50 protein-coding genes, 1 pseudogene and 1 riboswitch (1 of these 52 running past the window's edge) are annotated in these 56,570 nt (G+C 73.5%); of the genes and pseudogenes, 30 read left to right on the plus strand and 21 right to left on the minus strand.

The window, feature by feature from the left end; genetic code table 11:
• Positions 1-137: pseudogene (locus tag NOD94_RS08510) on the plus strand (primosome assembly protein PriA); the annotation flags it as partial.
• A 157-nt stretch (positions 138-294) separates the two neighbouring features.
• Here the strand turns inward: NOD94_RS08510 and NOD94_RS08515 are convergent.
• Positions 295-825: a hypothetical protein gene (locus NOD94_RS08515; RefSeq protein ID WP_281205144.1), complete on the minus strand. Its 531-nt coding sequence runs from the start codon at positions 823-825 to the stop codon at positions 295-297.
• Positions 826-1,078: 253 nt separating this feature from the next.
• Here NOD94_RS08515 and fmt point away from each other — a divergent pair, with 253 nt between their 5' ends.
• On the plus strand, positions 1,079-2,023 hold the full coding sequence (gene fmt / locus NOD94_RS08520) for a methionyl-tRNA formyltransferase (protein WP_281205145.1): 945 nt from the start codon (positions 1,079-1,081) through the stop codon (positions 2,021-2,023).
• Positions 2,024-2,133: 110 nt separating this feature from the next.
• Entirely contained in the window at positions 2,134-3,612 is a 1,479-nt protein-coding gene (locus tag NOD94_RS08525; protein ID WP_281205146.1) for a transcription antitermination factor NusB, read from the plus strand.
• Between the two features lie 40 nt (positions 3,613-3,652).
• Here NOD94_RS08525 and NOD94_RS08530 read toward each other — a convergent pair whose 3' ends face one another.
• From NOD94_RS08530 to NOD94_RS08540, 3 genes are read right to left on the minus strand one after another with little or no spacing between them, the layout of a single operon-like run.
• Entirely contained in the window at positions 3,653-4,150 is a 498-nt protein-coding gene (locus NOD94_RS08530) for a GNAT family N-acetyltransferase (protein ID WP_281205148.1), read from the minus strand.
• Positions 4,151-4,197: 47 nt separating this feature from the next.
• Positions 4,198-5,163: an aldo/keto reductase gene (locus NOD94_RS08535; protein ID WP_281205149.1), complete on the minus strand. Its 966-nt coding sequence runs from the start codon at positions 5,161-5,163 to the stop codon at positions 4,198-4,200.
• A complete protein-coding gene (locus NOD94_RS08540) occupies positions 5,135-6,526 on the minus strand; it encodes an MFS transporter (RefSeq protein ID WP_281205150.1) in 1,392 nt (463 codons plus the stop codon). The genes NOD94_RS08535 and NOD94_RS08540 overlap by 29 nt, the downstream gene beginning before the upstream one ends.
• Before the next feature lie 185 nt (positions 6,527-6,711).
• Here NOD94_RS08540 and rpe point away from each other — a divergent pair, with 185 nt between their 5' ends.
• The 5 genes from rpe (at position 6,712) to NOD94_RS08565 (ending at position 9,795) form a co-directional block, all read left to right on the plus strand.
• Complete coding sequence (gene rpe, locus NOD94_RS08545) at positions 6,712-7,398, plus strand: ribulose-phosphate 3-epimerase (RefSeq protein ID WP_281205151.1); 687 nt, start codon at positions 6,712-6,714, stop codon at positions 7,396-7,398.
• A 138-nt stretch (positions 7,399-7,536) separates the two neighbouring features.
• Entirely contained in the window at positions 7,537-8,550 is a 1,014-nt protein-coding gene (locus tag NOD94_RS08550; RefSeq protein ID WP_281205210.1) for a sugar-binding domain-containing protein, read from the plus strand.
• A 105-nt stretch (positions 8,551-8,655) separates the two neighbouring features.
• Entirely contained in the window at positions 8,656-8,877 is a 222-nt protein-coding gene (locus tag NOD94_RS08555) for a CarD family transcriptional regulator (protein ID WP_281205152.1), read from the plus strand.
• 49 nt (positions 8,878-8,926) lie between these two features.
• Positions 8,927-9,385: a ribonuclease domain-containing protein gene (locus NOD94_RS08560; RefSeq protein ID WP_281205153.1), complete on the plus strand. Its 459-nt coding sequence runs from the start codon at positions 8,927-8,929 to the stop codon at positions 9,383-9,385.
• Positions 9,382-9,795, plus strand: coding sequence for a barstar family protein (locus tag NOD94_RS08565; protein WP_281205154.1), 414 nt, complete (start codon positions 9,382-9,384; stop codon positions 9,793-9,795). Before NOD94_RS08560 ends, NOD94_RS08565 begins: the two co-directional genes overlap by 4 nt.
• 125 nt (positions 9,796-9,920) lie before the next feature.
• On the opposite strand, the gene NOD94_RS08570 is transcribed toward NOD94_RS08565, so the two are convergent.
• Positions 9,921-10,250 carry an antibiotic biosynthesis monooxygenase family protein gene (locus NOD94_RS08570; protein ID WP_281205156.1) on the minus strand — a complete coding sequence of 110 codons (330 nt, stop codon included), beginning with the start codon at positions 10,248-10,250 and terminating at the stop codon, positions 9,921-9,923.
• Between the two features lie 265 nt (positions 10,251-10,515).
• Between NOD94_RS08570 and NOD94_RS08575 the strand changes: the two genes are divergently transcribed.
• Together NOD94_RS08575 and NOD94_RS08580 are read left to right on the plus strand one after the other, a co-directional pair.
• Positions 10,516-11,784 carry a transposase gene (locus NOD94_RS08575; protein WP_281205157.1) on the plus strand — a complete coding sequence of 423 codons (1,269 nt, stop codon included), beginning with the start codon at positions 10,516-10,518 and terminating at the stop codon, positions 11,782-11,784.
• Between the two features lie 146 nt (positions 11,785-11,930).
• The gene (locus NOD94_RS08580) at positions 11,931-13,373 is read left to right on the plus strand and encodes a GuaB1 family IMP dehydrogenase-related protein (RefSeq protein ID WP_281205158.1); all 1,443 of its coding nucleotides are present in this window, start codon (positions 11,931-11,933) and stop codon (positions 13,371-13,373) included.
• A gap of 70 nt (positions 13,374-13,443) precedes the next feature.
• On the opposite strand, the gene NOD94_RS08585 is transcribed toward NOD94_RS08580, so the two are convergent.
• From NOD94_RS08585 to NOD94_RS08610, 6 genes are all read right to left on the minus strand, one after another.
• Entirely contained in the window at positions 13,444-14,709 is a 1,266-nt protein-coding gene (locus NOD94_RS08585) for a histidine kinase (protein ID WP_281205159.1), read from the minus strand.
• The gene (locus NOD94_RS08590; RefSeq protein ID WP_281205160.1) at positions 14,706-16,442 is read right to left on the minus strand and encodes a cation acetate symporter; all 1,737 of its coding nucleotides are present in this window, start codon (positions 16,440-16,442) and stop codon (positions 14,706-14,708) included. The genes NOD94_RS08585 and NOD94_RS08590 overlap by 4 nt, the downstream gene beginning before the upstream one ends.
• A gap of 122 nt (positions 16,443-16,564) precedes the next feature.
• A complete protein-coding gene (locus NOD94_RS08595) occupies positions 16,565-16,840 on the minus strand; it encodes a hypothetical protein (protein ID WP_281205161.1) in 276 nt (91 codons plus the stop codon).
• Positions 16,841-17,075: 235 nt separating this feature from the next.
• Positions 17,076-17,969 (minus strand): LytTR family DNA-binding domain-containing protein, encoded by an 894-nt coding sequence (locus NOD94_RS08600; RefSeq protein ID WP_281205162.1) that lies wholly within the window; start codon positions 17,967-17,969, stop codon positions 17,076-17,078.
• A gap of 134 nt (positions 17,970-18,103) precedes the next feature.
• A complete protein-coding gene (locus NOD94_RS08605; protein WP_281205163.1) occupies positions 18,104-19,060 on the minus strand; it encodes an SCO0930 family lipoprotein in 957 nt (318 codons plus the stop codon).
• Positions 19,061-19,163: 103 nt separating this feature from the next.
• The gene (locus NOD94_RS08610) at positions 19,164-20,183 is read right to left on the minus strand and encodes a GDSL-type esterase/lipase family protein (protein ID WP_281205164.1); all 1,020 of its coding nucleotides are present in this window, start codon (positions 20,181-20,183) and stop codon (positions 19,164-19,166) included.
• 537 nt (positions 20,184-20,720) lie between these two features.
• Here NOD94_RS08610 and NOD94_RS08615 point away from each other — a divergent pair.
• The 3 genes from NOD94_RS08615 (at position 20,721) to NOD94_RS08625 (ending at position 27,321) form a co-directional block, all read left to right on the plus strand.
• Positions 20,721-22,175, plus strand: a complete 1,455-nt coding sequence (locus NOD94_RS08615; protein WP_281205165.1) for an amino acid transporter — start codon at positions 20,721-20,723, stop codon at positions 22,173-22,175.
• A gap of 10 nt (positions 22,176-22,185) precedes the next feature.
• On the plus strand, positions 22,186-22,641 hold the full coding sequence (locus tag NOD94_RS08620) for an Lrp/AsnC family transcriptional regulator (RefSeq protein WP_007262967.1): 456 nt from the start codon (positions 22,186-22,188) through the stop codon (positions 22,639-22,641).
• An 84-nt stretch (positions 22,642-22,725) separates the two neighbouring features.
• Positions 22,726-27,321 carry a hypothetical protein gene (locus NOD94_RS08625; RefSeq protein ID WP_281205166.1) on the plus strand — a complete coding sequence of 1,532 codons (4,596 nt, stop codon included), beginning with the start codon at positions 22,726-22,728 and terminating at the stop codon, positions 27,319-27,321.
• Between the two features lies 1 nt (position 27,322).
• Here the strand turns inward: NOD94_RS08625 and NOD94_RS08630 are convergent, their stop codons facing one another.
• Both NOD94_RS08630 and NOD94_RS08635 read right to left on the minus strand, forming a co-directional pair.
• The gene (locus NOD94_RS08630) at positions 27,323-27,616 is read right to left on the minus strand and encodes a WhiB family transcriptional regulator (protein WP_281205167.1); all 294 of its coding nucleotides are present in this window, start codon (positions 27,614-27,616) and stop codon (positions 27,323-27,325) included.
• A 266-nt stretch (positions 27,617-27,882) separates the two neighbouring features.
• Positions 27,883-28,659, minus strand: coding sequence for a GNAT family N-acetyltransferase (locus NOD94_RS08635; protein WP_281205168.1), 777 nt, complete (start codon positions 28,657-28,659; stop codon positions 27,883-27,885).
• A gap of 149 nt (positions 28,660-28,808) precedes the next feature.
• Between NOD94_RS08635 and NOD94_RS08640 the strand changes: the two genes are divergently transcribed.
• The 4 genes from NOD94_RS08640 to NOD94_RS08655 all read left to right on the plus strand — a co-directional run bounded on the left by NOD94_RS08640 (position 28,809) and on the right by NOD94_RS08655 (position 32,639).
• Complete coding sequence (locus tag NOD94_RS08640) at positions 28,809-28,937, plus strand: hypothetical protein (RefSeq protein WP_281205169.1); 129 nt, start codon at positions 28,809-28,811, stop codon at positions 28,935-28,937.
• Positions 28,938-29,264: 327 nt separating this feature from the next.
• Positions 29,265-29,894, plus strand: a complete 630-nt coding sequence (locus tag NOD94_RS08645) for a glutathione S-transferase C-terminal domain-containing protein (RefSeq protein ID WP_281205170.1) — start codon at positions 29,265-29,267, stop codon at positions 29,892-29,894.
• Between the two features lie 177 nt (positions 29,895-30,071).
• The gene (locus tag NOD94_RS08650; RefSeq protein WP_281205171.1) at positions 30,072-30,875 is read left to right on the plus strand and encodes a carbon-nitrogen hydrolase family protein; all 804 of its coding nucleotides are present in this window, start codon (positions 30,072-30,074) and stop codon (positions 30,873-30,875) included.
• 51 nt (positions 30,876-30,926) lie between these two features.
• A complete protein-coding gene (locus NOD94_RS08655) occupies positions 30,927-32,639 on the plus strand; it encodes an NAD(P)/FAD-dependent oxidoreductase (RefSeq protein WP_281205172.1) in 1,713 nt (570 codons plus the stop codon).
• Positions 32,640-32,737: 98 nt separating this feature from the next.
• Here NOD94_RS08655 and NOD94_RS08660 read toward each other — a convergent pair whose 3' ends face one another.
• From NOD94_RS08660 to NOD94_RS08670, 3 genes are all read right to left on the minus strand, one after another.
• The gene (locus tag NOD94_RS08660) at positions 32,738-33,421 is read right to left on the minus strand and encodes a DUF5995 family protein (protein ID WP_319195168.1); all 684 of its coding nucleotides are present in this window, start codon (positions 33,419-33,421) and stop codon (positions 32,738-32,740) included.
• A 217-nt stretch (positions 33,422-33,638) separates the two neighbouring features.
• A complete protein-coding gene (locus NOD94_RS08665) occupies positions 33,639-35,045 on the minus strand; it encodes a solute carrier family 23 protein (RefSeq protein WP_281205212.1) in 1,407 nt (468 codons plus the stop codon).
• Positions 35,046-35,126: 81 nt separating this feature from the next.
• Entirely contained in the window at positions 35,127-36,341 is a 1,215-nt protein-coding gene (locus NOD94_RS08670; protein WP_281205173.1) for an MFS transporter, read from the minus strand.
• 55 nt (positions 36,342-36,396) lie between these two features.
• Between NOD94_RS08670 and NOD94_RS08675 the strand changes: the two genes are divergently transcribed.
• Positions 36,397-37,560 carry an ROK family transcriptional regulator gene (locus NOD94_RS08675; protein WP_281205213.1) on the plus strand — a complete coding sequence of 388 codons (1,164 nt, stop codon included), beginning with the start codon at positions 36,397-36,399 and terminating at the stop codon, positions 37,558-37,560.
• A 178-nt stretch (positions 37,561-37,738) separates the two neighbouring features.
• Here NOD94_RS08675 and NOD94_RS08680 read toward each other — a convergent pair whose 3' ends face one another.
• Together NOD94_RS08680 and NOD94_RS08685 are read right to left on the minus strand one after the other, a co-directional pair.
• Positions 37,739-38,479 carry an NAD(P)H-binding protein gene (locus NOD94_RS08680; RefSeq protein WP_281205174.1) on the minus strand — a complete coding sequence of 247 codons (741 nt, stop codon included), beginning with the start codon at positions 38,477-38,479 and terminating at the stop codon, positions 37,739-37,741.
• Positions 38,480-38,654: 175 nt separating this feature from the next.
• Positions 38,655-41,024 carry a chitinase C-terminal domain-containing protein gene (locus NOD94_RS08685; protein ID WP_281205175.1) on the minus strand — a complete coding sequence of 790 codons (2,370 nt, stop codon included), beginning with the start codon at positions 41,022-41,024 and terminating at the stop codon, positions 38,655-38,657.
• A gap of 336 nt (positions 41,025-41,360) precedes the next feature.
• A riboswitch (FMN riboswitch) is annotated at positions 41,361-41,491 on the plus strand.
• 218 nt (positions 41,492-41,709) lie between these two features.
• Here NOD94_RS08685 and ribD point away from each other — a divergent pair.
• The 10 genes from ribD to NOD94_RS08735 all read left to right on the plus strand — a co-directional run bounded on the left by ribD (position 41,710) and on the right by NOD94_RS08735 (position 50,378).
• Positions 41,710-42,789: a bifunctional diaminohydroxyphosphoribosylaminopyrimidine deaminase/5-amino-6-(5-phosphoribosylamino)uracil reductase RibD gene (gene ribD, locus NOD94_RS08690; RefSeq protein WP_281205214.1), complete on the plus strand. Its 1,080-nt coding sequence runs from the start codon at positions 41,710-41,712 to the stop codon at positions 42,787-42,789.
• On the plus strand, positions 42,790-43,413 hold the full coding sequence (locus NOD94_RS08695; protein WP_281205176.1) for a riboflavin synthase: 624 nt from the start codon (positions 42,790-42,792) through the stop codon (positions 43,411-43,413).
• The gene (locus NOD94_RS08700) at positions 43,410-44,063 is read left to right on the plus strand and encodes a nicotinamide mononucleotide transporter family protein (protein WP_281205177.1); all 654 of its coding nucleotides are present in this window, start codon (positions 43,410-43,412) and stop codon (positions 44,061-44,063) included. Before NOD94_RS08695 ends, NOD94_RS08700 begins: the two co-directional genes overlap by 4 nt.
• Positions 44,060-45,361 carry a bifunctional 3,4-dihydroxy-2-butanone-4-phosphate synthase/GTP cyclohydrolase II gene (locus NOD94_RS08705; protein ID WP_281205178.1) on the plus strand — a complete coding sequence of 434 codons (1,302 nt, stop codon included), beginning with the start codon at positions 44,060-44,062 and terminating at the stop codon, positions 45,359-45,361. Before NOD94_RS08700 ends, NOD94_RS08705 begins: the two co-directional genes overlap by 4 nt.
• A 90-nt stretch (positions 45,362-45,451) precedes the next feature.
• Positions 45,452-45,937 carry a 6,7-dimethyl-8-ribityllumazine synthase gene (gene ribH / locus NOD94_RS08710; protein WP_007262951.1) on the plus strand — a complete coding sequence of 162 codons (486 nt, stop codon included), beginning with the start codon at positions 45,452-45,454 and terminating at the stop codon, positions 45,935-45,937.
• 35 nt (positions 45,938-45,972) lie between these two features.
• Positions 45,973-46,251 (plus strand): phosphoribosyl-ATP diphosphatase, encoded by a 279-nt coding sequence (locus tag NOD94_RS08715; protein WP_281205179.1) that lies wholly within the window; start codon positions 45,973-45,975, stop codon positions 46,249-46,251.
• A gap of 84 nt (positions 46,252-46,335) precedes the next feature.
• The gene (gene hisG, locus NOD94_RS08720; protein ID WP_281205181.1) at positions 46,336-47,184 is read left to right on the plus strand and encodes an ATP phosphoribosyltransferase; all 849 of its coding nucleotides are present in this window, start codon (positions 46,336-46,338) and stop codon (positions 47,182-47,184) included.
• A gap of 59 nt (positions 47,185-47,243) precedes the next feature.
• Positions 47,244-47,708, plus strand: coding sequence for a PH domain-containing protein (locus NOD94_RS08725; protein WP_281205182.1), 465 nt, complete (start codon positions 47,244-47,246; stop codon positions 47,706-47,708).
• A 199-nt stretch (positions 47,709-47,907) separates the two neighbouring features.
• Positions 47,908-49,338 carry a hemolysin family protein gene (locus NOD94_RS08730; protein WP_281205183.1) on the plus strand — a complete coding sequence of 477 codons (1,431 nt, stop codon included), beginning with the start codon at positions 47,908-47,910 and terminating at the stop codon, positions 49,336-49,338.
• Entirely contained in the window at positions 49,335-50,378 is a 1,044-nt protein-coding gene (locus NOD94_RS08735; RefSeq protein WP_281205184.1) for a hemolysin family protein, read from the plus strand. Before NOD94_RS08730 ends, NOD94_RS08735 begins: the two co-directional genes overlap by 4 nt.
• 91 nt (positions 50,379-50,469) lie before the next feature.
• Here NOD94_RS08735 and NOD94_RS08740 read toward each other — a convergent pair whose 3' ends face one another.
• A complete protein-coding gene (locus NOD94_RS08740; protein WP_281205215.1) occupies positions 50,470-50,865 on the minus strand; it encodes a RidA family protein in 396 nt (131 codons plus the stop codon).
• A 144-nt stretch (positions 50,866-51,009) separates the two neighbouring features.
• On the opposite strand from NOD94_RS08740, the gene NOD94_RS08745 reads away from it, so the two are divergent.
• A complete protein-coding gene (locus NOD94_RS08745) occupies positions 51,010-52,011 on the plus strand; it encodes a WYL domain-containing protein (protein ID WP_281205185.1) in 1,002 nt (333 codons plus the stop codon).
• A gap of 66 nt (positions 52,012-52,077) precedes the next feature.
• On the opposite strand, the gene NOD94_RS08750 is transcribed toward NOD94_RS08745, so the two are convergent.
• Entirely contained in the window at positions 52,078-54,021 is a 1,944-nt protein-coding gene (locus NOD94_RS08750; RefSeq protein ID WP_281205186.1) for an AAA family ATPase, read from the minus strand.
• Positions 54,022-54,399: 378 nt separating this feature from the next.
• Positions 54,400-55,035 (minus strand): hypothetical protein, encoded by a 636-nt coding sequence (locus NOD94_RS08755; protein ID WP_281205187.1) that lies wholly within the window; start codon positions 55,033-55,035, stop codon positions 54,400-54,402.
• A 140-nt stretch (positions 55,036-55,175) separates the two neighbouring features.
• On the opposite strand from NOD94_RS08755, the gene NOD94_RS08760 reads away from it, so the two are divergent.
• Positions 55,176-56,570: the 5' portion of a peptidase C39 family protein gene (locus NOD94_RS08760; RefSeq protein ID WP_281205217.1), read on the plus strand. It continues 27 nt past the right edge of the window; only the first 1,395 of its 1,422 coding nucleotides appear in the window; its start codon is at positions 55,176-55,178; the stop codon falls past the right edge of the window.

Genomic DNA, 56,570 nt, shown 5'->3' on the forward strand with positions numbered 1-56,570 from the left:
CCCTGGTACGGGTCCCGCCCGGGAGCGGGGCCGCGCTGGCCGCCGCCCTCAAGGCGGCGCAGGCCGCCCGGATGGCGCGCGGGGTGCCGGTGGCGGAGGCGGTCCGGGTCCGCATCGACCCGTCGGACATCGGCTGACGGGGGCGTCGGGCGCCGCCGGGGCCACGGGATCCCGCAGCGGCCCGGATACGCCGACGCCCCGGCGGGGCGACCGGTGTGGTCACTCCGCCAGGGCGGGTGGTGCGGAGTCGGGCCCCGTCCGTCGGGAGTCGGCGACCCGGCGGCGGGCTCCGGGTCAGCCGTTGCGCGGGCCGGGGAAGGCCGGGGTCCGCGCGGCCGACGCGGTGGAGGCCCCGGCCACGGAGTCCTCGCGGACGGGCTGGGGCGGGACCGAGCGGGCCGCCGGGATCGTGGGCAGGGGGCCCAGGGTCCGGGTGGTGGTGCCCTCGGCGGGCTGCTCCGCGGACTCGGCGGTCTGCGCGCGGCGGGCCCCGTAGCGGCGGTGCACCGCCTGCTTGGTCACGCCGAGCGCCGAGCCGACGGCGTCCCACGAGAATCCGAGGGAGCGATCGAAGTCCACGGCCGCGGTGACCAGAGTCTCGACGCTGTCCCGGAGTTCCTGCGCGAGGCGGACGGTGGGTGCCGGTGCCCTGCCGTAGACGACGAAGCCCGTGGAGGGCCCGGAGCGGCGCGGGCGGTACACGTTGCCGAGCTGGGCGGTGAGCGTACGCAGAGCGTCCACTTGCCGGCGAACCCGCTCGATGTCCCGTACCAGGAGGTGCAGGCTGGCCCGTGCTTGGGCGTCATGGGTGGCGTGGTCGGCCATGGAGAAGCCTCTCGAACCGGTGCTGAAGAGCGGATGGGGCCGCAGACACCGTTCTCAATTCGCGGCCCGTTTCGGTCAATCTCTCTTGACCAACGCGTCACCCGGCGCCCAGGTCACGCACTGGGGGCGTGTCGGCATATGCGAGAGGCGCGCGGGTGTGCGTACGCCCCCTCGGGACCGCAGGTGGGCGGCCTCGCGGGGGCCCCATAGACTGGTGTGCTGCTGACAGCCCGGATAGCGAGGTAGGACCCAAGTGAAGCTGGTCTTCGCAGGCACCCCCGAGGTCGCCGTGCCCGCCCTGGACGCCCTCCTCGCCTCCGGGCGGCACGAGGTCGCCGCCGTCGTCACACGGCCCGACGCCCCGGCCGGACGCGGTCGCCGACTGGTCGCCAGCCCCGTCGCGCAGCGCGCGGAGGAGGCCGGGATCGAGATCCTCCGGCCCGCCCGCCCGCGCGACGAGGAGTTCCAGGCCCGGCTGCGCGAGATCGCCCCCGACTGCTGCCCCGTCGTGGCCTACGGCGCGCTGCTCCCCAAGAGCGCCCTGGAGATCCCCCGCCACGGATGGGTCAACCTGCACTTCTCCCTGCTGCCCGCCTGGCGCGGCGCGGCGCCCGTGCAGCACTCCGTCATGGCCGGCGACCAGGTCACAGGCGCCTCCACCTTCCGCATCGAGGAAGGGCTGGACACCGGCCCGGTCTTCGGGATCCTCACCGAGGACGTCCGTCCGACCGACACCAGCGGCGACCTGCTGACCCGGCTCGCCTTCGCCGGCGCCGGACTGCTCGCCGCGACCATGGACGGCATCGAGGACGGCACCCTGCGCGCCGTGCAGCAGCCCGCCGACGGGGTGTCCCACGCGTCGAAGATCACCGTCGAGGACGCCCGGATCGACTGGGCCGCGCCCGCGCTGCGCGTCGACCGGGTCGTCCGCGGCTGCACCCCGGCCCCGGGCGCGTGGACCGTCTTCCGCGGCGAGCGGCTCAAGCTGATCTCCGTCGGCCTGGTCCCGGACCGCACGGACCTGGCGCCCGGCGTCCTCGCCCCGGCCAAGAACAACGTCCACGTCGGCACCGGCTCGCACGCCGTCGAGCTGCTGTGGGTCCAGCCGCAGGGCAAGAAGCCGATGAAGGCCGCCGACTGGGCGCGCGGGGTGCGGATCGCGCCCGGCGAGCGCCTCGGCGGGGCCGACGTAGGCTGAACCCGGCGGTGACGCCCCCGCCGGCGCGTGCCCGCGCACCCCGCCGGTCCGGCCCCTCCGCACCCCCCTCCGCACATTCGCAGCACTCGTACCTCCGGAGCACCTTTCACGTGAGCGAACAGCCTCGTCAGCCCGCCCGGCGTCCCGCCGGCGGCGGCAAGCCGTCCGGCAAGCAGGCCAAGCCCTACCGCCGGCCGCAGAAGGACCCCGTCCGCATGCTGGCCTTCGAAGTGCTCCGGGCGGTGGACGAGCGCGACGCGTACGCGAACCTCGTCCTGCCCCCGCTGCTGCGCAAGGCCCGCCAGGACGAGAGCTTCCAGGCACGGGACGCGGCACTGGCCACCGAGCTCGTCTACGGGACGCTGCGCCGCCAGGGCACCTACGACGCGGTGATCAAGGCCTGTATCGACCGGCCCCTGCGGGAGGTGGACCCGCCGGTGCTGGACGTGCTCTCGCTCGGCGCGCACCAGCTCCTGGGCACCCGCATCCCCACGCACGCCGCCGTGTCGGCGAGCGTCGAGTTGGCCCGGGTCGTCCTCGGTGACGGCCGGGCCAAGTTCGTGAACGCGGTGCTCCGCAAGATCGCCGCACACGACCTGGACGGCTGGCTGGAGCGGGTGGCCCCGCCGTACGAGGACGACGCCGAGGAACACCTCGCCGTGTACCACTCCCACCCCCGCTGGGTGGTCAGCGCGCTGTGGGACGCGCTGGGCGGCGGGCGCGCCGGGATCGAGGACCTCCTCGAGGCAGACAACGAGCGTCCCGAGGTGACGCTGGTGGCCCGGCCGGGCCGGTCCACCCCCGAGGAACTGCTGGAGGCGGTCGGCGAGGACTCGGCGCTGCCGGGTCGCTGGTCCCCGTACGCCGTGCGGATGGCCGAGGGCGGCGAGCCGGGCGCGCTGGAGGCGGTCCGCGACGGCCGCGCCGGTGTGCAGGACGAGGGCAGCCAGCTGGTGGCCATGGCCCTGGCGGCGGTGCCGATCGAGGGCCGCGACGCGCGCTGGCTCGACGGCTGCGCCGGCCCCGGCGGCAAGGCGGCCCTGCTGGGCGCGCTGGCCGCGCGGCGCGGGGCGTTCCTGCTGGCCTCCGAGAAGCAACCGCACCGGGCGAGGCTCGTGGGGCAGGCGCTGGCCGGCAACCCCGGCCCGTACCAGGTCATCGCGGCCGACGGCACGCGGCCCCCGTGGCTGCCGGGCTCCTTCGACCGGGTCCTGGTGGACGTCCCCTGCTCCGGCCTGGGCGCGCTCCGGCGCCGCCCGGAGGCCCGCTGGCGGCGCCGCCCCGAGGACCTTGAGGGCTTCGCGCCGCTCCAGCGCGGGTTGCTCCGGCAGGCGCTGGCCGCGGTGCGGGTCGGTGGCGTCGTCGGCTACGCGACCTGCTCCCCGCACCTGGCGGAGACCCGGGTGGTCGTGGAGGACGTCCTGAAGGGCCGGGGCGCCGCGGCGGCGCCGGTGGCGGCCGAACTGATCGACGCCCGCCCGTACATGGCGGGCGTACCGGCGCTGGGCGACGGCCCGGACGTCCAGCTGTGGCCGCACCTGCACGGCACGGACGCCATGTACCTGGCGCTGCTGCGGCGCACGGCGTAACGGCCGGCGTGGCCGCGGGCCCGAGCCCGCGGCCGGCCGGTCAGTGGTTCCCGGGCGGAGCCGATCCCGGCCCGGTGGGCCCCGCCGCGTCGGTCGGGACCTCGCCCGCCGCCTCCGGAGTCCAGATCATCAACTTCTCGGGGTCCGGGAAGGGGACGAAGCCGACCTTGGCGTAGACGTCGTGGGCGTCGAGGGTGGAGAGCAGGACGCGCTTGAGCCTGTGGGGGGCCAGGTGGTCGAGCGCGGCGCCGGCCAGCCGGGTGCCGAGGCCCCTGCCGCGGTGCGCGGGTGCCACGTAGACGTCGCAGAGCCAGGCGAAGGTGGCCAGGTCGGTGACGACGCGCGCGTAGGCGACCTGGGCACCGGCGGCGTCGTAGGCGCCGAAGTTGAGCGAGCCGCGCACCGACCGCTCCACCGTTTCGCGACTGCGCCCCAACGCCCAGAACGCGTCGGTCGAGAGCCAGCGGTGGACCGAGTCGATGTCGAGGCGGTCCGGGTCGGTCGAGACCTCGTAGTCGTCCTTGCTACTGGTGATCATGCCGAGGCATGGTACCGACGCGGCTCCCGCGGGCGGATGGGCGCGGGTCAGGAGTAGAAGTTGCGCTCCCAGCGGTGCTTCGCCAGGACCGCGAGCTGCTCGGGGGAGAGGGGCCGGCCGTCGCCGACCGCGGCGTTGCGTTCCACGTTGCGCACGGTGCGCATGCCGGGGATGACCGTGGAGACGGCGGGGGCGCTGAGGACGAAGCGCAGGGCGGTCTCCGCGAGGTCGTCGGTGGTGATGCCCAGGTCGGCGGTGATGGCCTCGACGTGCCGCTGGACCCGCGCGGGCCGGTCGTCGCGGAAGTAGCGGGCGCGGAAGTCCCCTTCGGGGAAGGTGGTTCCGGCGGTGACGCGGCCGGTGAGGCCGCCCTCGTCGAGCGCCACCCGGACGATGACGCCGACGCCGTGCTCCTCGCAGGCGGGGAACAGGGCGTCGGCCGGTGACTGGTCGAAGATGTTGTGGATGACCTGGACGGTGTCCACCACGCCGCTGCGGACGAGGGCGAGGGCGCTCTCGGGTCGGTGGTCGTTGACGGAAACGCCGAACAGCCGGATCAACCCCCGCTGCTTCAGGTCGGCGACCGTCTCCAACCAGTCGCCGCGGCCGACCCACTCGTCGCTCCAGATGTGGAACTGCAGGACGTCGAAGTGGTCCAGGCCGGAGGCCGACAGGCTGGTCTCCAGGCTCGCGCGGATGTGCGCGCCGGGGAAGGTCTCGGCGGGGTCGATGCCCCCGGGAGCGGGCCAGACGCCGTTCTTCGGGGGCACTTTGGTCGCCACGTACACCTGGTCGCCGGAGCGTTCGCGGACCACGCGGCCGACGATCCGTTCGCTCTCCCCGTAACCGCGTGCGGTGTCGACGAAGTTCACGCCGAGGTCGACGGCCCGGTGCAGGGCGCGCACCGACTCGTCCTCGGTGGCCCCCGACCAGCCGGCGGCGCCGATGCCCCAGGCGCCGTAGCCGATCTCGGAGACGGACAGGTCACTGCGTCCCAGCGGGCGGTTGTGCATGGCGGTCGTCCTCCGTGTTCGTGGTGCGGAAGTGGTGGGCGTCCCGACCCCGGACCGTCCCCTGCGGGCCCGTCCGGCGGTCGCGTAGCGGTGACAGGAGCATCGGGACGCAGGAGAGGGACAGGACGGCTGCGCCGGCCCACAGGGCCGTGTGGAGGGTGGTGAGTTCCGCGAGGAGGCCCGAGGCGGCGGAGCCGAGGGCGAGGGCGCCGGTCAGGATGAAGCGGAAGGTGGCGTTCATGCGGCCCAGGAGCGGGTCCGGGGTGAGGTGCTGGCGCAGGCTCACGCCCAGGACGTTGTCGCAGCCGATCTTCGCCATGCACAGCAGCCACCCGGCTCCGGGGAGCCAGAGCCAGGCGCCCCGGTCCAGCAGGGGCACCAGCAGGGCCGCCGGGGTCAGGGTCAGTACGAGGGCGCGGCCGTAGCCGACCCTGGCGGAGAGCGGGCGGGCGAGGCGGGCGCCGAGGAGCAGCCCGGCACCGCCGGCGGCCCAGAACAACCCGAGGGCGGCGGGGGAGAGCCCGAGCTCCCGTACGAACAGCACGGGGAGCATGGCGTTGAGCACGGCCCCGCCCAGGTTGTTCAGGCCCGCGGCCAGGGCCAGGGCACGCAGCTCCGGGTGGCCCAGTACGTGTCGCAGCCCCTCGGCGATCCGGGTGTGCAGCGGGGTCCGCCCGGCGGCGGGCGGCGCCGGGGCGGGCCGGATCCGCAGCAGGCCGAGCGCGGAGACGAGGTAGCAGGCGGCCGAGCAGGCCAGGGCGACGGGTGCGGTCAGGACGGCGATCAGGGCCCCGCCGACGCCCCGCCCGGCGATGTTCGCGACGGCCATGAGGGTCACGACGGCCGCGTTCGCCCGGACCAGGCCGTCCCGGCCGACGAGCCGGGGGAGCACGCTCTGGGCCCCGACGTCGGAGAAGACGGTGGCGCAGCCGGTGAGCAGGACGACCGCGTACAGCTGGGGGAGGGCCAGTGCGCCCAGCCACCAGGACAGCGGGAGGGAGGCCAGGAGCACGGCGCGGGCGAGGTCGGCGGCCACGAGGACCTCGCGGGTGCGCAGGCGGTCCACCCAGGCGCCGGCCGGCAGGCCGATGAGGAGGAAGGCGGCGGTGGAGAGCGCCGCGAGGGCGCCGACCTGGCCGGCGCTCGCGTCCAGCGCGGTCAGGGCCAGGAGCGGGACGGCGACGTGGCCGGCGTTGGCGGCGAACTGGTTGAGGGTCGTGGCGCCGAAGAGGGTGCGGAAGTCCTTGCTGTGCCAGGGACCGCCGGTCGGTGGGGCGGGGGCGGCCGTGCCGGTGGTGCCGGGGGCCGTGCCGCCGGGTGCGGCGGGGGTGCCGCCGGCGGCCGGTGAGGGAGCGGATGCCATGCCGGGTGCGACTCCTCCTGGGTGGCCTGCGCCGCCGGGTGGCGACTGTCATGGACATAACGTTGGACTGGTGTCACACCGAAGGGCAAGTGAAAAATCCTTCATGATCACTTAAGCGCCGCTACCACGACGGCGAGTTCCGGGGCCATGGCCGGAAGTGGCCGAGGGCATGGCAGGCTTGGGTCATGGCCGTTCAGATCAATCCCAGCATCCTGTCCGCCGACTTCGCCCGACTCGCCGACGAGGCGAGGGCCGTGGAGGGGGCCGACTGGCTGCACGTCGACGTCATGGACAACCATTTCGTCCCCAACCTGACCCTCGGCATGCCGATCGTGGAGTCGCTCAGCCGCGCCACGGACATCCCGCTGGACCTGCACCTCATGATCGAGGACCCGGACCGCTGGGCCCCGCAGTACGTGGAGGCCGGCGCCGGCTCGGTGACCTTCCACGCCGAGGCCGCCGCCGCGCCGGTCCGCCTCGCGCGCGAGATCCGGGCCAAGGGCGCCCGGGCGGCCATGGCGCTCAAGCCGGGCACCCCGATCGAGCAGTACGAGGACATCCTCCCCGAGCTCGACATGGTGCTGATCATGACGGTCGAACCGGGTTTCGGCGGGCAGTCGTTCCTGGACATCATGCTGCCCAAGGTGCGCCGCACCCGTGAGCTGATCGCCAAGCACGGTCTGGACCTGTGGCTCCAGGTCGACGGCGGGGTCTCGGCCTCGACCATCGAGCGGGTCGCGGAGGCCGGCGCGGACGTCTTCGTGGCCGGTAGCGCGGTCTACGGGGCGGTCGATCCCGCCGCCGCCGTACGGACCCTGCGCGAGCAGGCGGGCGCGGCGATCGCCGCCGCACCATGGGGTTGCGACCACTGAGTCGAGCGTTGGTGAACGGCTCGGTGAACGGAAGCCGTCCGGGCTGATCAACGGCCGTCGGATCTGACAGGATGAACGGCGAGTCGAGAGTGTGAACACGACAGTGTGAACAGCAGTGAGGAGAACGCGGTGTCTGCAATGTCGGCGGGACGGTCAGCCCTGCGGATGGGACCCGCGGAGCTGGTGCAGGCGGCGGCCATGGCGCGCCGCTTCTACCTGGAGGGCAAGTCCAAGATCCAGATCGCCGAGGAGTTCGGCGTGAGCCGCTTCAAGGTGGCCCGGGTCCTGGAGACCGCCCTCGAACGTGACCTCGTACGCATCGAGATCCGGGTGCCGGCGGAACTGGACGCGGAGCGCTCCGACGCGCTCCGCGCCCGGTACGGGCTGCGGCACGCCGTCGTGGTGGAATCGCCGGCCGACGCCACCGAGGACGCCCCGGACCCGGAGAACCTCGGCGCGGTCGCGGCCGACCTGCTGGGCGAGCTCGTCAACGAGGGCGACGTACTGGGGCTGGCGTGGGGGCGCTCCACCATCCACATGGCCGCCTCCCTGCACCGGCTGCCCCCGTGCACCGTCGTCCAGCTGACCGGCGTGTACGACGCGGGCACCGCCGAGCGCGGGTCCGTGGAGGCCGTGCGCAGGGCCGCGCAGGTGTCCGGCGGCGACGCGCACCCCATCTACGCGCCGATGCTGCTGCCCGATCCCGCGACCGCGGCCGCTCTGCGCGGTCAGACCGGGATCGCGCGGGCCTTCGAGTACTTCGACAAGGTGACCGTCGCGGCCGTGTCGATCGGCTCCTGGGAGCCGGGCATCTCGACCGTCCACGACATGCTGACCGACGAGGAGCGGGCGCACTACGCCTCGCTGGGCGTCGCGGCCGAAATGTCCGCCCATCTGTTCGATGCCGACGGGCGCCGGGTGGGGCGGGACCTGGGCGAGCGGTGCATCACCGTGGAGGCGGACCGGCTGCGTCGGATCCCCGAGGTCGTGGCCATCGCGGGCGGGCTGCGCAAGGCTTCCGCGATCGGCGCGGTGCTCCGCTCGGGCCTGGTGACCAGCCTCGTCACGGACACGGCGGTCGCCGACTACCTGCTGACCGAGTCCGCTCCGGGGCTCCGGCCGGCGCTGGACCGGGCCGACCCCGACGACTGACCGGGTCGGCCGCGGCCGCTTCCCGGTTCCGTGATCGGGATGGTGCCGGAATCGAGACCCGAACAGCGGACCGCGAGGCGCCCCCGGGGGCGCATACTGGATTCAATGACTAAGTCAGCAGTACCTCGCCGCCATTTGCCGTCCAGCCCGTTCAAGGCCCCCGTGGAACCGCCGCTCCGGCAGTTCAGCGTCGGCGACCGGGTGACTCACGACGAGCACGGCCTCGGCCGTGTCGTCGGTGTTGAGGAGGGAATCGCCGTTCTCGTCGACTTCGGTTCGATCCAGTGCCGCGTCCTGAGTCCGTACACCAAGATGGCCGCTCTCTGAGGCGACCGGGCGATTCGCGAGCGAATCGGATATTTGGCACGATCGGTGCATGATCTTTCGGAGCGTGCCCCGATCACTGCTGCGCGTGCTGGGGGCGCTGTTCCTCTGTGCCGCGCTGGCCGGTGTGGTGGGCTGCGGCGGTGACTCCGCCCCGGCCCCGCCCGCCACCGCCGAGGCCTCCTCCGGAGGCGAGCCCACGGGACGCCCCGCGCTGCCCGGGTGGGCGAAGGGGATGGCCACCGTACGCGCGGACGCGCTGCCGCCACAGGCGCGCGAGGTGCTCGCCCTGATCGACAAGGGCGGACCGTACGCGTACCGGCAGGACGGCACCGTCTTCGGGAACTTCGAGAAGGTCCTGCCACGGCAGAAGCGCGGCTACTACCACGAGTTCACCGTGAGGACACCGGGGGAACGCGACCGCGGGGCCCGACGGATCGTGACGGGGCAGGGCGGGGAGTTCTACTACACGGACGACCACTACGAGACCTTCAAGGCGGTTCTCCGATGACCCTGGACCCGCAGCCTCTCGCCCCCGCCCTCGCGGCCGCCGAGGAGGCGGGCTGGACGACCGTACGGCTCGACCTGGAGGGCGTCCGGAGCAAGACCGCGCTGATGCGCCGCTGCGGGCGCGCGCTGCGGGCCCCCGAATGGTTCGGCGCCAACTGGGACGCCCTCGCGGACGTGCTGACAGACCTCTCCTGGCTGCCGCCCGCCCCCGGCCGGCTGCTCGCCGTCACGTCCTGGCGGGAGTACGCCGAAGCCCGCCCGGCGGACTGGGAGACCCTGCGGGAGGTCCTGGAGGAGGCCGTCGACTTCTGGCGGCAGGACGACGACGGCCGCCCGCCGCTCACCGTGCTGCTCGCGGGACCCGCGACGACCTCCCCGGGCCGGACGCGCCCCGGCGGCGCCGGCAGCTGACGGGCGGGACGTGCGCGGGGGCGGGCCGGCCGCCCCCACACGGTCACCAGGGGTCGGTGAGGCGGATCACTGTCCGGATCACCGTCTCTTCGCCGCCCACCCGGTCGTGGTCGTGGGCGTGCCGCTCATGACCGGTCGGCGGCCTTTCCGGGACCCACCACGCCGGTCACGAGGTAGTGCTGCATCTCCTCGATGGCCGTGACGTACGGACGGATCGCGCTGAAGAACGCGGGGAAGTGCTCGCCCTTGCGGAAGCCGTTGAGGTGGGCGTCGATCGACGTCCAACGGATCCGCAGGATGTAGCGCTCCGGTTCCTCCTCGCAGCGGGCCAGCTCGTAGTCGACGCACTCGGGTGACGCGGCCAGGGCCCCGGCCCCGCGGGCGTACGCCTGCTCGAACGCCTCCTGGTCGGCCGGGGCGATCCGGTAGCGGATGTACTCGACGGTGGTGGTCATGGTGTGCGTGCCTCTCCCCGATGTCAGGTGGTCCCGGCCACCCTCCCGTGGATCACGGGCGCCCGGTAGGCACCCGGGCCGCGCGGATCCGGACTTCGCGATGTCCGGGCCCCGCGCGGACCGGGCTTTGTGGGTAGCGTGTGCGGGGAGGGCGGACGGTACGGGCTCGTAGCCGTCGGCGGCCCCGGGAGCGGCCGCCGTGGCGCAAGCCGTTCCCGACGGGCAAGTGGGGCGAAGGATCCAGCTGGTCGCGGGGGAGGCCCGGATGGCTCGCGCAGTCCTGTCGGAGGATTCCGCAAAGGAGATCTCCGAGGTCATCGACGTGTTCGTCTCGCTGTTCTTCGAGTCCTTACCCAGGCGGGATCAGCGGAACTGGGCCCGCGTCTATCTGAACGGACTGCTCCGGACCGGCGGGAAGAAGACGATCCGCAACATCGCCGGAACCGGAGGCGGTTCCGTGGAACAGAGCCTCCAGCAGTTCATCAGCAAATCCCCCTGGGACTGGACGCCGGTCCGCCGCTCCCTCGCCCAGTACCTGGACCGCGGCGCCCGACGCCCCCTGGCCTGGGTCGTGCGGCCCATGGTCGTCGAGAAGGCCGGCGACCGGTCGGTGGGCGTCGGCCGGCAGTTCGTCCCACAGCTCGGCCGCACCGCCAACTGCCAGCAGGCCGGCGGCATCTGGCTCGTCTCCGGCGACGCCGGCTTCCCCGTCGAATGGACCCTCACCCTCCCCGGACCGTGGACCGGCGAACCGCTGCGCCGTCGGCGGGCCGGCGTTCCCGACACCGCACGCTCCCTCACCCCCGCGCAGGACGCGGTGCTCGCCGTGCGGCGGATGGCCGCCGGATGGCAGCTCCAGCGCCGGCCGGTGGTGATGGAGGTCTCCAACAGCGACCTCCCGTGGACCGTCGAGGCCTTCGCCCTCCAGGACATCCCCTTCGTCCTCAAGGTCGACGGCTCGCTGCCCGTCTCCTTCGGCGGAGCCGGCCGTCACGGACCCGGGACGCGCACCGCGCCCGCCCGCGAACTCATCGACTCGCTGCGCCACCGGCGCCGGGGCGTCGAATGGCACCACGGCCGTACCGCGGGAGCGGTGACCCTGCTGACCTCGGCCCCCGTCCTCGCCACCCCCGGGGAGGACCGGCCCGTGACCGCACCGCCCACCCCGCTGCTCCTGGTCGGCGCCCGGGCCGAGACCGCCCCGCTGCCCGCCGAGTTCTGGATCACCAACATCGGGGACCGGCCCCTCGCCCAGCTCTTCCTGCTGGCCAAGCTCACCGACCGGGTCTCCCTGGACTTCGCCGGGACCTGCGAGCCCGTCGGGATCCGCGACTTCGAGGGCCGTTCCTTCCGGGGCTGGCACCACCACGTCACCCTCGCCGGCGTGGCCCACGCGGCCCGGCTGCTCGCCGCCCCCGGACACCACGCCCCCGTGCCCCCCACCACCCCGTGGCCCGCGCCCCGGGCCCGCCCGGCCGCCGCGCCGCCGCACGCCCGGAGGCCCGCCCTCGCCCACGGGACCAAGGTCCCGTAGGAAAGGACCAGCCGGTCCGTAATGTCCTGGACGATCGGCCCGGACGGCGTGAACCCGCGGTCATGGGAGAATGAAGTACGTGCGTTTCCTCGACTGCCCTGTCGAGGCCATAGAAGGATCCTTCGAACGACTGGGATGTTCAGCACGTGCGTTTCCTCAATGACCTGAAGCCGCCGTACGACCTGACGTACGACGATGTGTTCATGGTGCCGAGCCGCTCCGCGGTCGGTTCCCGCCAGGGCGTCGACCTGTCCTCGCCCGACGGCACCGGCACCACCATTCCACTTGTCGTGGCCAACATGACCGCCATCGCGGGCCGCCGGATGGCCGAGACCGTCGCCCGTCGCGGCGGAATCGTCGTCATCCCGCAGGACATCCCGATCGAGGTCGTCACCGACGTCATCTCCTGGGTGAAGACCCGCCACCTCGTGCTCGACACCCCGATCACGCTGGCACCCACCCAGACCGTCGCCGACGCGATCTCCCTGCTGCCCAAGCGCGCCCACGGCGCCGGCGTCGTCGTCGACGACGAGGGCCGCCCGCTCGGTGTCGTCACGGACCACGACCTGACCGGCGTCGACCGCTTCACCCAGCTCTCCGAGGTCATGTCGAAGGAGCTGCTGCTCATCGACGCCGACATGGACCCCCGCGACGCCTTCAACCAGCTCGACGCGGGCCACCGCAAGCTGGCCCCGGCCGTCGACAAGGACGGCAAGCTGGTCGGCATCCTGACCCGCAAGGGCGCCCTGCGCGCCACCCTCTACACCCCGGCCACCGACGCCAACGGCAAGCTGCGCATCGCCGCGGCCGTCGGCATCAACGGCGACTTCGTCGCCAAGGCCAAGCAGCTGCTCGACGCCGGCGCGGACACCATCGTCATCGACACCGCGCACGGCCACCAGGAATCGATGATCAACGCGATCAAGGCCGTCCGCGCGCTGGACCCGCAGGTCCCGATCGTCGCCGGCAACATCGTTGCCGCCGAGGGCGTCAAGGACCTCATCGACGCCGGCGCCGACATCATCAAGGTCGGTGTGGGCCCCGGCGCCATGTGCACCACCCGCATGATGACCGGTGTGGGCCGCCCGCAGTTCTCCGCGGTCCTGGAGTGCGCCGCCGAGGCGAAGAAGTACGGCAAGCACGTCTGGGCCGACGGCGGCGTCCGTCACCCGCGCGACGTGGCGATGGCCCTGGCCGCCGGCGCGTCCAACGTCATGATCGGCTCCTGGTTCGCCGGTACGTACGAGTCCCCGGGCGACCTCCAGCAGTCCGCCGACGGGCGCTTCTACAAGGAGTCCTTCGGCATGGCCTCGGCCCGCGCCGTGCGCAACCGCACCTCCGAGGAGTCCGCCTACGACCGCGCCCGCAAGGCGCTGTTCGAGGAGGGCATCTCCACCTCGCGCATGTTCCTCGACCCGACCCGCCCGGGCGTCGAGGACCTGATCGACTCGATCATCGCCGGTGTCCGCTCCTCCTGCACCTACGCGGGCGCGGGCTCCCTCGCGGAGTTCGAGGAGAAGGCCGTCGTCGGCATCCAGTCCGCGGCCGGCTACGCCGAGGGCAAGCCGCTCCACGCCAGCTGGAGCTAGTCCCACCCGTACCGCCGTGGCCCCGGGCCCACCCCTCGCGGGGCGGGCCCGGGGCCACCGGCGTACGCGATCAGGCCGACCCGCGTCGCCCGTCGTCGGGGCGCCCCGCCGGCCCACCGCCTCGTCCGGGTCCCGAACTGTGTACGCCCGCACGGTACTTGGGGATCCGTACGGTGATCTTCATGCCGGCGCCGACGGCCGTCTCGATGACGAGCCCGTAGTCGTCCCCGTAGACCTGCCGCATCCGTTCGTCGACGTTGGGCAGCCCGATCCCGACCGGGCCGGGACACTCCCCGGCCAGGATCCGTCGCAGCAGACCCGGATCCATCCCGACGCCGTTGTCCTCGATGGTCAGGACCGCCTCCGAGCCCGCGTCCCGGGCGGCGATCGTGATCCGGCACTCCCCGGTCGAATCCTCCAGCCCGTGCTTCACCGCGTTCTCCACCAGCGGCTGGACGCACAGGAACGGCAGCGCCACCGGCAGCACCTCCGGCGCCACCTGCAAGGTGACCTTCAGCCGGTCCCCGAAGCGGGCCCCCGCCAGCGCCAGGTACTGCTCGGTCGAACGCAGCTCGTCCGCCAGCGTCGTGAAGTCCCCGTGCCGCCGGAACGAGTACCGGGTGAAGTCCGCGAACTCCAACAGCAGCTCCCGGGCCCGCTCCGGATCCGTCCGCACGAACGAGGCGATGGCGGCGAGGGAGTTGAAGATGAAGTGCGGGGAGATCTGCGCCCGCAGCGCCTTGATCTCCGCCTCCATCAGGCGGGTCCGCGCCCGGTCCAGCTCCGACAGCTCCAACTGGACCGACACCCAGCGCGCCACCTCCGTCGCGGCCCGTTGCAACACCGCCGACTCCCGCGACCCGTAGGCGACGAGCGCCCCCAACGTCCCGTCCTCACCGGTGAGCGGCGCGAACACCGCCCACTTCAAGGGGCATTCCAGCCGCTGACAGTCCGTCCGCACGCTCTGGCTGCGCCCCGACTCCAGCACCTGCGCGACCCGGTCCATCGCCCGTCGCTCGTGGTGGTCGGCGCCCGGCCCGTCCCAGGCCAGCACCGACTCCCGGTCCGTCAGGCACAAGGCCTCCGTGCCCAGCAGGGACCGCAGCCTCCGGGCCGCCTTGCGGGCGGCGTCCTCCGTGAGGCCGGCGCGCAGCGGGGGAGCGGCCAGCGAGGCGGTGTGCAGGGTGTGGAAGGTGGCCCGCTCGACGGGCGTGCCCAGGTCGAGCCCGGCGGCCCGCTCCCCGCGCACCGCGTGCCACCGGCCGGCGGTCCATCCCAGGCCCAGGAGCAGCGCCCCGCCCGCCACGGTCAGCACCGCGAGCACCGCCCCGGTCACCGCACGCCCCCCGCGCCCCGGTCCACGGCCACGGCCTCCGGCAGGTGCAGCCGGGCCAGGGACGCCGCCGTACCCGCCGGGATCCGGGACCGGGTCATCAGCGACACCAGCACCATCGTGAGGAACCCCAGCGGCACCGACCACACCGCCGGCCAGGCCAGCAGGGCGTGCGCCCAGCCGGTCGGGGCCAGCCCGACCCGGGTCGCCAGGACCGCGCCGAGCGCCGCCCCGCCCCCGGTGAGCAGACCGGCGACGGCACCCGGCGGCGTCAGTCCCCGCCACCAGATGCCCAGCACCAGCAGGGGGCAGAACGAGGACGCCGAAACGGCGAAGGCGAGCCCCACCGCGTCCGCCACCGGCACCTGGGTGGCCGCCACCGAGCCGGCCAGCGGCACCGCCATCGCGACCACCACGGCGCAGCGGAACGTTCCCACCCCGCGCCACGGCAGCACGTCCTGGTGCAGGACCCCGGCCACGGCCATGGTCAGCCCCGAGGCCGTCGACAGGAACGCGGCGAAGGCACCCCCGGCCAGCAGCGCCCCCAGCAGCTCACCGAGCAGCCCGCCCAGCATCCGCTCGGGCAGCACCAGGACCGCCGCGTCCGCGTCCCCGGTCAGGGCCAGCTCGGGCGCGTAGATCCGGCCCAGGGCCCCGTACACCTGGGGCAGCAGGTAGAACACCCCGAGCAGGCCGAGGACGACCAGGGTGGTGCGCCGGGCGGCCCGCCCGTCCGGGCTGGTGTAGAAGCGCACGGCGACGTGCGGCAGGCCCATCGTGCCGAGGAACGTGGCCAGGATCAGCCCGTACGTGGCGTACAGCCGGTGCTCGCGCCGCTCCCCGGACAGCGGCGCCGACCAACCGGGCTCGGTGTCGCTGTCGGTGCCCGCGCGGGCCCCGGGGACCACGCTGCCCGGGACGAACTCCAGGCGGGTGCGGGCTTCGGCGGTGTGACCGCCGGCCGACAGGGTCACCGGGGCGGCCGCGTACGGGGTGCCGTCGATCCGGCCCGTCACCGTCACGGTCAACGGCGCGTCCAGCGACAGTCTGACGTCCTCGGCGAGCGTGACGGAGGTGTGCTCGCGGAACACCGCCGGGGCGTCGAAGGAGGCGCGCGGCGCACCGTCCCCGGCCCACGCGGCGATGAGGAAGAACGCGGGCACCAACAACGCGGTGAGCTTGAGCCAGTACTGGAAGGCCTGGACGAAGGTGATGCTGCGCATGCCGCCCGCGGCGACCGCCGCCGTCACCACGAAGGCGACGACGACCCCGCCGGCCCAGTGCGGGGCGCCGGTCAGGATCTCCAGGGTCAGCCCGGCCCCCTGCAACTGCGGGAGCAGGTACAGCCAGCCGACGCCGAGCACGAACAGCACCGCGATCCGCCGTACCGCCCGCGACTGGAGCCGGTCCTCGGCGAAGTCGGGCAGCGTGTAGGCGCCCGAACGCCGCAGCGGGGCCGCGACCAGCACCAGGAGCACCAGGTAGCCGGCGGTGTAGCCGACGGGGTACCAGAGCATCTCCGGTCCCTGGAGCAGCACCAGCCCCGCGACGCCGAGGAAGGAGGCGGCGGACAGGTACTCCCCGCTGATGGCCGCCGCGTTGAGGCGGGGGCCGACGGTGCGCGAGGCGACGTAGAAGTCCGAGGTGGTCCGCGATATGCGCAGCCCCAGCGCCCCGACGAGGACGGTGACCAGGACGACGACGGTGACCGCGGTCAGCGCGTAGGTCTGGTTCACCGGTTTTCCTTCGACGGGGGAGGGGTGACCGGATTCTATGTACCGCCCCGCGCCGGGCGACAGGCACGATCCGGCACGATGCGGCGACCGCGCCGGGGCGGACCGTCCGCCGGCCGGGGGTCTCAGAGGGCCGGGTCGCGGTGCTCCGAGCAGTCCCGCAGCGCGATCTCCAACTCGACGTACGACTCCTCCGCGCGCCGGAACGCCAGCGTCAGGGCCGCCTCCGCGCGGGGCGGCAACTGCTGACGGGTGCCCTCGCGGGCCTCGTACAGGACGTCGGCCCAGCGGGCGGCCGCGCTGCGCAGCCGGGCCAGCAGGGCCTCGGCCTCGGCGGGGCCGGCCGCCCGGGTCCTGGGCAGTCCGGTCAGCGCGTCCAGCAGCGCCTCGATCTCGGACATGTCGCTCCTCCCGGCCCGGAAGATCCACGATACGCGCGGCCCGGCGCGGATCCGGCGCTGCGCGGGGGCCGTGCGGCCGACGGGCCCGGCGGATCGCCGTACGCCCGTCCCGGCGCGACGAACGGCGCCCTGGCACGCCGGACGGTCGTACGGGCACCGGGGGTGGAGGGGGTGGAGTGGGCGGAGGGGGTGGCGGGGATGCCGGGGAGCCGCGGCGCCGGGGTGCCGAAGCCGGTCAGCCCGTCGCGTGGCGCATCAGCAGGTCCCGTAGCTCGCGCGCATGCCGTCGGCTGACCTGGAGCTCCGCCGACCCGACCCGGACGCTCGTGGTGCCGGAGTCCAGGCGCAGTTCGTCGATGCGGCCCAGCGCCACCAGGTGCCGCCGGTGGATCCGGACGAACCCCCGGGCCGCCCAGCGTTCCTCCAGCGTCGACAGCGGGATCCGGACGAGATGGCTGCCGCCGTCGGTGTGCAGCCGGGCGTAGTCACCCTGGGCCTCGACGTAGGCGATGTCCGCGATGGCGACGAACCGGGTGACCCCGCCCAGTTCGACGGCGATCTGGTCCGGCGTGCGGTCGGCGACGGTCACCTCGGGGCCCGGCCTGCGCGTCCCCGGCGCGGCCGGGGCCCCGATGGCCGCGACGGCGAGGGGAGCGGGAGGGGGAACGCGGGTCGAGGCCGCCGGTACGGGGTCCGGGAGCGCCGGGCATGCCGTGGGATCCGCCTGCGGCGGGGGATCGCCGAGCCGGGCACGGGCCCGGCGGACGGCCTCGGCGAGCCGCTCCGGGCGCACCGGCTTGAGCACGTAGTCGATGGCCTTGAGGTCGAAGGCCTGTACGGCGAAGCCCTCGTGGGCGGTGACGAACACGATGAGCGGCGGCCGGGCGAACCCGGACAGCAGCCGGGCGATGTCCAGGCCGGTCAGTCCGGCCATCTGGATGTCCAGGAACACCACGTCGATGCCGTCGGGGCCCTCCGGACCGCTCTCCAGGGCGCGGGTGATGCGGCGCAACGCCTCGGTGGCGTCGGAGGCGCCCTCCGCGCTGCTGACCCGGGGGTCCGAGCGCAGCAGGTAGAGGAGTTCCTCCAGCAGGGGCTTCTCGTCGTCGACGGCCAGGGCGCGCAGCATGCGCCGATTCTACGGTCGGGCCCCTCCCGCGGGCCGGGTCGAGCGGGGCCGCGGCGCACGGCCGGCCGGGCGGGAACGGTGCGCGGCCCCGGCCCAGGGGGGAGGTGGGCGGGGCCGCGCGGTCCGGGGTAGGGCTACTTGACGGTGATGAGCTTGCCGTCGGGGGAGACGGCGTACCAGGTGCCGCCGACGCCCTGCCCGTTGGTGTCACCGGGGTTCTTGTCACCGGTGAAGGTGTAGACGGGCCAGCAGTCGACGGTCTGCTGCTTCACGCCGTCCGGCCGGTCGAGCACCAGGTAGTTCTTCTCGATGATGCCCTTGGCGTTGCCCTTCTCCACCGGGGGCACGGCCGGCCACTTGGCGAGGCAGTCGCCGGTGCACTTGGAGACCATCGGCCAGGCGGAGTCCGGCTTGAAGCGGTAGACGGTCATGCCCTTGCCATCGACGATGTGGTCACCGAGCTTGGGGTCCTTGGCGACGGTCAGGGCGCCCGTGGCGGCGGCCGGGGCGGGAGCGGCGGAGGCGCCCTTCGCGGCCTTCTTGCCGTCGGGGGCGAGGGCGAACCAGGTGCCGCCGACGCCCTGTCCGTTGAGGTCGCCGGGCTTGGTGTCCTTGGCGAAGCGGTACGCGGGCCAGCCGCCCACCGTCAGCTGCTTGCCACCGTCCTTGCGGACCACCTCGCCGAGCAGGGACGCGTCCATGCCCGACGCGGCCGTGGCGTCGCCCGCGGGCACCACCGGCCAGGCCTTGGCGCAGTCGCCGTCGCAGTTCGAGGCCGGCGGCTTGGCGGTGTCCTTGTCGAACCGGTAGAGGGTGAAGCCGGCGCTGTCGGTGAGGACGGAGCCGAGCGTCTCGGTCGTGGAGGAGTTCAGCTGGCCGGCGGGCTTGGCGTCGTTGGCGGGGGCGTCCTGGGCGGGCTGCTCGCCGTACGGGTCCGACGCGGGAGCCGGGGCCGCGGCGGCGGCTCCGGCCGGCTTGGTGTTGTCGGACGCCTTGTCGGCCCCGCCGCAGGCCGTCGCCGTGAGGGTGACGACGATCGCGACCGCAGCCAGGGAAGTTCCGCGCTTGATGCCCATGTTGATCTCTCCCACGTGTCGTGTCTGCCGGGTGTCCGTCGCCGGACCGCGGCAACTTGTGGAGGACACGGGGCCGGGGGAGGGATCCGTTCAGCCCGATCCGTATGACCTGTTTCACTCACCCGCCGTCGAACCCGGCCCGCCGCAGGGCCGTGACCACAGCGAGGCCGAGGACCTGGTGTCCGGCGTCATTGGGGTGCAGGCCGTCCGCGAGGTGCTCGGATCCCAGCAGGTCACGGCCCGGCAGCAGGGCCAGCCGGCCGTCCCCGGCGGCGATCCGGTCGCGGGTGGCCCGCTCCATCGCGTCGCGCAGGGCGCCCAGGGTGGCGCCGAGGCGGTTCGGGGTGCGTTCGGCGTCGGGGCGCAGCAGGGGGGAGACGAGGAGCAGGGGGGTCCGGGGGTGGCCCTGGCGGATGAGGTCGAGGAAGGCGCGGGTGGTCTCGTACAGCAGCGGGGCCGAGTAGGGCACGCGGGACCAGCAGTTGGTGCCGAAGGCGAGGGTCAGGACGTCGGCGGGGAGGGCGGAGAGCTGCTCGGCGGTGGCGAGTTCTCCCCGGGCGGCTCCCGCGTACCCGAGGTTGACGGCGTCCCAGCCGAGGATCCGACCGGTGACGGCCGGCCAGCCGTGGGCGGGTCGGGTGGACCACCAGCCCTCGGTGATGGAGTCGCCGTGGACGACCCAGCGGGGGGTGGCGGGGGCGGGCGCGAGGGGGCCTCCGACGCCGCGCAGGCCCAGGATCAGCGGGGACTGCGTCTCGGGCGGATGAAGGGTGAAGGGGCCGCTGCCGCGCGGGAGTTCGAGGCGTACGACGGACTCCGCCGCCGGCTCGGTGAAGACCTCGCCGAGCAGCCCGTGCCGGTTCCACAGGGCGAAGCCGTGCGCGAGGTCGCGCAGCGCGTCGGTGGGGCCGGGGACGGTCGCCCGGTAGCGGACCTCCACGGCGTGTGCGGAGCGGGTGGTGAACTCCAGGCGCACCCCTATGGGGAGCGTGGCCCGTTCTCCGGTGTCCCAGGGCAGCCGCATGGTGTCCGCGGGGTCGGCGCGCACGGGCCGACCCTTGTCCAGCCAGGCGACCCCGCGCAGGAAGGGCTCGGGGTCCTGCCACGGGGCGTCGGGGCCCGGGCTCGGTTCGCTCACTCTTCGCCTCCGGTCGGCGGGTACGGATGGGGTTCGGGTTCGGGTGTGGGTTCAGGTTCGGGATCGGCTTCGTCTTCGGCTTCGGGTGCGGGTGCGGGTGCGGGTGCGGTGCGCGGTGGCGCCGAGGCCGGCCGGGGGGCCGGGGCCATCCGTTGACCCGTACCCCGGACTGGCCCGTTCCGACCCCGGCGTGGGGACCGGCCGGGTCGGGGCGGGTGCGTCCGGCGGCACGTTCCGACAGATCTGACGAGGTGTCAAGAAACGACGCCGAAGTCCCTCGCGCAGTGATCGATCATCCGCGCGCAACAAAGGGCCATCCCGGACAGATCCGCGCAACGATCGTTCGCCAATGTGCAAGGATGGTGCATTACGGGCGGTATCACTCAGCTCGTAGGCTCACTCGCTGTACGTGGAGTGGCGTGGACCGCCTGCTCGGCGGTCCCCCATGCCCAGACCGGCTCGCCGCCGGCCTGCTCCTGCTCCGGACCGCTGCGGTCGACGCCTGAATCCCCACCCGCAGCATCGAAGGAGTCCCCCGTGCTCGAAACCGGCCAGGCGCCACCGCTCACCTCCGGGCCGCGCAAGCCTGCCCATCCCTTGCTGCGCCGCAAGCCGGTCGAGCAGCTGGTCGCCGAGGGCGGACAGGGCGAGGGCGGCTCGCTCCGCCGCTCCCTCACCATGTGGCAGCTGACGATGATCAGCATCGGCGCCACCCTGGGCACCGGCATCTTCGTCGTCCTCGGCACCGCCGCGCCCAAGGCGGGCCCCGCGGTGACGATCTCCTTCGTCATCGCGGGCCTGACCGCGCTCTTCTCCGCCCTGTCCTACGCGGAGCTGGCCGGATCGGTCCCGGTCTCCGGGTCCTCCTACTCGTACTCCTACGCCACCATGGGCGAGCTCGTCGCCTGGATCTGCGGCTGGTGCCTGGTCCTGGAGTACGGCGTGTCCGTCGCGGCGGTCGCCGTCGGCTGGGGCGAGTACCTCAACGAGCTCCTCGACGGCACGATAGGCGTCACCATCCCCGAGGCGGTCTCGGCGCCGCTGGGTGAGGGCGGCTTCATCAACCTGCCCGCGCTGGTCGTCGTCCTCCTCGCCATGGTCTTCCTGATGCGCGGCGCCAAGGAGAGCGCCCGGATCAACACGATCATGGTCGCGGTGAAGATCGTCACCCTGCTGCTCTTCATCGGCATCGGCTTCCTGGGCATCAAGGCCGGCAACTACGCCCCCCTCGCCCCGCTCGGCATCACCGGCATCAGCGCCGGCGCGGCCACGCTGTTCTTCTCGTACATCGGCTTCGACGCCGCCTCCACCGCCGGTGAAGAGGCCAAGAACCCCAAGCGCGACCTGCCCCGCGCGATCATGCTCTCGCTGCTGATCGTCACCGTGCTCTACGTCCTCGTCGCCTTCGTCGCCGTCGGCGCCATGCCCTGGCAGGACTTCGAGGGCACCGAGGCCGCGCTCGCCCGGATCATGACCGACGTCTCCGGCCACACCTTCTGGGGCGTCGTCCTCGCCGCCGGCGCCGTCGTCGCCATCGCGTCCGTCGTCTTCGCCGTGCTCTACGGCCAGACCCGCATCCTCTTCGCGATGTCCCGCGACGGCCTCGTCCCCAAGGTCTTCGCCAAGGTCAACCCGAAGACCGGCGCCCCCCGCGCGAACGTCGTGATCGTCTCCCTCTTCTGCGGGACGCTCGCCGCCTTCATCCCCCTGGGCAAGCTCGCCGACGCCACCAGCATCGGCACCCTCTTCGCCTTCGGCCTCGTCAACGTCGCCGTCGTCATCCTGCGCTACACCCGCCCGGACATGCCGCGCACCTTCAAGGTCGCGCTGTTCCCCGTCACCCCGATCCTGGGCCTCATCACCTGCGGCTTCATGATGTTCAGCCTGGACACCCCGACGTGGGTCGTCTTCGGTGGCTGGATGGTAGCGGGCCTCGTGTTCTACTTCCTGTACGGCATCCGCCGCTCCCGACTGGCCACAGCAGAGAAGTGATCCACCCGCAGTGCGACTGAACGATCTCGACGAACGCATCGTGCACGCCCTCGCCGAGGACGCCCGCCGTTCCTACGCGGACATCGGCTCCGAGGTCGGACTCTCCGCCCCCGCCGTCAAGCGCCGCGTCGACCGGCTGCGGGCCGAAGGCGCCATCACCGGCTTCACGGTCCGCGTGGACCCCGCCGCGATGGGCTGGGAGACCGAGGGCTTCATCGAGATCTACTGCCGCCACAACACCTCGCCGGACGACATCCGGCGGGGGTTGGAGCGGTACCCCGAGGTGGTGTCCGCGTCGACCGTCACCGGCGACGCGGACGCCCTCGTCCAGGTCTTCGCCTCCGACATGAGGCACTTCGAACGCGTCCTGGAACGCATCGCGGGTGAACCCTTCGTGGAACGCACCAAGTCCGTCCTCGTCCTCTCCCCGCTGCTGCGCCGCTTCACCTCGGGCGCCCCGGCCTGATCCGCCGGCGCCGGCCCGCCGCCCGCCACCGGCCCCGCCCCCTCGGGCCGGGGCCTGTCACCGGGCCGTGTCAGGATCGGCGGCATGAAGATCCAGATCCCGCTGCCGGCCCTTCCGCTCACCTCGGTCCTCTACACCGACTGGGCCCGCGCGCACGACCCGGCGGCCGAAGCGGCCGCCGTCGCGCTGCTCGACGAGGCCCTCGGCGGCTTCCACGTCGCCCATGAGAAGCCCGGCCGCTTCCTGGACGGCCTGGAGCGGCGCGTACGGACCCTGGATCCCGCCCACCTGCCCTGGTTCTGGGACACCATCGGCCACCGGCTCATCGCCTGGCACCCGCGCTCCGCCGCCCGCGCCTACGCCCTGGCCCGCACGGCCGAACGCACCCACGCGCTCCCCGTCGACCCGGACCACCACCGCGCCAACCTGCTCCTCTTCGCCCGCGCCGGCGCCCTGCCCGCCGCCGAGCTGAGCGGCCACCAGGCCTGGCTCACCGCCACCCTGGACGGCCCCGCCGCGCACGAGGAGTACGTACGCGTCCTCACCGCCTGGGCCGCCTCGCCGGCCGGACTCCCCGCCGACCTGGCCCGCCGCGTCCGACTCTCCGCCCGCGCCGCCGGAGCGGACCCCGCCGAGGAGGCCCGGGTCCTGGGCCTGGTCCTGGGCGCCGCCCGCGGCAAGGACGTCCCCGACCGGCTCCTCGACGCCGCCCGGGACCTGCTCGCCGCGCACCCCCCGGGCGACGACGTCAACGCCCTCCTCCTCGACCTGTTCCCCGAGACCCGGGGCGACGCCTCCGGCTGGCTGCGGCTCCTGGTGGCCTGCGGCGCCGCCGACGCCGCGACCGCCGGACGCATCACCCCCGAGGGCGGCTTCGCCGCCTGGTTCGGGCAGTACACCCGCCGCTACTCGCACCGCCCCGCGGGCGGCGGTGGCGTCAGGCGGCAGCCGATGCCGCCCGAACTGTTCGACCTGCTGACCCGCTTCGCCCCCCGCACGCGCGCGGCCGCCACGCCCCTGCGCCTCCACGAGGACCGCTACCAGTGGCCCGGCCTGGACGCCGAACTGCTGGACGCCTGCCTCGCGGAGAACCTCCCCGTCGAGGACCCCGGCAGCGCCGTCGAGCTCGTGTTCCGCGACCCCGGACCGCTGCGCGACCTGCGGGCCCTCGCCGCCGACCCCGTGTTCGGTCCCCGCCTCGAAGGCACCGTCCACGCCGGGCTGCGCACCGGCGGCACCGCCATCACCCGGCTCCCGGAGAACCCCGGCATCGCCGGCGAGGTCCGCGGCCGCGTCGAGGCCCTGCTCACCGCCCTGCGCGGCGGCGGCCTCGCGGCGGCCGACGAAGCCATGGACGAGCTGCGCACCCTGCTCGACCGGCCCACCGCCCGCGCCCTCGACGGCATCGACGAAGCCCTCGGCGCCCTCGACCTGACCGGCCCCCTCGCCCGCGCCCTGCGGGCCGGACTGCCCGAGGAATGGGGTTGGCCCGCCCTGGAGGACGCCGTGGCGGAACTCGGCGGACCGGACCGGGTCACCGGAGTCACCAGCACCTGGCCCCTGCTCACCGTCTACGGACCCGACCGGGCCGTCACCGTCGACCACGCCGGCCCCCGCCACCGCTGCGCCTTCCGCCTCCCCGACGGCGCGACCTCGCACACCGTCCACCACGTCGGCGGACAGTTCCTCGTCGCCTGGAGCACCACCCCCAAGGGCGGCTTCGGCGAGCACGCCTTCTGGACCGACCGCCCCGACGAGGTCTTCGAACCCGAGGACAAGCTCGGCCTGCGCCGCTACGGCGGCATGATCCAGGGCGGCCTCGGCTACCACTTCGCCACCCCCGACGGCACCGGCCGCCACGACGGAACCCGAGTCCTGCGCCCCGGGGACCGCGACGGGATCGGCTCCACCGACGTCCAGATGGGCGACGGCCGACGGTTCTGGGGCTCCGACGTCTTCAAGGGCTGGAGCGGCTGGGCCCGCCTCGACCCCGTCACCGGCGCCCGCACCACCGACCGCGTCCCGCCCGCCTTCCACACCGCCACCGAACCGCCGCCCGGCACCGAACTCTTCGGTGACCTCCAGACCCTCGCCGCCCTGCCCCCGGACGCCCCCGCCTCCCCCCTCGGACAGGACGGCGCCCTCGTCGGGTTCCGCGTCCTCAACCGCACCCCCCACCCCGGGCCCTCCCCCCGCGAGTTCCTCCTCGAAGGCGTCGACGGCCGCACCGCCGGGTACCGCACCGCGCGCTACGGCCGCCGGCCCTGGGCGATCGTCCGCATGCCCCGGGGCGGCGAGGACGCCGTGCTCGCCGGTCAGGAGACCGTCCGCGCCCACGCCGCCGAGGACAACTCGCTGCTCTGGCAGGTCCACGGCTTCCCCGGCTCCGACCGGCGCCGCACCCCCGGCTTCGGCGAGGCGGCCGGCCCCGTCCCGCCGCCCGCCTTCTGGCACTTCCTGACCCCGCGCGACGAAGCCTCCTCCAAGACCCTGCGCACCGTCGACGACACCGCCGTACGGGCCCTGCTCGACGCCGCCCTGCGCGGCGACCCGGCGCCCGCGCTGCCCGGCGCACTCGAACCCCGCGTCGCCGAAGGCGTGGCCCGCGCCGCCCGACTCGCCGCCGATCTCCTGCGCCGCCGCCGCGAACTGACCCGGCGCGTCGCCCTGATGCGCGCCGAACCCGCCGTCACGCTCCGCGCCGAAATCCCGGACACCGTCCTCACGCCCGCCCTGTACGGGCTGCTCGCCGAACACCGCCGCTACCAGGGCCCCGTGCCCCAGCCGCAGCCCGCACTGCTCACCGCGGTCGCCGCCGACGGACGCCACCTGCGCGGGGAGATCGACGACGACACCCGCGCCCTCGCCCGGCCCGCCGACCCCGACGACTGGGAGGTCCTCGTCGGCGGCATCGGGGCCGTCGCGTGGCGGGCCGCCGTCGACACCACCCCCACCGAGGAACGGGAGGCCCTCGCCGCCCTGCTGGACACCTGGAGCGGACAGCCCTTCGCCGAGGCGGGCGGCGCCTGGCGCACCGGCCGGGCCGACCCGGCGGCCCTGGCCGCCCACCGCGCCGCCGGCCACACCCTGGCCTCCGGCGCCGTCCGCGACGGGACGGCCCGGTTCCTCCAGCGCGCCGCCGACCCGGCACCCGAGGGCGCCGAGGACTGCCGCGGCTCCGCCGTCACCGAGGACGACACCACCCGCCTGCCCCGCCTGCTGGAACTCCTCGCCACCCGCGGCCCGGTCCCGGTCCCGCCCGCCGCGGTGGACACCTTCACCCGCCTGACCGGCGTACGGGCCGCCGTGGCCGTCCTGGTCCTCGCCGGGTTCCCGGGCCGCGACCACCACGGCGAACACCTCACCCTGCTCGGCGCGGCCCCCTACAAGGTCAAGAAGCCCCTGATAGAGCGGTACGACTCCCTCTGCCGCGGCCTCGGCGACACCGGGCGTCGCACGGTCCTCGCGGCGGGCGTGCCGCAGGACCCCACCGCACTGTGGGAACCGGAGGGGGTCGTCGCGGCGGCCGCCCGGATGGCCGCCGCCTGGACCGGGCTGCTGGGCGCCGAGGAACACGCCGACGAGGAGCTGGCCGCCGCACTGGACGCGGAGCTTGGCCTCGGCGACGGCTGGGCCCGCAGCCTGCCCGCCGGCCGGGCCCCCGCCGAGGAGCCCTTCGGCGAGGCCGGCTTCGTCCTCGTCGGCGACCGCGTCGGCGGCCTCGGCCTGCACCACGCGGGCCCCGACGACGCTGTGGGCCGGGAGGTCCGGTCCACCGAGCCCGCCCACCGCACGGCCGCCTCCGTCATCACCTGGGCCCTGACGGAGCGACCCGTCGCGGACGCGGCCGCCACGGGCGCGCTCGCCCTGTACGAGCGGCTACGGACCCACCTCGACGGTCCCGACGCCCTCGTCCCCCTCGGCAGCTTCAAGGACCTTGCCCGTACGGCCGCCGCCGACCCGCTCTTCACCCCGTACCGCGGCCCGGTGCTGCCCTGCCCGCACCCGCTGGGGGAGCACGTCACCGAGACCTCCACGGCCGTCGACGACGGGCTGTTCGTGGTCGCCGTACCCGCCGGAAGCACCTTCGTCCGGCCCCTGGCCCTCGCCGAACCCGAGCGGCTGCTCCGGGCGGAGCGGCTGGCCGCCGGCGTGGACCGGCCCTGGCTGCTCACGGACCTGCGCGCACTGCGCGGGCTCCTCCACGGACTCGGCCGGCTCGCCGACCGCGCGGCCGGCACACCCGTACCGCCGGGCGGTTACGAGAACGACCCCGCGCTCAGCGTCCCCGATCTGGTCGCGAGGGCCGCGCGGACGCTCGGTACCGGCTCGGACGCCGCCGCCCTGTACCTCCAGTTGCTGACCCTCGCCCGGCCCACCGACCGCAACGTCCGCCGCTGGAACGGCTGGACGGCCGCCCGGCACAAGGCCGCGCAGGCGGAGCTGTCGGCCACGGGGGCGGTCGAGACCGCCAAGCGGGCCCGAGCGGGCCGCACGCTGTTCCTGCCGGGGCAGTGGACGGATCTCAAGGCCCCGCACCTTCCGCTGGAGAGCGCCAAACTGGCGGACCACGGGGTCTCGGCCTCACTGAAGGACCTGCACGCCCCGCTCCTGCGGTTGTTGCCGCCGGTGCCGGTGCACGAGCTGTTCGCCCGCGCCTGGGACCGGGCGCACCCGTAGGTCACACGAGGGAGGGGCGGGCGGGGCGGCCGAGCAGCGCGCGGCGCTCCTCCTCCGTCAATCCGCCCCACACCCCGAACGGTTCGCGGGTCTGCAGCGCGTGTTCCAGGCAGGCCGTCCGCACCGGGCAGGTCCCGCAGATCCGCTTCGCGGCCTCGTCCCGCTCCTCGCGCTCCTCGCCGCGCTCGCCCGCGGGGTGGAAGAAGGGCGCGGACCCCAGCTCCCGGCAGGCGGCGCGGGACTGCCAGTCCCAGTTGTGGTGCGCGGGTCCGGGCAGCCGGTGGGCGTCGTTCATGACGGGGTTTCCTTTCCGTGGGTTGTCCTCCCGCGTGTGACCACTGGGAACCCACTGAAACCCGCTGCCGGGAGGCGCCGTCCGATCGGGCGAGCCGCAGTCGTACGGCCGGACCGGTCCGCGTGCCGCGAGTACGGGAGCGGGGCGGACGGACGAACGGCCTCTGATCTGCTGGGTGTTCACCGCCCCGACCGGCCGTCCGCCGCCCACGCTCCCGTCCCGTCCGACGCTATGCCAGGGTCCCGCGGCACTCAATGAAGGCCGTGTTAAGCCTTCGTTTCCGGATCGAGGGGGCCGGGGGAGCCCGGCGTGCGCACCCCGATGAAGACCGGCTCGCGGCGCAGGACGAAGCCCATCGACCGGTACAGCCGGACGGCGCCGGTGTTGGCCGCGGCCGCGTGCAGGAAGGGGCTGTCCCCGCGCTCGCGGACGACGGCCGCGACCGCCCGCACCAGGCGCCCCGCCAGGCCCCCGCCGCGGTGCTCGGGGTGCGTGCACACCGCGCTGATCTCCGCCCAGCCGGGCGGCCGCAGGCGTTCCCCCGCCATCGCCACGAGCCGGCCCTCGTGCCGGATCCCGAGGTACGTGCCCAGCTCCACGGTGCGCGGCAGGAACGGCCCCGGCTCGGTCAGCCGCACCAGCTCCAGCATCTCCGGGACGTCGGCGGGCCCGAGCCGCACCGCCTCGGGCGCGGACTCGGCCGCCACCGCCCGGCCGTCCAGCTGCACGCCCGGTATCGACGCGACGGTCTCCCAGCCCGGCGGCGGGGTCGGCAGCCCGGTCAGCCACACGACCTCGCCGGGACCGGCCAGCTCGGCCAGCGCCGCCCAGGAACGGGGGTCGTCCGGGTCGGAGAGAGCCGAGAACGGGTTCGCGTCGGGGAGGTAGCGGGCGGCCAGCCCGCCCGCCGGGCCCGGCGCGCCGGACGGGTCGCCGGCGCCGGACGGGTCGGCCCCGGCGAACTGGGCGAACCGGCGGTGCGTGCCGGTCAGAGCCGCCCAGACCGGATTGTCCAGCGGGGAAGGGGAGTTGTCGGTGGGCATGGGGTGCGGGGATCCTTCCGTCGGAGCGTGGGCCGCTGCGTCCGCCTTCTTGACGGCCCCCGCACGACGCCTGGACACTGCGGGGGACGGCCGTTGCCGTCAGCGCCCGCCACGGGCAGGTTATGCCCGGGCCCCGAGGAGCAGGTGACATGCGAGCGGTGGAGACGACCGGCACACCCGGCGCGGGGTCGCGGACCCTGCGGCGCTGGTGGCTGACCCGGCGCCTCCACATCGACCTGCTGCGGGTCTGCAGCGCCTTCGCCGCTCCGCGTCGCTGACCGACCGCACCCCTTCTCCGGCTTCCGCCGGGCTCCCGGGCCACACCCCCCTTCCGGCTCCCGCCGGTTCCGGGGCCGCCCGCGCCCGGCGCGGGGCCGCCTCACGCCCCGGCCCACCGGCGCGCCCGACCCCGTACCGGCAACCCCGACACGCACGCCCACCCGTCCGGGCCCCGGGACACAGGGGCGCGCCGCGAGGGCGGTCCCGGGGCGCGCCGCCGTCCTTCGGGGTCACCACCGCCCCGACCCGCCCGCGCCCGCCCGTGTCCGTCCCGCCACGTCCAGGTCCCCGCCCCGGTCAGGGGAAGGGCAACAGGAGATGTCGTCATGGTTCCGATGCTCATGCCCCGCACCGCCCCCGTGCCGGCCCCGCGAGGCCGGATCGGAGCCGGGTTCTCCCCGGCCCCGCACCGCTACCACCTGTACCTCTCCACCGGCTGTCCCCGCTCCCTGCGGGTGCGCACCGCCCTCGCCCTGCTGGGCCTGACCGGCTGCGTCGGCACCACCCTGCTGGGCCCACCCGCCACCCACGCCGCGCTGCGCCGGGCCTACGAGGCCGCCGGGCACCACTACGACGGCGCCCTCGCCGTGCCCGCCCTGTGCGACACCTGGAGCGGCCGCGTCGTCAGCAACCACACCCCCGACATCCTCGACGACCTCGCCGTCCGTCTCGCCGGCCGCCCGGACCTGAGCCCGCCCGTCCCCGCCCGGCACGCCGCGGCCGTCCGGGCCCTCCTCGACGGGGCCGCGCCGCACGCCGAGCGGTCCGCCGCCCTGGACTTCCTGGACCGCCTGCTCGCCCTGCGCCCGTACGCTCTGGGGGACCGGCCGACCCTCGCCGACGTGGACCTGTGGGTCGCCCTCCTCGACCCGACCGTCCTGCCCGCCGCCGGGCCGCACGCCCGGTCCTACGTACGCCGGCTGCGGGCCCACCCGGCCTTCGGCGCGGCCGCCTGACCGGGGGTCGCGGGCCCCGCCCGCCGCCCCGGGAGGGGGTCGCGCAACGAATCGCCGTACGGGCCGCGGAACGCGCAACGAATCGATGCGCCCAGCGCAACGGTGACGGCTTGTCGCGGTCGAACGCGCGAACGTACCGTGTTACGACCCCACCCCACCTGTCACAGAGGTACGCCCATGCCCCCGCTGCGCACCGCCCTCCTCCAGAGCTCCGGACGGCTCGGCGACACCGCCGAGAACCTCAAGCAGCTCGACGAGGCCGCGGCGCGCGCCGCACAGGGCGGGGCCGGGCTCCTCGTGACCTCGGAGATGTTCCTGACCGGCTACGCGCTGGACCTCCAGGACGTCCCCGGTCTCGCCGAAGCGGCCGACGGCCCGTCCGCCGTCGCCGTCGGCGAGATCGCCCGCCGGTACGGGCTGGCCGTCCTGTACGGCTACCCGGAGCTGGCGGCCGACGGGGCGGTCTTCAACGCGGCGCAGCTCATCGGCCCCGACGGGACCACGCTCGCGAACTACCGCAAGACCCACCTCTTCGGCGGCTTCGAGCGGGACGCCTTCACCCCCGGCGACACCCCCGTCGTCCAGGCGGACCTGAACGGCCTCCGCGTCGGCATCATGATCTGCTACGACGTGGAGTTCCCCGAGAACGTCCGGGCGCACGCGCTCGCCGGAACCGACCTCCTCCTGGTTCCGACCGCGCAGATGCACCCGTTCCAGTTCGTCGCCGAGCAGCTGGTCCCCGTCCGGGCCTTCGAGAACCAGATGTACATCGCGTACGTCAACCGGACGGGCCCCGAGGGCGAGTTCGAGTTCGTCGGCCTCAGCTGCCTCGCGAGCCCCGACGGAGTCACCCGCACCCGGGCCGGCCGCGGCGAGGAGCTCGCGTTCGCGGAGGTCGACCCCGAGCTGCTGGCAGCCTCGCGCGAGACCAACCCGTACCTGCGCGACCGCCGCCCCGGGCTCTACGCCTCCCTCGCCTGACACCCCCCGTTCCCCGCCCTGCCTGCTCTGCCCGCAAGGAGACGTACCCCCATGACGTCCACGGTGCCCACCACCGCCGTCCCGCACAGCGACGGTCAGCCCCCGATCACCATGTTCGGGCCGGACTTCCCGTACGCCTACGACGACTTCCTCGCCCACCCGGCGGGCCTGGGTCAGATACCGGCGACCGAGCTCGGCACCGAGGTCGCCGTCATCGGCGGCGGGCTGTCCGGCATCATCTCCGCCTACGAGCTGATGAAGATGGGCCTCAAGCCCGTCGTGTACGAGGCCGACCAGATCGGCGGCCGGCTGCGCACCGTCGGCTTCGAGGGCGCCGGCACCGAGGAGCTGACCGCGGAGATGGGCGCCATGCGCTTCCCGCCGTCCTCCACCGCGCTCCAGCACTACATCGACCTCGTCGGCCTCGTCACCGAGCCCTTCCCGAACCCGCTCGCCGAGGCCACCCCCTCGACGGTCGTCGACCTCAAGGGCGAGACCCACTACGCCGAGACCATCGCCGACCTCCCGCAGGTCTACCGCGACGTGGCCGCCGCGTGGAACGCCTGCCTCGACGAGGGCGCGGACTTCTCCGACATGAACACGGCGATGCGCGAGCGGGACGTCCCGCGCATCCGTGAGATCTGGGCGAAGCTCGTCGAGAAGCTCGACGACGAGACCTTCTACGGGTTCCTCTGCAAGTCCGAGGCCTTCCAGTCCTTCCGCAAGCGCGAGATCTTCGGCCAGGTCGGCTTCGGCACCGGCGGCTGGGACACCGACTTCCCGAACTCCATCCTGGAGATCCTCCGCGTCGTCTACACCGAGGCGGACGACCACCACCGCGGCATCGTCGGCGGCTCGCAGCAGCTCCCGCTGCGTCTGTGGGAGCGCGAGCCGGAGAAGATCGTCCACTGGGCCCAGGGCACCTCGCTGTCCACGCTGCACGACGGCACCCCGCGCCCGGCGGTCACCCGCCTGCACCGCACCGCGGGCAACCGCATCACGGTCACGGACGCGTCCGGCGACATCCGCACCTACCGCGCCGCGATCTTCACGGCCCAGTCCTGGATGCTGCTCTCCAAGATCGCCTGTGACGACACGCTGTTCCCGATCGACCACTGGACGGCGATCGAGCGCACCCACTACATGGAGTCCAGCAAGCTCTTCATCCCGGTCGACCGCCCCTTCTGGCTCGACAAGGCCGTCGACGACGCCGGGAACCCGACCGGTCGCGACGTCATGTCGATGACCCTGACGGACCGCATGACCCGCGGCACCTACCTGCTGGACAACGGCCCGGACAAGCCCGCCGTCATCTGCCTCTCGTACACCTGGTGCGACGACAGCCTGAAGTGGCTGCCGCTGTCCGCGAACGAGCGGATGGAGGTCATGCTGAAGTCCCTCGGCGAGATCTACCCCAAGGTCGACATCCGCCGCCACATCATCGGCAACCCGGTCACCGTGTCCTGGGAGAACGAGCCCTACTTCATGGGCGCGTTCAAGGCCAACCTCCCGGGCCACTACCGCTACCAGCGGCGCCTGTTCACCCACTTCATGCAGGACCGCCTCCCCGAGGACAAGCGCGGCATCTTCCTCGCGGGCGACGACATCTCCTGGACGGCCGGCTGGGCCGAGGGCGCCGTCCAGACCGCCCTCAACGCGGTGTGGGGCGTCATGCACCACCTCGGCGGTTCCACCGACGCCACGAACCCGGGCCCGGGCGACGTCTACGACGAGATCTCCCCGGTCGAACTCCCGGAGGACTGAGCGTCCCCGCCCCACGACGACGGGCCGTTTCCGCGACAACAGCGCGGGGACGGCCCGTTCCCACGCACCGGCGGTGTGCGGCGGAGACGGTCACCGGCTCAACGCAGGGCGGGAACCCCCACGGTTCGCGCCGGGATCCGCCCTCCCGTCGGCGTCAGCAGGCAGCGGCCCACCAGACCGACGCCCGCGTCGAGGGACTCGCGGAACTCCTCGGCAAGGTCCGGGGCGCGGCGCAGCGTCCACAGCAGCCGGGCGGCCGACCAGGCTCCGGCGCGGGCGCGCTCCAGGCTCCAGGAGCCGAGCAGGTGCGTCAGCGGGTCGGCGACCTCCAGCAGGTCCGGGCCGGGCATCAGGTCCTCCCGGATCTGCTCCTCCAGGGCCACCAGGGTGTCCCCGACCCGGTCGAAGTCTGCCTCCAGGGCGGCCGGCGGGCAGTCCAGCGCCCGGCACGTCGACACCACCGCCAGCGCCAGGTCGTGGCCGATGTGCGCGTTGATCCCGGCCAGCGCGTACTGGAGCGGACGCACCCCCGGGTGGCGGCGGTACTGGAGCAGCGGCCGCCAGCAGGCCGGCGCCCGGTCCGCCTCCACCGCCGTCAGGTAGCGCTCGGCGAACCGTACGCTCAGGGTCCGCGCGGTCCGGGGTGCGGGGAACTCCCCGCGTTCGATGCGGTGGTGCAGGGTCTGCGTCACCGTCAGGTAGACCCGGTTGAAGACGGCGACGCCGTCCTGCGCGGGGAGCCGCTCGTCGAGGGCGCGCATCCGCGCGAGTACCGCTTCCACTGCTCTCCCTGAATCGTCTCCGGGCCCGCTGCGGCGCAGTGAGCTGAGCGCCTGCTCTTCAGCAGCGGTCAGGGCTTGGCCGTCACGAGGCTCGCTGTAGCCAAGTGAGAAGCCACCCCATTCGTGGGGTGGAGGAGTCACGGGAGGCAGCGTCGCAGACTGCGGTGCGGTTCTGGGTGGCTTGACCTCAACCTTCGCCGGATTGGGCGAACGGCGCTCAAGGCCGCGTGTCCTGGTCGCCCAGCCCCGTCTCGCCCTCGTCGTACGCCGAGGTGCCCGAGTCCAGCAGCGGTTCCCGCGCCTTGAGGTGGGCGGGGGCGAAGTGGCGCAGTACGTGGTAGCCGGTGATCACCACGATGGTGCCGAGGGCGATGCCGCCGAGCTCGAAGCTGTCGGTGATCTGCAACTTGACCCCGCCGATACCGATGATGATGCCCGCGGCGGCCGGCACCAGGTTCAGCGGATTGCGCAGGTCGACCCGGCCGTTGAGCCAGATCTGGGCGCCGAGCAGGCCGATCATGCCGTAGAGGATCACGGTGATCCCGCCCAGCACCCCGCCCGGGATCGCGGCGACGACCGCGCCGAACTTGGGGCACAGGCCGAAGAGCAGCGCGAATCCGGCCGCCGCCCAGTAGGCCGCGGTGGAGTAGACGCGGGTGGCCGCCATGACCCCGATGTTCTCGGAGTAGGTGGTGTTCGGCGGGCCGCCGACCGCCGTGGACAGCATCGACGCCGCGCCGTCCGCCGCGATGGCGGTGCCGAGCTTGTCGTCGAGCGGGTCGCCGGTCATCTCGCCGACGGCCTTGATGTGCCCGGCGTTCTCGGCGATGAGCGCGATCACGACCGGTAGCGCGATCAGGATCGCCGACCACTCGAAGGCGGGGGCGTGGAAGGACGGCAGCCCGATCCACTCGGCCTTGCCGACGCCGGAGAGGTCGAGCCGCCAGTGGTCGACGGCCTCCGGCCCGCCCATCGGCGAGTGGATCCGGCCGAAGAGCAGGTCGAAGAGCCAGGAGATCGTGTACCCGAAGACCAGCCCGAGGAAGATCGCGATGCGCGACCAGAAACCGGGCAGGCACACCACCGCGAGACCGGTGAACAGCATGGTCAAGAGCGCCGTCCACTGGTCCTGCGGCCAGTACGTGGCGGCGGTGACCGGCGCCAGGTTGAAGCCGATCAGCATCACGACCGCGCCCGTCACCACGGGGGGCATGGCCGCGTGGATGATCCGCGCGCCGAACCGCTGGACGGCCACGCCCGCGAGGAACAGCGCGGCGCCGACCACGAACACCGCGCCCGTGACGACGGCGCTGTCACCGCCGCCCGCCCGGATGGCCGCCGCGACGCCCACGAAGGACAGTGAGCAGCCGAGGTAGGAGGGGACCCGGCCGCGCGTGGCGAGCAGGAAGATGGCCGTCGCGACGCCGGACATCATGATGGCCAGGTTGGGATCCAGGCCCATCAGGACCGGGGCGACGAAGCTCGCACCGAACATCGCGACGACGTGCTGGGCCCCGAGCCCGGCGGTGCGCGGCCACGACAGCCGCTCGTCCGGCCGCACCACCGCGCCGGGGGCGGGGGTCCGCCCGTCTCCGTGCAGGGTCCAGCGCACGCCGAAGCCCATGTTCCACCACTTCCGTTCCCGCAGCCCGTCAAGCATCCTGGCGGTCCGCCGCTCGCTCACCACGGCGCGCCCGCCGCCATATTACGGGCCGATAGGTGCGGGTTCGTCCCGATTGACGGGACCGGCCGGGCCCGCCGCCCGCTTCGTACGCAGGACGCCGGCCCCCAGGACCAGGGCGAAAGCCAGCAGCGTGACCAGCCCGAACGACACCACCAGCGAGGTCGCGTCGGCCACCGCGCCGATCGCCGACGGCGCGATCAGGCCCGAGGTGTAGGTGATCGTGGCGACGCCCGCGATCGCCTGGGCCGGGGCCGGCCCGCTGCGGCCCGCCGCGGCGAAGGCCAACGGAACCACCACCGCGATGCCGAGCCCGATCAGCGCGAAGCCGGCCAGGGCCCCCGCCGGATGCCGGACCGCGACCACCAACACCCCGCCCAGGGTGGCCAGTACGCCGCCCGCCCGGACGGTGCGCACCGCCCCGAACCGGTCCACGACCCGGTCGCCGACGAGTCGAGCCAGGGCCATGGTCAGCGCGAAGGCCGTGGTGGAGGCGGCGGCCAGGCCCGCGTCCGAGTGCAGCACGTCCCGCAGGTACACCGCCGACCAGTCCAGGCTCGCCCCCTCGGCGAACACCGCGCAGAAGCCGATGGCGCCGATCAGCAGGGCGGACCGCGGCGGCAGTGTGAAGTGCGGCGGCGCCTGCGCCTCCTGATCGCCCTTCAGGTCCAGCACGCCCCGGACGGCGACCAGCCCGGCCGCGGTCAGGGCGAGCGCGGCCACCGCGTGGTGCGGCCGGGCGTCGGCCCCCAGGTGCGCGGCGACCGTTCCGGCGGCCGAACCGAGCAGCGCGCCCACGCTCCACATGCCGTGCAGCGAGGACATGATCGAGCGGCCGATCCGGTTCTCGGTCTCCACGCCGAGCGCGTTCATCGCCACGTCCGACATGCCCGCGGTGGCCCCGTACACGAAGAGCGCCGCGCACAGCGCGACCAGGTTCGGGGCCAGGGCGGGCAGGATGAGGGACAGGGTCCACAGGCAGAGCAGCCCGCGCAGGGCGGTGCGCGCGCCGAAGCGGTGGTTGATCCGCCCGGCCAGCGGCATCGCCAGCGCCGCGCCCAGGGCGGGGAAGGCGAGGGCGAGGCCCAGGGTGCCCGAGTCGAGTCGGGCGTGGTCCTGGATCCACGGGATGCGGGTGGCGAAGGAGCCGGTCACGGCGCCGTGCGTGCAGAAGACGGCGGCGATCGCGAAGCGGGCGTGGCGCAGTCGCGCCGGGCTGAGGTCGGTGTCCCCGGTCATGGACGTAAACTATCAGGGACCCTTCCTGATGGTTAGTGCCGTGAACCTCCCTAAGATGGGCGCCGTGACCCCTGCCAAGGTGCTGACGACCGCCGCCGCCCCGTCCCCCGCCTCGCCGAGCACGGCCCGGGCCATGAACGACCGGCTCGCGCTGGAACTCCTCCAGGCCGAGGGGCCGCTGACGGCCGCCCAGCTCAAGCAGCTGACCGGCCTGTCCCGGCCCTCCGTCGCCGACCTCGTCGAGCGGCTCGCCGGCGCGGGACTGATCGAGGTCGTGGGGGAGTCGGGCGAACAGCGGCGCGGCCCGAACGCCCGCCTGTACGGGATCGTCGCCCGCCGGGCCCACCTGGCCGCGCTGGACGTACGGACGGACAGCGCGACGGCGGTGGTCACCGACCTGCTCGGGCGCCCCCTGGCCCGGGCCGCCCTGCCGGTCGACGCCGTCGAGGAGGCGGTGGAGCGGCTGGAGGCGCTGACCCGCGAGGCGGGCGCCGAGCGGCTCCACACCGTCGTCGTCGGCGCGCCCGGCCTGGTGGCGCCGGCCAGCGGTGAGCTCGGCGACACCATCGGGCTGCCGTCCTGGCACCGGGACCTCGTGACCGCGCTCCAGCGGCGGCTGCCCGCCAAGGTGGTGGTGGAGAACGAGACCAACCTGGCGGCCCTGGCGGAACAGCGCGTCGGCGCCGCCCGCGACCTGGACTCCTTCGTCCTGCTGTGGCTCGGCGCCGGGGTGGGCGCCGCCGTCGTCCTGGACGGACGGCTGCGGCGGGGCGCGTCCGGAGGGGCCGGCGAGATCGGGTTCCTCCCGGTCCCCGGAACCGCCGGGCTGCCCTCCGCCGCCGACTGCGGCGGTGGCTTCCACGCCCTGGCGGGGCGCGCGGGCGTGGCGGCCCTCGCCGCGGAACACGGCTTCACCGGCCCGGTGGAGGAAGCCGTCGCCGGGGCGGCGGGCGAGCCCTTCCTCGACGCCCTCGCCGAACGGCTCGCGCTCGGGGCGGCGGCCGTCGCCGCGATCCTCGACCCGGGCTGCGTGGTGCTCGGCGGCGAGCTGGGCCGGGCGGGCGGCGCCCCCCTCGCCGCTCGCGTCGAGCGCCGCCTCACGACCCTGACCCCCGTCCCGACGACGGTCCGCGCCACGGCCCTCGGCGGACCGGCGGTCATGGAGGGCGCCCTGCTGGCCGCGCGCGAAGCCGCCCAGTCGGTACTCTTCGGGACCTGATGGGCCCGGCGCGGCCCTGCCGACGGAAGTCCGCGGTGGCCCTGCCGACGGAGGTCCGCCGCGGTGGGGCCGACGGAAGTCCGCCGCAGCCGGGTCGACGGAGTCCGCCGCGGTCCGGCCGGCCGACTCCGCCCGGCCCGCAGACGGACTCGGGCCCGGCCCTGTAGTCCGCCCCCGCTCAGCCCCGCCCGCCCAGGAGGTACTCGGCGAAGGTGGTGCGCCCCACCGCGTGCGCCGGGGCGAGGTTGCCGCCGTCGCGGAAGGCGGCGTACGTCCTCCCGGCGAGCGGGACCGTGACCACCCGGCGGCGGCGCCCGGTCGCCGTGAGGCGGGCGCGGCCCAGCTCCGCCAGGCCGCGGACCTCGGGGCCGCCCATGTCCGGGACCCGGCCCGCCGGGAGGGGGACCGCCAGTTCCGCGAGCCGGTCCGCGACCTCCGCGGCGGAGATCGGCTGCACCCGTACGCCCCTCGGCAGCACCACCACCGGCAGCTTCGCCGCCGCGTCCACCAGCTGCGCCACCAGGTCGTGGAACTGGGTGGTGCGCAGGATCGTGACCCCGAGCCCGGATTCCTCCAGCAGCCGTTCCACCGCCAGCTTGGAGCGGTAGTAGCCGAGCGGCACCTCGTCCACCCCGACGATCGAGATGTACACGAGGTTGGTGACGCGGCCCGCCCGCCGGGCCGCCGCGATCAGATGCCGGGCGGCCGTCCCGTCGCCCCCGCGCGGGCTGCTCGCGCAGTGGACGACCACTTCGACGCCGGCCATCGCCGCGTCCAGTCCCTTGCCATCCCGCAGGTCGACCGGGAAGTCCCGCGCGTGCCGGCTCAGCACCCGGACCTCGTGGCCCCGGTCCCGGAGCCGCTCGACGACGAGGGCTCCGAGGTTCCCGGTGCCTCCGGTGACGAGGATCGTGCTCATGGTGTGTCCGTCCTTTCCACGGGGGTGCGTACACCAGTGGGACAGAACGGGCCCGCGGAACGTGACAGCCCCGCGGTGGAAACCCGAAAAAGGTGCCCCGCACGCACGAGGACCCGGTGGCCGCCGGGCCACCGGGTCTCATGCTTGGCGTTCAGCGGCGCTCACGCACCGGGTGTCAGCAGGCGCCCTGGTCCTTCCAGACGCCCCACTCGCCGGTGGTGCCGGGAGCTTCGTTCTGCGTCCACCACTGGGCCTTCCAGTTGCGGCCGTTGTGCGAGACGACGTTGCCGGTGTTGTACACCTGGCCGGCCACGTAGGCCGGGTTGGTGCACGTGCCGCCCGGCGGGGTCGTCGGAGGCGTGGTCGGCGGGGTCGTCGGCGGGGTGGTGGGCGGCGTGGTCGGGGGAGTGGTCGGCGGCTGGGTGCCGCCGGGCTCCACGACCGTGGTGCCGCGGGCCAGGTCACCGGCGAAGGCGTACGTCGTGCCGGAGATGTTCACCGTCCAGTTGGACGGCGTGGACACCGGCAGGTAGTAGTTGAAGGCCAGGTCGACCGAGGCGCCCGGGGCGAGCGACTGCCATGCCGGGAGCTTCAGCGAGACCCGGTGGAAGTCGCCCTTCAGACCGCCCACGTTGCTGCCGGTGTGGTCGCTCTTGATCACCTTGGTGCCGAAGCCGGACTGGTCCGAGGCGTTGCTCGGGGCCGACGTCGAGTAGTCGAACTGGAACTCGGTGCCGCCGGGCAGCGCCGACTTCGTGTTGTTGGTGATCTTGACCTTCGGGGTGAGCGGGTAGTTGGAGTCGCCGAGCTTGAACTCGGTGAACTCCGCCTTCACGTCCACGGCCTGGGTCGGCAGCGCGGTGTTGGACTTCTTCGCGCCGTACGGCGCGGCCGCCTTGAACTTGTCGTACATCAGCGTGGTGAGCGTGTCACCGATCTCGTACTGGCCCTTGGCGGCGTTCCAGCCGTAGTCGCCCGCCATCTCCCAGACCATGGTGCCGCCGATGCCGCGGTCGACCACGTAGTCGGCCTTCGCCGCGACCGACTGCTCGTCCTCGGTGGAGAGGAAGACCTTCTTCTGCGCGTTCCACAGCCACGGGGCGACCAGAGTCGAGTCGTACTTGCGGGCGTAGGTGCCGGTCAGCGTGGTGTTCGCGGGGAAGCCGTACTTGGTGACGTAGTCGCCGACGATCCCCTTCTCCAGGTTCTTGGCGTGCCACATCGGGTTGGAGCCCGCCGGGGACTCGACCCCGTTGGTGTCCTTGTCGTGCCACAGGTTGTCGATGCCGGTCGCGCCGTCACCGCACTTGGTCAGACCCGCGCCGGCCGGGCAGGTGGTCGCGGAGGCCTTGCCCCACAGCCCGTCGGTGCCGCCCTGGACGTTCTTGTGGCCGCGGGTGTAGTACGGCAGGCCGATGTTGATGCGGCCGGCCGGCATCGAGCCGCGGAAGTAGTGGTACGCCCAGTCGGTGTTGAGGTAGCCGATGCCGCCGTACTGCGAGCTGCCGTAGACGTTCGCGGCGGCCAGCTCGGCGTCCTTGCCGTCGTCGAACAGCGAGGCGTTCGGACCGACGTACTCGTTCCACGCGCCGTGCAGGTCGTAGGACATGATGTTGACGTAGTCCAGGTACTTCTGCATCTGGAACGTCTCCATGCCCCGCAGCAGGTAGCCGGAGGAGGGGGCGGCGACGGTCAGCATGTAGTGCTTGCCGTCGGCGGCGCCGGCCCGGTCGAGCTTCTCGCGCAGGCTCTTCATCAGGGCGTCGTAGCCCTTTACCAGGCCCGCGCGGCGGGCGTTGGCGAGCTGCCAGTCGAGCGGGTTGCCCGCGTCCTTCATCGTGGTCGGGTACTCGTAGTCGATGTCGACGCCGTTGAACCCGTACTTGCGGATGAAGTCGACGGAGGAGTTCGCGAAGGTGTCGATGCCGGCCTGGTTCACCGAGCCGTCGGCGTTGGTGGCCATCGAGTAGAAGCCGCCGGAGTTGACCCGGTTGCCGTCGTCGCCGAAGTAGCCGCCCGTCTCGGCCCAACCGCCGACCGAGATCAGCGTCTTGACGTTCGGGTACTGCTTCTTGAACTTCGTCAGCTGGTTGAAGTGACCCTTGTAGGGGAGCGACGGGTCCATCTCGGCACCCGCGACGCCCGGCCAGGTCATTCCGGTGGCCGCGTTGTTCGCGTTGTCCGCGCCGACGGAGATCTTGTTGTCGGAACCGACGTGCGCGAACGCGTAGTTGATGTGGGTGATCTTCGACCACGGGATGTTGTTGGCGAGGTAGGCCGGCGTGCCGTCCTTGCCGGTGCGCCAGCCGGTGAAGTAGCCGATGACGCGGCGCTGGTGGTCGGCGCCCATCTTCTCGCGGCCTTCGGAGTCGTAGACCGAGCAGTACGGAGCGTCGACCCCGGGGGTCTTGTGCAGCCCGTCGGGGCGACAGCTCTCGTTGTCGGCGGCGTGCGAGACGCCCGCGGAGAGCCCGCCGACCAGCAGGCCGGCGATGACGGCACCGGATGCCAGCAGCATCGCTCTCGTACGAGTGGGGGACAGCATTGTGCCTCCTGGGGAGGGGAGGATGGCAGGACACAACGTGCAGCAACATGCGGAAAAATGGCGCTGGTTGGCCTGAGACGTGCGCACGTCGGCAGGGCCGGCTCCCGGGGAAGATGAAGGGAACGTTAAGAGGACTAGACCAACCCGTCAATAGGTCTGGACCAAAGCCCGGTCGGGAGTGCCGGTCCCGCGCGTGCGGTACGCGGGCGCGGCGCAAGGTGACCTACATGTCGTGCGCGCCCGCCGCTCAAGAACGGCTTGTTTGTGACCCAGGCCACAGCGATTCACTCGCTTGGCCGCCGATCACCCGTGGCACACTGGCCCTAGTACCAGTAGCAGCGCACTCCGGGGTCGGTGTAATTCCGAACCGGCGGTTATAGTCCGCGACCCGTCCGCATCCAGTGGCCGGTTGACCAGGTGAAATTCCTGGACCGACGGTTAAAGTCCGGATGGGAGGCAGTGCGCGGCGGGCCAGTCACCGGTACGCCGCCGTCGGCGGTCCATCGACGTATCCCAGCGGATACGTCTCGAAAACGGACCGTATTTCCGGCCCCGGCGTCCCCGCGTGTGCTACCCGCTTCATCTGTCGTATCCCGACAGGCCCCGGAGTCCGTGCCCGATGAGGCAGGAGGACCCGGTGGCGACACACGCCGCGCAGGCAGCACCCGACCCGAGCGTCACAGCCATGCGCCGGGCCATCGAGCTCGCCGCCCGCGGACTCGGCTCCACCAGCCCCAACCCCGTCGTCGGCTGCGTCATCACCGACCCCTCCGGCAACGTCGTCGGCGAAGGCTGGCACCGGCGGGCCGGCGGCCCGCACGCCGAGGTCCACGCCCTGCGCGCCGCGGGCGATGCCGCCCGCGGGGGCACCGCGTACGTCACCCTCGAACCCTGCAACCACACCGGCCGTACGGGCCCCTGCGCCCAGGCCCTCGTCGACGCCGGCGTCACCCGCGTGGTCTACGCCGTCCCCGACCCGAACCCGCAGGCCAGCGGCGGTGGCGCCACCCTGCGCGCCGCCGGGATCGACACCGCCGCCGGGCTCCTCGCGGACGAGGCCGAGGAGGGCAACGCCGCCTGGCTGACCTCCGTGCGCCTCGGCCGCCCCCACGTCCTGTGGAAGTACGCCGCCACCCTCGACGGTCGTACCGCCGCCGCCGACGGCACCAGTCGCTGGATCACCTGCGCCGAGTCCCGCGCCGACGTCCACCGGCTGCGCGCCGAGGCCGACGCCGTCGTCGTGGGCGCCGGAACCCTGCGCGCCGACGACCCGCACCTCGCCGTGCGGGGCGTGGAGGGCGCGGTCCAGCCGCTGCGCGTCGTCCTCGACACCCACGCCGCCGTCCGGCCCGGCGCACGCGTCCTCGACGACGCCGCCCCGACCCTCATCGCCGTCGGGAAGGACGCCGACACCGGGCACCTGCCCGGCGTCGACGTGGTCCGACTGCCCCACGACGAGCGCGGGCTGTCGATCGAGGCCCTCCTCGCCGAACTGCACGCGCGCGGCGTGCGCTCCGTCCTCCTCGAAGGCGGCTCCACCCTGGCGGGCGCCTTCGTCGCCGCCGGCGCCGTCGACAAGGTCGTCGGCTACCTCGCCCCCGTACTCCTCGGGGCCGGCCCCGCCGCCCTCGCCGACGCCGGGATCACGACCATCACCGAGGCCCTGCGGCTCACCCTCACCGGGACCACCCGCCTCGGCACGGACATCCGCATCACCGCCACACCCACGCACCCCTCCCGCCCCACCGCCCCCAAGGAGCACTGAGTGTTCACCGGAATCGTCGAAGAACTGGGCGAGGTCACCGCCGTCGAGCCGCTCGCCGAAGCCTCCCGCTTCCGCCTGCGCGGCCCGGTCGTGACCGAGGGCGCCAAGCACGGCGACTCGATCGCCGTCAACGGCGTCTGCCTGACCGTCGTGGAGACCGCCGACGGCGAGTTCACAGCCGACGTCATGCAGGAGACCCTGAACCGCTCCAGCCTCGGATCCCTCACCCAGGGCTCCCGGGTCAACCTGGAGCGCCCGATGGCCCTCGGCGGACGACTGGGCGGGCACCTGGTCCAGGGGCACGTGGACGGCACCGGCGAGATCCTCTCCCGCACCCCCTCCGAGCACTGGGAACTCGTCAAGGTCGCCCTTCCGGCGCACCTGGCGCGGTACGTCGTGGAGAAGGGCTCGATCACCGTCGACGGCGTCAGCCTCACCGTCGTCGAGGCCGGCGCCGACCACTTCACCATCAGCCTCATCCCCACCACCCTCGCGCTGACCACCCTGGGCATCAAGCGGCCCGGCGACCGGGTCAACCTGGAGGTCGACGTCCTCGCGAAGTACGTCGAACGCCTCATGGCCGCCGGCGTCGACCCGCTCCACACCGAGGGGGAGCAGCGATGAGTGCCCTGACCTGGCTCAACACGGAGGCCTTCGAGGTCTTCGACCAGAAGGTCATCTGGTCCGACATGATCGGCAACCTGATGGGCCTGGCCGCCCTCGCCCTCGGCTGGCGGCGTTCCATATGGACCTGGCCCGCCCAGCTCCTCTCCGGCCTGATCCTGGTCGCCGCCTACGCCTCCGCGCAGCTCGCGGGCGGCATCGGCAAGCAGCTCCTGGTGATCTCCGTCGCGATCTGGGGCTGGCGGGCCTGGCAGCTCGGCCGGCAGAAGGCCCAGGACGGCTCCATCGCCGTGCGCACCGCCACCTGGAAGGAGCGCGGCCTGCTCCTCGCCGGAGCGGCGGCCGGCACCCTCGCCGTCGGCGGCCTGTTCACGCTCGTCCCGTCGCTGTCGTGGAGCCCGTGGGCCGACGCCTACATCTTCGTCGGCACCATCGTCGCGATGGTGGCCCAGGCCCGCGGCCTCGTCGAGTTCTGGTTCGCCTGGCTGCTCGTCGACCTGGTGGGCGTCCCCCTCGCCTTCAACAGCGGCCTGGCCTTCTCCGGCCTCGTCTACGTCGTCTACTTCGCCCTCGTCCTGTGGGGCGCGTACGACTGGTACCAGCGCTCGCGCGCCACCCCTGCCCCGGCCCTCGAAGGAGCAACGGCATGACCACCCTCAAGCCCGTGCCGGACGTGCCCGAAGCCGAGCCGCAGGAGACCTTCCGGCTCGACCCGGTCGAGCAGGCCATCCGCGACATCGCCGCCGGGCGGCCGATCGTCGTCGTCGACGACGAGGACCGCGAGAACGAGGGCGACCTCGTCATCGCCGCCGAGAAGGCCACCCCCGAGATCATCGCGTTCATGATGAGCGAGTGCCGCGGCCTGATCTGCGCCCCCATGGAGGGCCCCGAGCTGGACCGGCTGGAACTCCCGCAGATGGTCCACAACAACACCGAGTCGATGCAGACGGCCTTCACCGTCTCCGTCGACGCGAGCGCCGCCCACGGCGTCAGCACCGGGATCTCCGCGGCCGACCGGGCCACCACGCTGCGCCTGCTGGCCAACGGCACCAGCGAGCCGTCCGACTTCGTCCGCCCCGGCCACGTCTTCCCGCTGCGCGCCAAGCCCGGCGGCGTGCTGGTCCGCAACGGCCACACCGAGGCGGCCGTCGACCTCGCCCGCCTCGCGGGCCTGCGTCCGGCCGGCGCCATCGTGGAGATCGCCGGCGAGGACGGCGTCATGCTGCGGCTGCCCGAACTGATCCCCTTCGCCCGCAAGCACGGCCTGACGATCATCTCCATCGAGGACCTGATCGCCTACCGGCGCTCCGCCGAGCCCACCGTGCGCCGCGAGGCCGAGGTCAGCCTGCCGACCGCGTTCGGCGCGTTCACCGCGTTCGGCTTCCGCTCCACCGTGGACGGCGTCGAGCACGTCGCCCTCGTCCACGGCGACATCGGCGACGGCTCCGACGTCCTGGTCCGCATGCACTCCGAGTGCCTGACCGGCGACATCTTCCAGTCCCAGCGCTGCGACTGCGGACCCCAACTGCACGCCTCCATGGGCCGCATCCAGGCCGAGGGCCGCGGCGTCGTCGTCTACCTGCGCGGGCACGAGGGCCGCGGCATCGGACTGCTGTCCAAGCTGCGCGCCTACGAGCTCCAGGAACGCGGCCGCGACACCCTGGACGCCAACCTGGAACTGGGGCTCCCCGCCGACGCCCGCGACTACGGGGCCGGCGCCCAGATCCTCGCCGACCTCGGCGTGCGCAGCGTCCGCCTGCTGACCAACAACCCCGACAAGTCCGCCGCGCTGGTCCGGCACGGCATCGCGGTCACCGGCCGGGAGTCGATGCCCGTCGAGGCGGGCGAGCACAACCTGCGGTACCTGCGCACCAAGCGGGACCGGATGGGGCACGACCTGCCGTGGCTGGAGGGGGCCGTGACCACCTCCGCCTGCGGCAACCAGTAACACCGCAAGGCCAGTAACACCGCAAGGCCAGTGACACCGCACGACCGCACCACGTACACACCGGCACACGAACCACCGAGGAGCAGAGCTGTGAGCGGCAAGGGCGCACCCGAACTGAGCGTGAAGAACTGTGGAGACCTCCGGGTCGCCGTGATCGCTGCCCAGTGGCACGAGAAGGTCATGGACGGGCTGGTCGACGGCGCCCTGCGGGCCCTGCACGAGCTGGGCATCGACGAGCCCACCCTGCTCCGCGTCCCCGGCAGCTTCGAGCTCCCGGTCGTGGCGAAGGTACTCGCCGGTCGCGGTTACGATGCCATCGTCGCCCTCGGAGTGGTCATCCGCGGCGGCACCCCCCACTTCGACTACGTGTGCCAGGGCGTCACCCAAGGCCTGGTGCAGGTGTCGATCGACACCGGAGTTCCCGTCGGCTTCGGCGTCCTGACCTGCGACAACGACGAGCAGGCGCTGGACCGCGCCGGGCTTGAGGGGTCGAACGAGGACAAGGGGCACGAAGCGGTCACCGCCGCCGTCTCCACCGCCATGACCCTGCGGACGGTCAGCGAACCCTGGCGCTGAGTGGCAGCGGGGGACCCCTTATTCTGAGGACCATCATGGCGAACACCTCCAAGACCTTCGAAGAGCTCTTCACCGAGCTCCAGCTCAAGGCCGCCACCGGCGACCCCAGCACCTCCCGCACCGCCGAGCTCGTCGGCAAGGGCGTCCATGCCATCGGCAAGAAGGTCGTCGAGGAGGCCGCGGAGGTCTGGATGGCCGCCGAGTACGAGGGCAAGGAAGCCGCCGCCGAGGAGATCTCCCAGCTGCTCTACCACGTCCAGGTGATGATGGTGGCGCGCGGGATCTCCCTCGACGACGTCTACGCGCACCTCTAGGCCCGGCGCCCCGCCGCGGGCCCCCCGCGCCCCGCTCACGCACACCCGTACGCACTCAAGCACCTACGCACCAAAGGAAGCCCCATGCTGCGCATCGCCGTCCCCAACAAGGGCTCACTCTCCGGAGCGGCGTCGGCGATGCTCCATGAGGCCGGCTACCGCCAGCGCAAGGAGTCCAAGGAACTCGTCACGGTCGACCCCGAGAACGAGGTCGAGTTCTTCTACCTCCGCCCGAAGGACATCGCGATCTACGTCGCGTCGGGCAAGCTCGACATCGGCATCACCGGCCGTGACCTGCTGCTGGACTCCGGGGCCAACGCCGAGGAGATCCTCCCGCTGAACTTCGGGCGCTCCACCTTCCGCTACGCCACCAAGCCCGGCACCGCGAAGGGCCCCGAGGACTTCGGCGGGATGACGATCGCGACCTCGTACGAGGGAATCGTCGCCAAGCACCTCGCCGAGCTCGGCATCGACGCCTCCATCGTCCACCTCGACGGCGCCGTCGAGACGGCCATCGAGCTCGGCGTCGCCCAGATCATCGCGGACGTCGTCGAGACCGGCACCAGCCTGCGCAACGCCGGCCTGGAGGTCATCGGCGAGCCGATCCTCAAGTCCGAGGCGACCGTCATCCGCCGCACCGGCGCCGGCACCGACGACCCGAAGGTCGCGCAGTTCCTGCGCCGCCTCCAGGGCGTCCTGGTGGCCCGCAGCTACGTGATGATGGACTACGACTGCCGCGCCGAGCACCTGGAGCGCGCGGTCGCCCTCACGCCGGGCCTGGAGTCGCCGACGATCTCCCCGCTGCACAACGAGGGCTGGGTCGCCGTCCGCGCGATGGTTCCCGCCAAGGAAGCCCAGCGGATCATGGACGACCTGTACGAGCTCGGCGCGCGCGCGATCCTCACCACCTCGATCCACGCCTGCCGCCTCTGACACCTGCCGCCCCCGGCAGCAGACGTTCACCCCACCTCCTCGCAGAACCGAGCGCACCCATGGCCGAGTCCGCCGCCCAGCCCGCAACGCCCACCCTGCCGGTCACCTTCCGGCCGAACCGGACGCGGGCCGTGCTGCTGAGCGTCGGGCTCGCCATGTTCGCCACGATCACCACCGTCGCGCTGCTGCTGGAGAAGCTCAGCGCGGGCGAGCGCGTCAGCTTCGTCTTCACCGCCGCCCTGCTCAGCTCCGTCCTCGTCCTGCTCAGCCGCCCCAAGGTGGTCGCCGACGAGGGCGGGGTCACGGTCATCAACCTGACCACCACCCGCCGCCTGGAGTGGGCGCAGATCCTGCGCGTCAACCTGCGCCCGGGCGACCCGTGGGTGTTCCTGGACCTCAGCGACGGCACCAGCCTGCCCGTCCTCGGCATCCAGCCCGGAGTCGCCAAGGCCCAGGCGATCGGCGACGCCCGCACCCTGCGCGCCCTGGCCGAAACCCGGGGAACCGGCGCAAACGACCGCTAGCGCGCCGAGCCCCGCCGCTGCGTCCCATTGCGGCAGCGATCCCAATGACTACCCTGGTGGCGGGGCGCGGCCGCGCGCCCTCCCACACGCCCCGGGACCCCGAGGCCCGTGGGCACCTGCGACCAGAGGAGTGACTCCCTCCAGCAATGGACGGATCGTCCGGTAGTACCCGCGCCGCCCTCCCCCCGGAGGCGGCGGCATGACCACCCCGCTACTCCTGCTCCTGGCGGCCTTCGCCCTGATCCTCGCCAACGGTTTCTTCGTGGCGGCCGAATTCGGCCTCGTCACCGTGGAGAGACCCGAGGCCGAACGCGCCGCCGCCGAGGGGGACCGCCGTGCCCGCACGGTCGTCGACGCCCTGAGGGAGCTGTCCTTCCAGCTCTCCGGCACCCAGCTCGGCATCACCATCACCTCCCTCGTCGTCGGCATGCTGGCCGAACCGGCCCTCGCCGCCCTGCTGTCCGGGCCGCTCGCCGCGACCGGCCTGCCCCGGGGAGCCGTCCCCGGCATCGCCGTCGTCATAGGCATGCTGCTCGCCTCCGCCGTCCAGATGGTCGTCGGCGAGCTCGTCCCGAAGAACTGGGCGATCTCCCGCCCGCTCCAGGTGGCCCGCTTCGTCGCCGGCCCCCAGCAGGTGTTCTCCCGGGCCTTCCGACCCGTCATCGCCGGCCTCAACTCCGTCGCGAACCGTCTCGTACGGGCGCTGGGAGTGGAGCCGACCGAGGAGATGGCCTCCGCCCGGACCCCCGGCGAACTGGTCTCCCTGGTCCGCCATTCGGCCCAGGCCGGCGCCCTCGAACAGGACACCGCCGACCTCTTCGTACGGACCCTGTCGCTGGGCGGGCTCACCGCCCAGCACGTCATGACCCCCCGCGTGAAGGTCAGCGCCCTCCAGCACACGGCCACCGCGGCCGACGTGCTGAACCTGACCCGGGCCACCGGGCTGTCCCGCTTCCCCGTGTACCGCGAACGCATCGACGAGATCACCGGTGTGGTCCACCTCAAGGACGCCCTGGCCGTACCCGAGGGCCGGCGCTCCCGCACCCCCGTCGGCCGGATCTGCGTCGCCCCGCTGCTGGTGCCCGGCTCCCTGCCGGTGCAGCCCCTGCTGGAGCGACTGCGCAGCGAACAGCCGATGGCCGTGGTGGTAGACGAGTACGGCGGCACCGCGGGCGTGGTCACCCTGGAGGACATCGTGGAGGAACTCGTCGGCGAGGTCCGCGACGAGCACGACCTCGCCGAGGACGGCCGCCCCGAACTGGCCGCCGCACCCCCCGAGGACGGCCGCCCCTCCTGGGAGGCCGACGGCAGCTGCCGCGTCCACACCCTGCGCCGCATAGGCCTGGAAGTCCCCGAGGGCCCCTACGAGACCGTCGCCGGTCTCGTCGCGGACCTGCTGGGCCGCATCCCCGCCCCCGGCGACCGGGCCGAGCTCCCCGGCTGGAAGCTGTCCGTCCGCCAGGTCGGCCGCAACCGCGCCGAACGCGTCCGGCTCGTCCGCCTGACGACGGTCCCCGCCGGTGGCCCGTACGGGCTCCTCCCCGGGGCCGACCGCGGCGCCCGGTCCGAACCCGTCCGCACCGCGGCCGACGCCGGAGCTCCGGCCGAGCTGGAAGGCGCTGCCCGATGAACGCCCTCCAACTCCTCTTCGCCCTCCTCCTGGTCCTCGCCAACGGCTTCTTCGTCGGAGCCGAGTTCGCGCTCGTCTCCGTACGCCGCAGTCAGATCGAGCCCCTCGCGGCCGGATCCAAACGGGCCCGCCAGGTGCTGTACGGGCTGGAGAACCTGCCGCGCATGATGGCGGCCGCCCAGTTCGGCATCACCCTCTGCTCGATCACCCTCGGCGCGGTCGCCGAGCCCACCGTGGCCCGGTTGCTGGAGCCCGTCTTCCACGCCGTCCACGTCCCGCAGGGCCTCATCCACCCCCTCGGCTACGTCTTCGCGTTGTCCGCCGTGGTCTTCCTGCACCTGGTGATCGGCGAGATGGTCCCGAAGAACCTGGCGATGGCGGCCCCCGAACGGACCGCGCTGTGGTTCAGCCCCGGCCTGGTCGCCTTCGCCCGCGTGTGCGGCCCGGTCACCGCCGCCCTCGGTGCCTGCGCCGCGCTCGTCCTGCGGCTCTTCAAGGTCGAGCCCAAGGACGAGGTCGAGGCCGTCTACACCTCCGCGCAGCTCGGCCGGCTCGTCGAGGACTCCCGGCAGGCCGGGCTCCTCGGGTCCGTCGAGCAGGAGCGCCTGGAGGACGCACTGGAACTGGGCAGCCGCCCCGTCACCGACGTCCTGCTGCCCCGGGAACGGCTCGTCACGGTCGGCCCGGCGGTGACACCCCGCCAGATCGAGCAGTTGACCGTCCGCACGGGCTACTCCCGTTTCCCCGTCCGCTCCGACACCGGCGCCTTCATGGGCTACCTGCACGTGAAGGACGTCCTCGACCTGGAGGATCGCGAGCGGGCCGTGCCCCAGCGGGTCTGGCGCCGGATGACCACCCTGTGCTCCACCCTGCCCCTCGACGACGCCCTCAGCGTCATGCGGCGCGACGCCACCCACCTGGCGCAGGTCGCCGACCCGGCGGGGCGCGTCCTCGGCCTCGTCGCCCTGGAGGACGTCCTGGAGATGCTGGTCGGCGAGGTCCGCGACCCCTCCCACCGCAGCTACGCCCGCAGCGCGTAGCACCCGCGGCCCGGGCGACGCCACCGTCGGCCCGGCCCCGCCCGCCCTCCGGGGCGCCGGGGCCGGGCCGTTGTCGTACGGCCCGCCCGCATCACGCGACGGCGGTCCCCTCCAGCTCGACCATCAGGGAGGGGATGGCCAGCCGGGACACCCCGAGCATCGTGGTGGTCGGCGCCACCCGGGCGGCGCCCAACCGTGACGCCAGTACGCCGTAGTGCTGGAAGAGCAGGTCGACGTCAGTGGTGTGGACGTTGAGCCGGACGAGGTTCCCGAGGGACATGCCCGCCCCACCGAGCACGGCCTCCAGGTTGTCCAGGCTCAGCGCCAACTGCGCCGCCATGTCACCGTCGTGCAGGGGCTTTCCGTCGCCGCTCATCGCGGTCTGCCCCGAGCAGTACAGGGTCCGGGTCTGCCCGGAGACGACCTCGCCCTGGTTGTAGCCCAGCTCCACCGACCACGTCCACGGGTTGACCGCCGTGCGTTCCATCGTCATGTCCGCTCCATTCGATGCGTCGACCGCAGGTACGTCCGTCCGTCGGTCGGCCCGGTGGCCGGCCGTCCTCGACGTCGTACGGAAAGCCTCGCAATGAATCACGACACCCTGTGTCGTGTATGTCGGTAGGGTTTTCACATGCGCGCCGATCGGTTGGTCTCCCTGGTGCTGATGCTGCGCCGGCGCGGTCGGCTGTCCGCGGCCACGCTGGCCCGCGAGCTGGAGGTGTCCACCCGCACCGTGCTGCGCGACATGGAGGCGCTGTCCGCGGCCGGCGTCCCGGTCCACGCCGAACGCGGCCGGCACGGCGGGTTCGCGTTGCTGCCCGGGTTCCGGACCGAGCTCACCGGACTCAACCACGACGAGTCCCTCGCGCTGCTGGTCGCCGGATCGCGGCGCGGCGCGCAGGCGTTCGGCCTCGGCTCGGCGCTCGCCTCGGCCATGCTCAAAGTGGTCGACGCACTGCCCGAAGGCCATCGGGACACCGCGACCGGAGTGGCCGAGCGACTGCTCATCGACCCGGAGACCGACCTCCTCTCGCGCCGCGTGGTCGCCGAGGAGGTGTCCGACGCCGTCGTGTCCGAGGTCAGGCGCGCGGTCTTCGCCGGACACAAGCTGCGCATCCACTACGCGGCGACGGACCGGCCGGCGCAGTGGCGCACGGTGGACCCGATCGGCCTGGTCACCGTGCGGGAGCGGGGCTACCTGCTGGCCACGAGAGCGGGCGCGGACCGCACCTACCGGCTGTCCCGGGTCCGGGCCGCCGAGGAACTCGACGAACCCGCGCAGCGACCGGACCGGATCGATCTGGACCGGGCCTGGCAGGACCGCAGCTCGCGGTTCCGGACCGGCGGCGACCAGGTCACCGTGGTGCTCCGGCTCCACCCGGCGCGGCGGGAGAACCTGCTGGACACCGCGCTGGCCGTCCTCACCGAGGAAGCCGACCCCGACGGCCGACTACGGCTGACGGTGACCTTCCAGGACGCGAGGCACGCCGAATGGGCGCTGTGGCAGTTGGCCACGCACGCCGAAGCCCTGACCCCGCACTGGTTGCGCGCCTCCCTGCGCGAACGCGCCGCCGCGCTCGCCGGTCACTACGAGGCGACGCCCGACCCCGGAGCCGTCACGACCGGACCCTAGGGCCCGTCGTCGAATTCCCCTCCGCCTCGCGGCGTTGGGGCGACGACGGGAGTTCGACGACAGGCCCTAGAGCGGCGGTGGCTCCGGCCGTTCCTGGGGGCCGCGGCCCGACAGGACCTCCCCGTACGCCTGCATCAGGTCCGCCAGCCGCAGCGTCGCCAGGTCGTCCCGCGAGGGCTCCCCGGCGAATCCCGCCAGCCGCAGGTCCCGGTAGGCGCAGCTCTTCTCGTACAGGGTGCGCAGGAAGCGACCGTTGCCCAACTCGTCGATCCAGCCCTGCTCGACGACGTGCCCGCTGATGCTGCGCAGTTCCTCCAGGGCCTCCTCGTCCCACCGGTCCCCGTTCGCCTCCGCCAGCACCCCGCCGATCGAGGTGAGTTCCGGCGGCCGGTAGCTGGGGAAGTCCACCCGGGTCGTGAACCGCGACGACAGCCCGGGGTTCGCGCCGAGGAGCCGGTCCATCCCCGCCGGATAGCCGGCCAGGATCACCACCAGGTGGTCCCGGTTGTCCTCCGCCCGCTTCAACAGCACCTGAAGCGCCTCGTCCCCGTACGCGTCACCCTTGCTGTAGCCGGAGTTGGACAGGCTGTACGCCTCGTCGACGAACAGCACGCCGCCGATCGCCGAATCGATCAGCTCGTTCGCCTTCACCGCGGTCTGTCCGAGGAACTCACCGACCAGATCGGCCCGTTGGGCCTCCACCAGATGGTCGCCGCCGAGCAACCCCAGCGCGTAGAAGACCCGCCCCAGGATCCGCGCCACCGTGGTCTTCCCGGTGCCCGAGGGGCCCGAGAAGACGAAGTGGCGTTTTGGCGGCTGCACCGGCAACCCCTGCGCCGCCCGCAACCTGGCCATGTGCAACTGCGCCGACAGGGCCTTCACCTGCCGCTTCACCGGATCGAGCCCCACCATCCGCTCCAGCTCCGCCAGCGCCTCGGCCAGCGCCTGCGGATCGGCGGGCCCGGCCGGCAGTCCGGCCGGAGCGCCCTGCGGCGGCACGGACACCTTGTGCCGTGCGCCCTCCAACCCGCCCGCGCCCGCCGACGGCACGAAACGCTGCTCGGGCGGGTCCAGCGGCGTCGGCGGATCCGAATCCACCTGGCCGTCAGCCGCGACGTCCTGGAAGGGACCCCCGCCGAGCGCCACGGCGGCGTAGTCCCCGCCGGCCGTCGACAGACCGTGCCCCGCCAACCCCTCGGTGACGTGCCCGGAGAGCCCCGCGAACCCGGCCATGTCGTCGGGGTCGCTGCTGTCCGCGATGGCCGTCAGCCGGGCCGCGGTGTCCATGAACGCCGGATCCACCCGGTGCACCGCCCGGTACAGCGGCAGCGCGGCGGCGCTGCGCCCGGTTCCCTCGTGCGCCCGCGCCAGCCAGTACCGCAGCTCCTTGCGCTGCGGCTGCTCGCTGCGACAGCGCATCAGCGCCGCCGACAGCATCGGCTCCGCCTGCCCGTACATCTCCAACCGCACCCGGGCCATGCCACCGAACAGGCCGGCCTCGATGCCCAGCAGCGGATCGTCCACCAGCGGCTCCGTGTGCCGCACCAACTGCTCCCAGTCCTTGACCAGGTAGGCGCGGCAGGCGTGCAGGAACCGGACCTGCGGATCGGCGTCCACCGGCGGCAGCGCGGCGAGGGCCTGGTCCAGCTCCGGCACGTGCCGGCCGTCCAGCCAGTGGGAGGCGTGGGCCAGCAGCAGGTCGCGCCGGCTCTCCAGCACCGGCTGCACCCACCAGCCCAACCAGTACCAGGAGTTGAGCGTCCGCCGGTGCCGCGCCCGCTGCTCGCCGAAGCGGTCCCGGTGCGCGTACATGCGGAGCAGGGCGTTGGTGGTGTCCACGCGGAGCGCGTGCAGGCCCAACCAGGCGTCCGCCATGGTGGGGTCGAACCTGACGGCCGACCGGAACTCCTCCTCGGCCTGCGGATAGGCACCCATCGTGCAGGCGTCCACCCCGCGCAGCCAGGCGAGTTCGGCCGGGGCGTGTGCGCTGCCCGGCATGCCGAAGTCCATCACATCCCCCACAAGCCAGCCCCGTGGTACGCGGCAACCCCCGTGCTGCGCACGCGAGTTGTCCACCCCGCCGATGAAATCAGGGCTGCATCGTACCTGCGGTGACGCACCTTACCCAGGGTGCGACGGGGACGGGTCGCGCGTGCGCTCCGGACGCGCATGGTAACGCACGGTGAGGATCGGTGGGGGGAGCGGCCCGCGGGGCGTCGGACGGGGACCGTGCCGGGGGCAGGACGGAGCCCCCGGTCACGGGGGAACAACCGGGGGCTCCATGGGCGCGGCTGCCTTCGCAGACCGCGCATTCAGAACGTAAGGCCGTCGCCGGGGCCTGGTCAAGCGGGTCGGAACGGGCCCGTGGACGCCGTTCCGCGGCGCCGATCAGGCCTGGGGCAGTCCGTCGCTCCCGGTGACGGAAGCGGCGGTTCCCGGCGTCGCAGCAGCCCCTGAAGTCCACTCGTATCCCGTACCGCTCTGGCGTACCAGGGTGTCGGCGAAGGGGCGCGAAGGGTCGTCCGAGAAGTGCGCGCGCTCGGCGCGCTCCCATCCGTCCCAGAAGTCGGAAAGTTCACGCCCGTCCCGGTTCCTCCCGCGCCCCCAGGAGGTCTCACGGGCGGTCTCCATCCACAGCAGCCGCGCCAGGCGCGGCCGCAGGGCCCGCCGGCCGGCTCCGACCCCCTCGACGAGCACCACCGGCGCCGGCTCCAGCACCCGCTCCGGCCCGAAGCGCCGTTCCACCCAGTCGTACGGGGCCCAGTGCGCGGCCCGGCCCGCCGCCAGCGGCCGCAGCACCTGCGCGTCCAGCCGGCGCCACCAGTCGAACAGCTCCTCATGGGTGGCCACGTCGTCGAGGTGCAGCACCGGCGCCCCGCCGAGGGCCCCGGCGAGCCTCCCCGCGAACGTGCTCTTCCCCGAACCGGCGTGCCCGTCGACCCCGATCAATCGGACCGGGCCGAGGGAGGGCGGCAGGGCGGTGAGCTCCCGTGCGAGTGACTCAAGTGACTGCTGTGGTTCCACCCGGCCAGCTTAGGCGGCCCGTTCGGAGGGGGTCGTTCACCCCGACACGTGCCCGTGGCTTCGGCCCCCGGCCCGCGGGAACTGGAAGGGTGGACGAGCCGATCCACCGCACCGACACCGACCCCTGGGGGCCAACGCCGATGACCGCACCCACGCCGCGCCGGGCTCTCCTGGCCGTCGCCCTCGCCGCCGCCACCACGGTCGGCCTCCCCGGGGGGCGGGCCTCGGCCGGTCCGGCCCCGTCCTCCGCCCCGGGAACCGGACCCGTACCCGCGCCTAACGCGGAGGGCGCGGCCGCCGGCGGGGACGCCACCGCGACCGCCACCGCGCGGACCGTCGACAACCGGTTCTGGTACTCCCTGTCCCACTGGCGGGCCGGAACCCACAACGGCACCACCGCCGTCGGCGGCGCCCGCCCCGGCCTGGAGATCGCGACCCCGGCCGGCCGCACCGTCTACACCGACCCCCACACGGCCAGGAAGGCCACCTGGGAGTACGCGACCTGGACCTCGCCCGTCCACCGCTCGACGGTCCCCGCCACCGAGGCCATCGCCTCCTGGAACGCCCGCACCCCGGCCGGCACCTGGATCCAGATCGAACTGCGCGGCACCTACACCGACGGCAAGGCCACCCCCTGGTACGTGATGGGCCGCTGGGCCGCCGGGGACGGCGACATCCGCCGCACCTCCGTCGACGGCCAGACCGACGGCCGGACCACCGTCTGGACCGACAGCCTGGCCGTCGACAACCCGGCGTCCGGCGTCCGGATCAAGGACTGGCAGCTGCGACTGACCCTGTACCGCAAGCCCGGCGCCGACCGGGGGCCCACGGTCTGGCTGGCCGGCGCGATGGTCTCCGACATCCCGGACCGGTTCACCGTCACCGCCTCCACGCCCTCGGGGAAGGCGCACGAGCTGAAGGTCCCGCGCTACTCGCAGGAGATCCACGCCGGCCGCTACCCGGAGTACGACAACGGCGGCGAGGCCTGGTGCAGCCCCACCTCCTCCCAGATGGTGGTGGAGTTCTGGGGCGGCCGCGCCTCCACGAAGGCGCTGTCCTGGGTCAAGGCCGGCTACCGGGACCCCCAGGTCTGCCACGCGGCCCGCTCCACCTATGACGCCGCCTACAAGGGCTGCGGCAACTGGCCCTTCAACGCCGCCTACGCCGCCACCTACCGGGGCCTCGCGGGCGTCGTCACCCGGCTCACGTCCCTCGCCGACCTGGAGACCCTGGTCCGCGCCGGGATCCCCGTCATCACCTCCCAGTCCTTCCGCGCGGAGGAACTCGGCGGCGCGGGCTACGGCACCGCTGGTCACCTGATGACCGTGATCGGCTTCACCGCCGCCGGGGACGTGATCGCCAACGACCCCAACTCGCCCGACAACCCCGCCGTCCGCCGCGTCTACAAGCGTCGGGAGTGGGAGAACAACTGGTTGCGGACCAAGCGCCACAACGCCGCCGGGAAGACCGTCTCCGGGACCGGGGGCATCTGCTACCTCTACGGACCGGCCGTCCCGGGGCCGGTCCAGACCGCC

It is taken from the genome of Streptomyces sp. Isolate_45 (genome assembly GCF_024721315.2).
Taxonomy (GTDB): Bacteria; Actinomycetota; Actinomycetes; order Streptomycetales; family Streptomycetaceae; genus Streptomyces.

Coding starts and splice junctions, on each gene's coding strand:
- NOD94_RS08635 (WP_281205168.1), bottom strand. CDS start 28,659: ATGCCCACCGACAACTCCCCTTCCCCGCTGGACAATCCGGTCTGGGCG.
- NOD94_RS08575 (WP_281205157.1), top strand. CDS start 10,516: ATGGCTCGCGCAGTCCTGTCGGAGGATTCCGCAAAGGAGATCTCCGAG.
- NOD94_RS08515 (WP_281205144.1), bottom strand. CDS start 825: ATGGCCGACCACGCCACCCATGACGCCCAAGCACGGGCCAGCCTGCAC.
- NOD94_RS08600 (WP_281205162.1), bottom strand. CDS start 17,969: ATGCTGCGCGCCCTGGCCGTCGACGACGAGAAGCCCCTGCTGGAGGAA.
- NOD94_RS08735 (WP_281205184.1), top strand. CDS start 49,335: ATGAACGCCCTCCAACTCCTCTTCGCCCTCCTCCTGGTCCTCGCCAAC.
- NOD94_RS08700 (WP_281205177.1), top strand. CDS start 43,410: ATGAGTGCCCTGACCTGGCTCAACACGGAGGCCTTCGAGGTCTTCGAC.
- NOD94_RS08540 (WP_281205150.1), bottom strand. CDS start 6,526: ATGGCATCCGCTCCCTCACCGGCCGCCGGCGGCACCCCCGCCGCACCC.
- NOD94_RS08530 (WP_281205148.1), bottom strand. CDS start 4,150: ATGATCACCAGTAGCAAGGACGACTACGAGGTCTCGACCGACCCGGAC.
- NOD94_RS08730 (WP_281205183.1), top strand. CDS start 47,908: ATGACCACCCCGCTACTCCTGCTCCTGGCGGCCTTCGCCCTGATCCTC.
- NOD94_RS08685 (WP_281205175.1), bottom strand. CDS start 41,024: ATGCTGTCCCCCACTCGTACGAGAGCGATGCTGCTGGCATCCGGTGCC.
- NOD94_RS08555 (WP_281205152.1), top strand. CDS start 8,656: ATGACTAAGTCAGCAGTACCTCGCCGCCATTTGCCGTCCAGCCCGTTC.
- NOD94_RS08650 (WP_281205171.1), top strand. CDS start 30,072: ATGCCCCCGCTGCGCACCGCCCTCCTCCAGAGCTCCGGACGGCTCGGC.
- NOD94_RS08725 (WP_281205182.1), top strand. CDS start 47,244: ATGGCCGAGTCCGCCGCCCAGCCCGCAACGCCCACCCTGCCGGTCACC.
- NOD94_RS08745 (WP_281205185.1), top strand. CDS start 51,010: ATGCGCGCCGATCGGTTGGTCTCCCTGGTGCTGATGCTGCGCCGGCGC.
- NOD94_RS08665 (WP_281205212.1), bottom strand. CDS start 35,045: ATGGGCTTCGGCGTGCGCTGGACCCTGCACGGAGACGGGCGGACCCCC.
- NOD94_RS08535 (WP_281205149.1), bottom strand. CDS start 5,163: ATGCACAACCGCCCGCTGGGACGCAGTGACCTGTCCGTCTCCGAGATC.
- NOD94_RS08625 (WP_281205166.1), top strand. CDS start 22,726: ATGAAGATCCAGATCCCGCTGCCGGCCCTTCCGCTCACCTCGGTCCTC.
- NOD94_RS08715 (WP_281205179.1), top strand. CDS start 45,973: ATGGCGAACACCTCCAAGACCTTCGAAGAGCTCTTCACCGAGCTCCAG.
- rpe (WP_281205151.1), top strand. CDS start 6,712: ATGGCCGTTCAGATCAATCCCAGCATCCTGTCCGCCGACTTCGCCCGA.
- NOD94_RS08680 (WP_281205174.1), bottom strand. CDS start 38,479: ATGAGCACGATCCTCGTCACCGGAGGCACCGGGAACCTCGGAGCCCTC.
- NOD94_RS08750 (WP_281205186.1), bottom strand. CDS start 54,021: ATGGACTTCGGCATGCCGGGCAGCGCACACGCCCCGGCCGAACTCGCC.
- NOD94_RS08645 (WP_281205170.1), top strand. CDS start 29,265: ATGGTTCCGATGCTCATGCCCCGCACCGCCCCCGTGCCGGCCCCGCGA.
- NOD94_RS08570 (WP_281205156.1), bottom strand. CDS start 10,250: ATGACCACCACCGTCGAGTACATCCGCTACCGGATCGCCCCGGCCGAC.
- NOD94_RS08675 (WP_281205213.1), top strand. CDS start 36,397: ATGGGCGCCGTGACCCCTGCCAAGGTGCTGACGACCGCCGCCGCCCCG.
- NOD94_RS08705 (WP_281205178.1), top strand. CDS start 44,060: ATGACCACCCTCAAGCCCGTGCCGGACGTGCCCGAAGCCGAGCCGCAG.
- NOD94_RS08670 (WP_281205173.1), bottom strand. CDS start 36,341: ATGACCGGGGACACCGACCTCAGCCCGGCGCGACTGCGCCACGCCCGC.
- NOD94_RS08595 (WP_281205161.1), bottom strand. CDS start 16,840: ATGTCCGAGATCGAGGCGCTGCTGGACGCGCTGACCGGACTGCCCAGG.
- NOD94_RS08640 (WP_281205169.1), top strand. CDS start 28,809: ATGCGAGCGGTGGAGACGACCGGCACACCCGGCGCGGGGTCGCGGACC.
- NOD94_RS08655 (WP_281205172.1), top strand. CDS start 30,927: ATGACGTCCACGGTGCCCACCACCGCCGTCCCGCACAGCGACGGTCAG.
- NOD94_RS08550 (WP_281205210.1), top strand. CDS start 7,537: ATGTCGGCGGGACGGTCAGCCCTGCGGATGGGACCCGCGGAGCTGGTG.
- NOD94_RS08565 (WP_281205154.1), top strand. CDS start 9,382: ATGACCCTGGACCCGCAGCCTCTCGCCCCCGCCCTCGCGGCCGCCGAG.
- NOD94_RS08560 (WP_281205153.1), top strand. CDS start 8,927: ATGATCTTTCGGAGCGTGCCCCGATCACTGCTGCGCGTGCTGGGGGCG.
- hisG (WP_281205181.1), top strand. CDS start 46,336: ATGCTGCGCATCGCCGTCCCCAACAAGGGCTCACTCTCCGGAGCGGCG.
- NOD94_RS08630 (WP_281205167.1), bottom strand. CDS start 27,616: ATGAACGACGCCCACCGGCTGCCCGGACCCGCGCACCACAACTGGGAC.
- ribD (WP_281205214.1), top strand. CDS start 41,710: ATGCGCCGGGCCATCGAGCTCGCCGCCCGCGGACTCGGCTCCACCAGC.
- NOD94_RS08740 (WP_281205215.1), bottom strand. CDS start 50,865: ATGGAACGCACGGCGGTCAACCCGTGGACGTGGTCGGTGGAGCTGGGC.